The sequence below is a fragment of the Sphingobacterium populi genome, assembly GCF_001586775.1.
GTDB classification, from domain to species: Bacteria; Bacteroidota; Bacteroidia; order Sphingobacteriales; family Sphingobacteriaceae; genus Sphingobacterium; species Sphingobacterium populi.
The window spans coordinates 865072-922742 of the sequence record NZ_LQXS01000001.1 but is presented as its reverse complement, the minus strand read 5'-3'; the positions used below and the strand labels follow the sequence as shown (position 1 = coordinate 922742).

The following is a 57671-nucleotide window of genomic DNA, read 5'->3' as shown; positions in this document are numbered from 1 at the left end:
ATGCTAAGAAATCTTCTAACCAAGCGATGGTCTTGATATCCAAATCATTCGTAGGCTCATCGAGAATTAAGATGTCTGGCTTTCCAAAAAGGGCCTGCGCCAAGAGCACACGCACTTTTTCATTACCATCTAGTTCTTGTACCAATTTGGTATGCTGCTCTTCTCTAATTCCTAAATTGCTTAATAGCGTAGCGGCATTACTTTCTGCATTCCAGCCGTCCATCTCTGCAAAAAGGCTTTCCAGTTCGCCGGCGCGCTCGCCATCGGCATCCGAGAAATCTTCCTTCATGTAGATGGCATCTTTCTCTTTCATGATTTTGTACAAATCCTGATTTCCCATCATCACCGTTTCTAAGACGCTGAATTCGTCAAAAGCATAGTGATCTTGACTAAGTACTGACATGCGCTCACCAGGAGTGAAAGCCACTGAACCCGTCGATGGATCTACCTCACCCGAGATGATTTTTAAAAAAGTTGATTTTCCTGCTCCGTTTGCTCCGATAATTCCATAACAGTTGCCAGGTGTGAATTTTAAATTCACATCTTCAAAAAGTATGCGTTTTCCGAAACGAAGTGAGAGGTTTGATATATTTATCATGAATGATATATTTTACGTGTAGTAGGAGATTGACCTCCCTAAATTATTTTATGCTAATTCGGGTACAAAGGTACGATTAATAATAGAATTTATCAGCATAGAGCGATAGCTGCGTGCTCATATGCACAGTTCACAGTAGCTAATATTCTACTGACGCAAAAATCCCTTCTGATTCATCATATCAGAAGGGATTCTGTCGTGCACTGCGAATGCTAAGTTACACTTTAATAACCAGGGTTTTGCTCCAAGTTATTATTACCCGAAATGGCTTCGGTAGGTACTGGAAAGCGATGTAAATGCTTTGAATTCGAGGGTTGATGATCCCACCAAGCTTCTGTCACGAAGGCATCCCATCGAATCAGATCGGTTCTTCGTCGGCCTTCGCCCAAGAATTCAATACTCCACTCGTCTAAGAAACGGTATTTGTCAAGGTTGGCTACTGTAACTGGATCAGGATCATTGCCACCGGCAAAGTTTCGTTGACGCACGGCATTGATCAACGCTGCTGCACCAGCAACATCACCAGTTCTCCATTTGCATTCGGCCAACATGTAATAAACTTCTGCTAATCGAATAGCAGGATTATCGGCTCCCCAGCGTAGCGTGTTTTCTGCTAAAGTTGGAATCGGAACCTTTACCAATCGTACGCCGGTATTTTCCTCGCCGTTGGCCATGGTAGAAGGCAAATCGGCAATTGTAGGATACCGTTTGCCTGGTCCAACTTCAGAGAATCTACCGACTTGATCTCTGAAGATCAGTGGCTGATCTCGATATTCTTCACCGCCGTTTATGGCTCCGCCAGTTCGCGTACGATGTGGTCCGTTGATAAACATGCCTTCGTACGTGCCATTTCCTAAGTAGCGATAAGGTCTTTTTCGGAGATCTGAAGCGGCAAATTTTTCAAATGGCGATCCTAATCTGAATGCTCCAGTATACAGCGTGCTATCTGGCCGGCGCGAAGGGGTTAAGTGTGCACCATTGTTCGCTCCCATATCCTGATCAAAAAATTGTCGAGAATTGTAGTGGTAAAAGTCGGCGTAAAACCAATCATACTGCAACTTGTTGAATTCTGAAGGAATCGACCAGATAATTTCTGGCGATTGATGATTGCTAAATCCATGTGGGCCATACCAATTTTGATCTAAAGCATAGGTGCCATGCTGTTGATCGACGATAGCTTGGCAAAGTTGCATGCATTCTTGAAACATCGGTTTGCCGATATATGCTTCAGCATTGAAATAGAGCCTTGCCAACATCGTTACCGCCGCAGCGGCTTTCAACTCACCTTGTTCAGCTGCTCCAGCCTCCTTTTTTGGTAGCAAGGGAATGGCTCCTTGTAATATGGATTCAATATGAGCGAACAATTCTGCATCGGTATTACGCGGCAAGCTTTCGCCTTCTAGCGTCGTGAAGATCGGCATACCTCCAAAATAATCGAGTCCGCGTAAGTAAAAGAATGCAGCCAAGGTATTTAGCTGATTCAGGTGTGCTTGTTTGTCTTCTTCGGTCAGTGCAAAACGTGTGTAATCTAATTTTTCTAGATCGGTCTTTGCATCGAGCGCTAGTGCTACGCCCATCAATGTACCGCGCCAACTGCCCCAAATCCAACCTTCATCCTGTGTCCAGCGATGATAGTGATAGCGTTCATTTTCACCACCATTGTACCAATGCCGACCTTTTGTCGTGATTGCAAAATTATCTGCTGTATATTCTTGTAGTCGCCAGCGATCTTCGCCTAAATACCAGCGCGCATGTGTGAACGGGCGATTGAGCGCTGCCAAAATATCTTTTTCACTTTGAAAAAAGGTTTCTGGCGTTACTTGGCTGTAGAATTCTTGATTGAGCTTGGTACATCCGATCATGAGGCTGCTCAAAGACAATATTCCTAATACTATATTTTTCGTTTTCATCGTTTAAGTGCTATTGGTTAAAAATTAGCTTGTAATCCGAACATAAAAGTTCTGGTTTTGGGATAGGCATTTCGCTCTTCGAATCCTGGTTCCAAGCCGTTGATATTGACCTCTGGGTCTAAACCGCTGTATTTGGTGAATACAAATAGATCTCTGCCTGACGCATACAAACGCAAGTTGCTCAACGGCTTGATCCAATCCTTTTTGAAGGTGTATCCTAAGCTGATGACATCTATTTTCAAGAAATCGCCTTTTTCTAACCAGTAATCGCTCAGTTCTTTTTCACCTACAATGTCCCGATGTTCTTCAAAAGCGGTACGCAGCACATTTTGCCCGCGTACGTTAGGCAAGCTGTAATACATATTAATCATATTGAATACGTCGTATCCTAGCCAACTACGCATATATACGCCGGCATCCCAATTCTTGTACGCAATGCTATGATTCCATGAAAGCTGTACGCGCGGTATTCCATTTCCGATAAATCGCTTGTCGGCTAGCGTTTTGTTGCGCTCCGTCACATCAAATGCTTCGCCATTTTGATCATATAACATCCACTGACCATCATCCGTAAAACCAGCGTGCTGCCAGATAAAGAATCGGCCAATATCTTCTCCTGGGAATAAACGAACTGCGTTGCCGGGAGATCCAGGCGCAGGAAATCCTTTACGATCGGCAAAAGTCTGACTGCCCCAAAGTGAATTTAAACGACTACGATTATGCGCAGCCACAAAGGTGGTCGTGTAATTCCAGTCTGCATTGTTGACTACATTATAATTTAGCTCGAACTCTATCCCTTGATTTTGCATATCGCCAATATTCATCTGGGTGCGGTCGTGGATCGCCGGTGGTTGCGATACGCTAATGTCATAGATCATGTCATCGATGAAACGTTTGTAATAATCCACGCGACCAGTCAATTTGTTGTTCAGAATAGTGAAATCCAAGCCAATGTTGTATTCCTTCTTCACTTCCCAGCGAATATCTCTATTCTGATTATGCATTACACCATAGGTTCTATTCCAATTTCCTGCAAACAACCACCAAGTATCTGCACCATACATTCGTCTGGCCGTATTGGCGCTAAAACCTTCGTTTCCGGTTTCACCATATCCAGCTCTCAGTTTTAGATCTTGGATGAAGCCGACATTTTTCATAAACGCTTCTTCGGAGATGCGCCACGCGCCAGATATACCGGTAAATGTTCCCCAGCGATTCGCGGGATCAAATTTGGACGAACCTTCATGTCTCACTGTTGCTGTCGCAATGTATCGGTTGTCGAAGGAATAGTTTGCCCGACCGAAAAAGGCAGCCAGTTTTACCCAAGGATTTTTGTAGGAACCCATGCCCGCTCGGCCATCGGGAAGGAATGTACCTGTTCCGAGATCATGTTCACGGATACCATCTACCGGGAAGTTGGAGTTATTCGCATTAAATCCTTGACCGTTGAAATCTTGATAACTGTATCCTGCCACGGCATTTAGATGATGTCTTTCCCAGCGATTATCGTATGCTACGGACCATTCAAAAATGCGATCTTCCCAACGGCCATAATTTTGACTGGCATAACCATCAATACCATTTAAGCGAGATTCGCGATGTTGTGCCGACCGGTAAAAGCGACCATGTTCACTGTTACTCTTGATACCAACCGTCGCTGTGGTAGAAAGCTGATCGGTAATATTGATCTTCAACGCACTATTGGCCAGTAAATAACGATATTGCTTTTGATTGCTTCTCAAAGCTACCTCGGCTAGAGGATTCCAATAATCATATCCTCCTAAAAAGACATTGTAACCGGTAATATCTTCCGAATTGTAGGGCGTTTCAGTAGGGTTGAGCACCAAAGCCATATTAAATATGTCGTTATTATTTTCATTGGTGTTGGTATTGTTTGTAATAAAATCTGCGTCAACTTGATTGTAGCTGACTTGTGTACTCAGCTCGGCTCTGCCATCAAAAAACTTAAAATTTGAATTAATTCTTCCGCCTAATTCGCCTCGCTCGGATCCCATCGCAATGGCTTCTGCTTTCCGTTTGAAGAAAGTAGTATAGACGTTAGCATTTTCCGAACCTCCAGATATGTTCACTACTTGGCGATGTGAAAATGGATTTTTGTTCATCACTTCGTCGTACCAATCGGTGCGATGCCCTAGATCTTCCCCCAGGCCATACGCTACAAACTCATCTCCGGTAAGTACTTCCGGACGTCTGCGAACACGTTCTGTAAAGTATTCGGAAGTGAAGGTAACGTTGGTTTTTCCAATTTGCGGCCTTTTCGTAGTGATCAAAATCACACCGCCAGAAGCTCTTGTACCATAGATTGCTGCTGCAGATGCATCTCGTAAAACGTTGATGGATTCAATATCTTCACGTACTACAGAGTTGATATCGCCACCGGGCACACCATCAATCACCACTAATGGTCCTTGCGAAGCGTTGATGGAATTCACGCCACGAAGTTGTAAGGACAGGCCGGCATTTGGATCTGTACCATTCGTAGAAGCAACCGTCAATCCGGGTACTTTTCCTTGAATAGCAATAAGGGGCGATACGGCACCTGCAATAAGATCTTTCTGTTTAATTACGGATACCGGACTGGTTAAATCCCTGCGATCCAACGATCCGTACCCGACCACGACAACTTCATCTAAGCTGCTGGAATCTTCGACCATGCGAACAGTAATCCCAGATTGATTACCGACTACGACTTCTCTGGATTGATAGCCCATGTAGGTAATCACTAAGATCGCCTCGGGATTGGGCACATTGATTTCAAAAAATCCATCAACATTCGTTGTGACCGTGGTGCTAGAACCTTTTAGTTTTACGGTCGCACCAGAGAGGTTCTCTGTTCCATCAGAATTGGTCACTTGTCCTGTGATGATTTTTTGTTGATTTGGCTCGACAACATGTGTTAGTCTAGATCTTGCATCAGCCTCCAAAGGATTGGAAATCTGGATGGCAAATAGACACATGAATGCCACTTTTGACGCCCCGAAGAGGCGGCAATTCATTAAAAGTTTACGATTCATAGGTTTATATTTATTAGTTGCCCCAAGGTAGGAAAAAATGTAGGATGTCAACAATCAATAAGTATAATTTTCAATCTTATCACCATTGATTTTGATGCTATTCTATACTCGTTAATACCTCGTTCAAAATTATTATAATAGATGTAATGTTCAGGTAAACAGGTTATTGTGTGAGTTTTTGTTTTTGTCTCCAGCTGACGTCTTTTAAAGGTGTATGATCGATAAGATTTACCCTTGTAATGTAAAATACTGGTTTTCGTGGATTGCACTGTGTTGGCGATACCGTTACTTTAGTAATTGTACAATAAATAGAAAGACATGAAAAACCTATGGATGATTTTAGCAGTTGGGTTGTTCTGTACTGGTTGTTCCAAAGATAATTCTGAACCTCTGGATGAAGGCAACTTTAGCCAACTTTTTGGTGGTAAGCCATATCGTGGTACGGCGCGTGGTGTGCGATCACAACCGAATGCAGAAGATTATATCTGGAATGGTGAAGGTCGCATAGCGGTGATAGAAGCTACAAATGATTCGGTTTCCGTAGTGTTTATGGCCGATTTCGATAATGATGGGGAGATAAACCTGAAGTTTCGAGGAAAGATGGATGGTGCAGAACTACGTTTAGAAGCTGCGGATACCGAAAGCTATTTCGTAATTAGTCAACAAAAAATCGATGGAAAAATTGAAAATGCAGCACAAAACATGTCATTTGACGGTATCTTGCAGCGTGGTAAGGCGGATTTGGCGATGAGCGTTTATTTTAAAAAGGCGGATGGTACGTTCCCTGCTGGATCGACCTTAAATCTTCAGTTGAATACAAGTCGTGAAATCCCCGCTGAGAATGATAATGACTCTGGTTGTGGTGTACGCGTGGTTCCGATTTGGGGACCAAATGGCATGACAATGGGTATGGTGCCTGATTGCTAAATGGTCTTATAAAGCTTTCACAGTACCGCTGGATATCTTTTACTACAAAAAGTTAGTTTTGAGGACGTTTTGTTTTACATAAGGATAACAATTCCTTAAAAAAACCCTACTTATAAAGCTAATACCTTTGTAGCACCTATGAATGAAATCATTGCATTGCAATCGGATAACGAACTTGTCTTTAATAGGATTTACGAAGATCATCACTGGCGTATTTATAGTTTTATATGGAGTAGAACCAAATCTACTTACCTAGCTGAAGAGGTTACTCAGCTTACCTTTATCAAATTTTGGAAAAGTCGCGCTGCATTAAGTCATACATTGGAAATACAGGTTCAGCTGTTTGGAATGGCGCGTCAAGTGATGATTGATTTGCTTCGCAAAGAAGCCGCACGCTTTAAGTACGAAGGCGAGACAGCCTCAACACCATTTACTAACTCCTTGATCGATGCCATTGAGAGTAAAGATCTTTTGCAGATCATCGAAAAAGATATCGAAAATATGCCTAAAGTGCGTCGTTTGGTATTTGAACTCAGCCGCAAGCAAGGCATGTCGCATCGGGAAATTGCAGAAATTTTTTCTATCTCAACTAAAGCCGTAGAAAAGCACATTGGAAAAGCATTAGGACAACTAAAACAACACCTTTATTCCGTCATGCTTTAAGACATCCTTTGTATTCTCGAACTACAATTTCATAAAGCAATTCCAACATTGTTGAGAAATCCAGATTAAATAATTGTTAAGCAGATAGGGATGCTGGCTCGAGCCGCGTATTCCTAATATGAAGTCTAAAAAGAGATCGTCCCCGGATCGGGAATGGACAGATCGAGAACGCCAATTGCGCAAACATCTTTGGAACGATCCGGGAATCGTCGAACGTTTATTTTCTGATGATGCTTGGAAATCGTATACCGACGATCTTCCGCACTCCGCTATTCCTAGCGAGCAGATGTCTACCCACCTGAAGGAGTCGATGGCGGCCGATAGGCGAGATAAGATACGCTCGCTACGACGCATGCGCCAACGTCAGCAATTGGCAAGATATGCTATCGCAGCGGTAGTACTACTTTTCTGTGGTGTGCTTAGTTGGCAGGTATGGTTCAGTGGTGCTTCCGATCAATTTGCCGGTAGTCCGATTGCAGATATTGCACCGCTACCCGACACGTCTTCTACTGTTTTGGTCAATGAGAGCCAGCAGCCACGACATTTTACACTTCCTGACGGATCTACAGTGAAACTTTATGCGCATGCAAAGCTCACTTATCCGAGCATTTTTTCGCCAGATAATCGCGAAGTTCATTTAGAGGGGAAGGCATACTTTGATATCGCAAAAGATTCATCAAGGCCCTTCAGCGTTTATGCTGGCGCTACGAAAACAACCGCTCTGGGTACATCATTTACGATTAATACACGTGAGAAAAATCAACACACATCCGTCACCTTACATAGCGGTAGGGTGGCCGTATCCCCGATAAGGATAAAATTCGCTATAAAACGAACCATTTTACATCAAAAAGGAGAACAGATCTTGATTGACACAAGATCGAAGGTAGTGGCGCACCGTTTGCCAAGCGATCAGCCGCGTGCAAGAGCCGTACGTCATGTTTCGCAAAAATCGCAAAATATGGGGCTTTTGGAAATGGCTAATATTCCATTGGCAGAGGTGATGAATCACCTAAGCAAAGCGTACGGTAGCGCCATTTTATTTGATGAACCAGCATTACAGCACATCTTATATACCGGCACGGTAGATCTATCTAAAGAGCAGCTTCATGATGTTCTGACTATTATTTGTCTGATAAATGACTTGCGCTACATCAAGCAACCTGATGGGTCTTATCTGTTATTGCGGCAAGTAAAAGAACAAGAAATTAATGCTATTAACCCACGTGATTCTATTATACAATAAAACCAAACAACCATAATTAATATGTTACACCATTTACAAACATGGCAAAGAGTCATTGTGCTTTTTGTATTATTCGGTACGACGATCTGTCGAAGCCAAGCCCAGCAAATTCAAGTACGGGGCGGTACACAAAATGAATCCGGCGGCTTTGTGTCGGGCGTGAATATCGATGCGGTACATTCCAAAGATGGATTGAGCTATACGACCACTTCTAACAATCAGGGATTGTTTTCATTTAGCGGATTGCCAACTGGCGGACCTTACCATTTTATTTTTAATTCTTTAGGATTTGAGCCAGATACTTTACGAGGCTATTTTATAAGATCGGGCGAGGTGCTGGCACTCAGCATCAAGATGCGTCCGGTAACTACTGCGATAGAAGAAGTAGTGATTGGTTACGGAAGACTTTCCCGTAAGGATGTGACGAGTTCGATCACGACCATCGAGGCCGAAAATATGAATGTCGGTGTGTTGACCTCGCCTGCGCAAATGTTGCAGGGCAAAGTCCCGGGCTTAACGATCTCTACGAATAACAGTAATCCGAATGCGACGCCTTCGGTGAGTTTGCGTGGAGCATCTACCTTACGGACTGGCGAAGCCATGGAGCCGTATTATGTAATTGACGGTGTTCCTGGTGCTTCATTGGCACTTGTTGCGCCAGATGATATTGCCAGTATCAATGTACTCAGAGACGCTTCTGCAACGGCTATTTACGGTTCTAAAGCGGCCAACGGCGTGATCATCGTGACCACCAAACGAGGCAAAGCTGGTCAAACGGGTATTTCGTACAATGGCTATGTTGCACTAGATAAAGTGGCGCGCCGCTATGAAATGATGACTGGTGCAGAATACCGTCGATTTGTCGAAGAAAACAACTTTAGCATGGAACCTACGGATGATCTGGGAGCCGATACAGATTGGCAACGGGAAGTGGAGCGCACCGGCGTGTCCAACAATCACAATATTTCACTACTAGGTGCTACCGAGCGCACCCAATACAACGCTAGCATCAATACTTTTCAGAATAATGGAGTGATAAAAGGTACCGATATGGGTAGGCAGATCGCTCGCGGTTTTGTACAAACCAAAGCGCTAAGCGATCGACTAACTGCTTCATTCAATGTGAATGCCAGTATTACCAAGCAAAATGATGTACTGGCACTGGGCGACGGACTGAGCGTGTACGACGCCATGTATTACTATTTGCCCGTTTCCCCCGTGAGGCAGGAAGATGGATCGTGGTTTGAGAAGACAGATCGCTCTCAATATGTCAATCCGGTGTCCCTGATCGAAGAAAACACCAATTTTACGAAAACCAAGGTATTGCAGACGCATGCGCGCTTGGGCTATGAGATACTGTCTGGTTTAACCTACAACTTGGACTTGTCGATGCAAAACCGACAGTTCAATCCTTCTCAGTATTATACCAGCAAATCCATGGCTGCGCGTAATCAAAATGGTCGCTCTATCCGCGCTGCCGTGGAAGATGAGCGTAAGGTCATGGAGATGAACTTGAATTACGAGAAAACATTTGGAGACAAGCATAAGCTGAACGCACTAGCTGGTTACTCATGGGAAGAAAACAATAATAATGATGGTTTTCAACTCACTACATCCGATTACTATGATGATGGCTTAGGATATTACAATCCAGGAATGGCGAATGTGGTTGATCTGCTTGGATTCGGTAATTATTACCTGTCCACCTTACGCATGATCTCTTTTTACGGTCGTTTGAATTATACGTACAACAGCAAGTACATCTTTCAAGCAACCGTACGCCGTGATGGTTCGTCTGCCTTTGGCGAAAACAATCGCTGGGCAACATTTCCATCCATCTCTGCCGCTTGGCGCTTGTCTGAAGAAAACTTCGTCCAGGATTTGGGTGTTTTCAACGATTTGAAACTACGTGCTGGCTATGGTGTGAGTGGCAATTCATTAGGATTTGATGTGTTTACGGCGCGCGTGTATACGGAGCTACCTCAAGTTTCTATACAGATGCCAACGGGCGCGACCTTCGTACTTTGGCGGCATTACGCAATGCGAATCCTGATCTAAGATGGGAGCGTACAGGTATGCTCAATCTGGGTTTGGATTTTGCCATCTTGGATAATCGGCTAAGTGGTACCTTGGAATACTACACGAAAAATACGACGGACTTAATCTACGACTACGCGGTATCTACAACCAAATATTTATACAGTTCCTTAACGGCGAATGTGGGCGAGATCAACAATCGCGGTGTAGAGCTTACCTTAAACTTTGCGCCACTGCGCACAGGAAGTTTGCGCTGGAACACCGATATCGTGGCTTCGCATAATAGAAATGAGGTAACGCGTATATCGAATCAAGAGTTTTCGACGGCATACATCGACTTGGCAAACTTGGGCGGCGCTGGACAAAGTAATGCATTTCAGCAACGCTTGATGGAAGGTGCACCTATCGGACAATTTTATACTTGGGAGTGGGCTGGCTATAATGAAGACGGCATCTCTACATTCTACGAACGCGATGCACAAAGTGGTGAGCGCACAGGCAATACCACCATTACGCCAGTGAATAAAGATCGTACCGCAACCGGTACAGCACAACCGCGCTATACGTTGGGCTGGAACAATAGCTTGCAGTACCGCGGATTTGCGCTGACGGGTATGTTTCAAGGCGTATTTGGTCATCAGATCATGAATGCTACGCGTGCGCGGCATTCTAATGTGGTCGGTAATGCGGGGCAAAAAAATGTGTTGGCTAGCGTATTTGAAACCGAGAAGATGACAGATATAAATGCCCATTATTTATCGGATCGTTATTTGGAAAAAGGTGACTACCTGCGTTTGGCATATCTTACCCTAGCTTACCAAATCCCTACCAATGGTACATCGATTAAGAACCTTCGCGTGTATGCGACGGTAAATAATGTATTCACGCTTACAGGCTACAAGGGAATTGATCCTGAAGTAGATCTTGGCGGTCTGATGCCGGGTATCGATAATCGCCAAACCTATCCTCGCACACGCACTTGGATGTTTGGTCTAAACTTTAATTTATAATCTGAATCAATCATGAAATTATCTTTCTATACTTTCTTTATATCCAGTGCATTATGCGCCGCTCTACTACTTTCGTCCTGTACTGATCTGGATGTCGATATTAAATCGCAATACACCGAATTTCCCACGACAGAGCGCGCGCCGAAGCGATCTCGGCCGATGTATATGCTGCCTACCGCAGCGCCTTGGGCAACAATCATTGGATGGTGCAAACGCTATCATCTGATGAAGCGGTCAGCTTAGCATTAGGAACAGATTACTACGATGGCGGTCGTTTTCGCGAATTGCATGTGCATAATTGGACGGCGGATAATGCGCTTTTGCCAGGTATCTGGAATGGCGCCATGTCTGGCATCAACCTCGCTAATAACGTACTCGCCATCTTCAATGATGACGAAGGCGAGAGCGCCGCGCCGATGCGTGCCATGCGGGCGTACTTCTACTTTATCCTGATCGACAACTTTGGTGCTGCGCCGCTCATCGTATCTAAGGTAGATCAGATCCCAGAGCGTACCTCACGTGCCGAGATCTGCCAATTTATCGAATCCGAATTGTTAGCCGTGCGTGAGCGTTTGCCGGTTGCCGTTTCCGCAGCGACCTATGGAAAAGCAACGCGCCATATGGCCGATGCTTTGTTGGCGAAGCTTTACCTCAATTGGGCGGTATATACAGCAAGCGATGTAGCGACCTACAATCCAGCGATGACGAATGAAAAACTCAATGAGGTCGTGGCTTTTTGTGATGAAATCATTCAATCGGGGCAGTTTAATCTGAGTAGCCATCGCTTCCTAGAAAAATTCAGACCAGATAATGGTCCGCAGATCAAAGACTTTATTTTCGCCATGCCTTACGATCGGGAGAAACAACAGGGAATGACCTACGCGCGATTTTGGATTCATCGTAGTGGTCAAAATCAATTTGCACCGCTGCCGCAAAGTGTCGGCGGAACGTTACGCGTATTACCAACATTCTTAGACAAATTCAATCTTCCGGGCGACGAACGTAATGCTTCGTATATGGGCGGTTTGCAATATTACTGGTCAGATTATGCACCCGATCTTAGTCGGCCATTCTTAATCAGAACGTCCAAGCGTGGTATCGATCAAGATTATACCGGCGCTGATGCGGATGAAGTTTTTAACTGGCATATGGAAACCACCAAAGAGATTCAATTACGTCCTGATGGTGGACCAACCCTGAATGCGGGTAATGACCAAAAGGGAAGATCTATGGGCTATCGCTCTGTGAAATTTTATATGGATGTCAATGTTACGGCTGCAAATCAGCGAAGCCAAAGTAATGATGTGCCTATCTTCCGGTACGCTGATGTATTGTTGATGAAAGCAGAAGCAATTCTTCGTGGTGCTGCGCCAACACAAGGACAAACGCCGCAATCGTTGATTAACGAGATCCGTACGTATGTGAAAGCACCGAATCTGACTCAACAGCCAACACTGACTGACGTATTAGACGAGCGCGCACGGGAATTTGCAGATGAATCGTGGCGCAGGAATGACCTGATTCGCTTTGGTGTGTTTGAACAAGATTGGGGCTTCAAATCGCTTTACACAGCAGGATACAGTGAAAACTTCCGTAGAATATTTCCTATTCCGCGTCCGGTAATGGAGGTCAATACCAATTGGACACAAAATAATGGCTACTAGGACAGGCAACTACTAATGAAGAGAAGAGATTTTATGAAAAGTACACTAGGCACGGCGCTCAGCGCTGGCCTAGCTACCGTACCGCTAGTGAATGGAGTAGCAGGAACACCTGCAGATATGGAAGGTACGAATGTAGATGGACGTGTGGTAGCCAAGGGCGAATACGATGTGCATTTTGTCGCTATTGGCGATTGGGGGCGCAATGGTGCAGATCACCAACGACAAGTAGCAGTGCAGATGGGCAAATGGACAACAGCACATCCGAATGACTTCATCATATCCACGGGAGATAATTTTTACCCATCCGGTGTAGTCAGTGAGCACGATCCCTTATGGCGTTATTCCTTCGAAGATATTTATTCAGATTTTTCGTTGCAGTGGGATTGGTATCCCATCTTAGGAAACCATGATTACAAGTCGGATCCCGATGCGCAAGTGCGCTATAGCAAAATTAGCCGACGATGGAAGATGCCGGCACGTTACTATAGCAAAGAGTTTCGTTTGAAGGATGGCAAAACAGCCTTGTTGGCTTTTATAGACACTAATCCTATGATCCCGGAGTTTTACAGCAACAAAGAGTATGGTCCGCATGTAGAAGGGCAATATCCTGAACGGCAATTGGCATGGCTGGATGAACTCCTTAGCACGTCAAAGGCGACTTGGAAAATCGTGGTGGGGCATCATCCAATTTATACAGCTGGCCCTCGTACAGAAAACTATGATACCAAGGCAGTGCGCAAGGTGTTGCAACCTATTCTGGAAGAACATCGAATTCCTGTATATTTATCTGGTCATGAGCATTCGTTACAGGATATCCAAGAGGAGGGAACTTGCTTTCGGCAGTTGATCTCTGGTGGCGGATCTGAAGTGACGCTTGTGAAGCCTGATTTGGATATGGTACATTATGCAGCATCTGCTTATGGCTTTATGTACTTCAGCCTCAATCAGGAGAAAATGCAAGTACAATGCATTGACCATCAAGGAAAAGTATTGTATACAACAGAAATAAATAGTATCTAGTTAGATCTATACATTGCAAAGCTGAGCGCATTTCAATTATTCAGGGAAATGCGCTCAGCTTTCTTGCGATATTAGCTATTTAACAATAGGTGTCGGAATGAATTAATCATCACTAATAATCCTCGACAAATTTTTCCTGCGCAGCCTTTAGTCCCGTCATCCACATAACAATTGTAACGACGACCAGTAATACAAATGACGCTATCCACGTCGTATCGTAGTTATGTAGAAATCCAAAAAGCAAGGGGCCAAATGCTGCAATGAAATAACCGGTAGATTGTGCCTTCCCTGATATTTTTACCGTGCCTTCTAGGGTTCGGGTTTTTAGAGAGAAGAAAACGACTGATAAACTGAATGCAAGTCCGAAGGTAATGCCAATCAATACCGCTGCTACATAGATCAATACCGTATGATACGTGTTAAGAAGTATAATACCTATCAACATACACGCACAGATGAGGTGAATAAGCGGTCTTTGATTTTTCATCTTAGTAGCGACGATAGGACATAAAAACATCACCGGAATCATCGTAAGCTGTAAAACCGTGAGTACGATACCAGTAGAAGATTCATCCATGCCATAGTGCTGTAGTATAGTCGGAAGTAATGCGATAATCGTGAAATACAAAAAGGACTGCAGCCCCATGAAAATGCTGATAAACCAGGCCATCTTTGATCGTATGACCGAAAAATTGCTGCTGATGGCTTTCTGATCTACGGGCGTGGCTGCTCTACGTTCGGATAATATCTTGATCAATATGCCTGTGATGGTCAGGACTGACCAAAAGATCCATATACCTAAAGAAGCTTTCCAACCGCTGTCGCGGAAGGCGGCAATCGACACGCTTACGCCAGAAGCTAGCGCCGCTAGCACAGTCATGGCCACTGAAAATATTCCTGTAAGAAGACCTACGTGTTGCGGAAAATTTCGCTTTATAAATACCGGCGTAACCACATTGCCGATGCAGATGCCCAGTCCGATAAATAACGATCCGATAAATAGCATCACACTAGTGCCATAAATACGGAAACATAAGCCAGCGAGTAATATAATGGCAGAAAACAATAAAATGGATGTGATCGTAACGCGAGATGCAATACGGCTTACCACAATAGAACAGCTGGCAAATACAAATAGTGGAATGGATGTCAATAAACTTCCCTGTACCGCATTGAGGTTCAGATCCAACAATATTTCTTTTAGAATCGGTCCGACGGATGTGATCGGCGCACGTAGGTTTCCCGCTATCAGGATAACGACAAGAATATTGATGAATGAAAGCCGTGCTGCGGTGCTAGTAGTCATTATAAGAAAATTTTGACTGTCCTGATCTTGATCTGATGCAAGACATGATCTATCTATCGCCCGCAAATATAGCTTTCTGTAATGGGGTATTGTGATGAGATCCGTTTTATTAAGAAAAATTAGGCTCATCACAAAAAGTGAAATAGTATATTGGAAGTATGGAATACTTTGACGAGAAATCAAATTTTGAGTTCAAATGGATGGATGATCATCTGGTAAGGTGCTGGCATAGTACCGGCAGTAGTATTGATCTTAGAATTACCATAGCGAACAATAGGCTAGAAGTACGATCCGATAATGGTAATATTACAAGAGAAAATCACGAGAAACTTTACAGCGCCGTCGAACGAGCGTATCAAACCTGGGGATTAATCTAGATACAGATCACCATAACAACATATTATGTGACAAAATCCTTGAAATTTTAAGGTATTTATAATTTGGATACGATGTGAACCTGAACTACTATACTTTTTTTCTATAGGGCGCTCGATTGGAGAAATTTTTAGGTAATTATTGCATTATTAGCGATTAGATTATAACTTAGCATCCGTTTATATTTAGTCTAAATAAATGCGTTACCTAACATACATTATTACCATACTACTTGTGGTATTATTTCAACAAACAAAAGCTCAATCGTCAGCAATCTTGCAGGGAGATATTACCGACTTGCAAGGGAATTCATTATCCGGGACCTCTATTACTGTAAGAGGTTCATCGCTACGTACAGCAGCCGATGCCCAGGGATATTTCTTCTTAAATATTCCAGAAGGAAGCCATAGTGTGCAATTTAGTTTGGTTGGTTATGAAACTCAAATAATAACTATACAGGCTAAGGCAGGGAAGCCAATCACATTAGACATCATGCTCAGCAGTTCTCAGTCCACGTTGCAGCAGGTAGAGATTATTGGCCGCAAGGAACAAACTTATAAGACAACCCGTACCTTCATTGGTAATAAAAATGAAACGGCCATCAAAGACGTTCCGCAATCGATCTCCTATGCCAGTAAAGAATTGATAGCCGACCAAGGTGCGATGCGAGTAGGGGATGTCGTGAAAAATTTTAGCGGTGTCAATCAGTTTTCCTTTTATGACGACCTCACGATCCGCGGTTTTAGAGTGAATGGCCAAGCGAATACCCAACTTTTGAATGGACTCCGTACTTCCACTGGATTTTGGAAACAGTCACTAGCTAACTATTTAGAAAGAGTGGAAGTCTTAAAAGGACCATCATCGGCTTTATTTGGCAATGCCAGCCCTGGTGGGGTGGTCAATCGCGTGACCAAGAAACCATTGGATGAAACGCGTCGCTCGATAAATCTATCTTTGGGAAGTTTTGATACGTTCCGTGCTTTGGCAGACTTTACAGGTCCTGCCACAAAGGACAGTTCGTTATTGTATCGCGTGAATTTGGGATATGAGAATGCACAGAATTTCCGCGACTTAATGTTCGATAAAAATCTAGTCATAGCGCCATCACTCACCTTCATCGCTTCCGATAGAACTAGTATCAACTTTGATTTAGTGTATACAGATTCCAAAAGCCGGCTAGATCGTGGGCAACCCATTTTCGGTAGTTACGATCTCCATAGTACGCCACAATCACTTTCTTTAAATACTGCCAACGATTATTTGAATGAGCTTACTTATAATGCCTCGTTGTGGTTGAACCATCAGATTAATGACAATCTAAGTTTTAACGCTTCCTATCTGAAGACAGGCTATAATGAAAGTTTATACGAGCATCGTACATCTAATATGTACGCATTGGACGGCGATGGAAATCCGATTGAAGATAGGGTTGGTATGATGATTCAACAGCGTATACGCAACCGCTATATCGATAATTTGGCAGCGTATTTCAATTATACGACTCAAACCGGCATATTAGGGCACAAAATCGTATTTGGTTATGACTTGGGTTCTGAAAGAACACCTGTTGGCGGTTCGCAACTGACCGCCTCCGGATACCGCAATGCAGCCAATAATGGTGCGATCAATTCCTACAACCCGGCTAATCAATCAGCTTACTTATTGGATGCAAATGGGAATCCAGTTCCCAATGTGCCTCATTTTAATCTTTCTGACCCAATGTCGTCCAATCGGATGATGGATGATAGTAAATCTTTCTTTAGTCAATCTACCGTTGCCCCATCGTATTACTATCTACAGGCTGGCTATGTGCAGGATCAGATCACCATCGGAAACCTTCAGGCCATGTTGGGCATGCGGTACGAGTATTATACTGATTTTGTTGAATACAAAACACAGGCTGAAGAAAAGACACACTCTAGTGCTTGGCTTCCGCGATTAGGTTTAGTGTATACCATTAATCCCAATATCAATGTTTACGGAAGTTATGTAACAGGCTACAATCCTCAAACAGCGGCCACGATAGCAAATCCTAATGCTGGTGGACCATTCGACCCGTTGGAAAGTAACATGATCGAATTCGGAACAAAAACCAGTTGGCTCGAAGATCAGTTGACCATTACTGCCGCAATTTATGAAATAAACCAAACCGGTGGGCTATATGGTATTACGGGCGAACCGGATCTTTTGCAGCAAATTGGTCGGGAACAATCGCGAGGTTTTGAATTAGACCTCATTGGTTCAATTCGGCCTAACTGGAATATAATTGCCTCTTATTCCTATAATGATGCTAAGTTTTTAGAAAGTGCAAATCCTGAAGAAATAGGTTTACAGAAACCAAATACGCCTAAAAACACGGCAAACATATGGACACGTTACAATATCTCCAGTGGTTTGCTGCAAGGTTTAGGGATTGCCTTTGGTGGAAACTTTGTTGACCAACGTAATCTGATATTCGACCGATCTCGAGCGGCAGACGAGCAACTGACGATTCCTTCCTATACTGTGCTCAATGCTGCGCTGTTTTATACCGTAGGGAAGATGAATTTGCAATTAAATGCCAATAATATCACCAACAAAAAGCATTGGGTCGGCGGATACGATTACTTGCGCTTGTTTCCTGGTGTTCCTCAAAATTACCTGCTATCATTAGGTTACAGCTTCTAAATGGCCAAATCAAAGTTTAAAAAAATAGTTGGATGGCTCCATTTGTGGATTGGGCTCGTGACCGGAATTGTCATCTTTATCGTGTCCATCACTGGCTGCATATACACCTTTGATCAAGAAATATTCGACTGGGTACATCGCGACATAGTATATGTGGAACCAGAAAACACGGTTCGACCTTTGTCAGAACTTTTAGAAAAGGCGAAGCACAGCTTAGGTGCCGAAAAGATAATTGATGGAGTACAGATTACGAGTCCTGAAAAGGCGTATGTATTTACCGCCACCCGAGTCAATGATGTTGCCAATATAAATCTATCTGCATTTAGTCAGTATGCCTATCAGGATCAAGTATATATCAATCAGTATACTGGTCAAGTACTTGGCGTGATGGATATGCGTTATGAGTTTTTTCATGTGGTCGAACTCTTGCACCGTCAATTGTTACTCGTGAAGCCAGTAGGAAGTGTGATTGTCGGTGGCTTTACTTTGATATTCTTGATCGCAGTACTCACTGGCCTAATATTGTGGATACCTAAAAACTATAAGCAGCTCAAGCGAAATTTGCAGATTAAGTTCAGCGCTAAATGGAAGCGAATAAACTATGATTTGCATAATAGTGTCGGCTTTTATGTGATTCCTTTCGCTATATTATTTGTAATTACAGGGTTGGTATGGTCATTTAGATGGTGGGAGTTGGGCATGTACAAAATGCTTGGTGAGAAGGAACGCCCGTCTTTTTTTTCGAACTCTTCCTCCTTTTCAAGGGCAAGATTCTACGTTAAACAAAACGGATGTCATCTATACCGAATTGCTATCGCAATTAGAGGGTACACCGTGGAGGCAGATTGGAATAGTATTTCCCACTGAAGAAAATAAAAGTGTGCTCACGGTTGTTATTACCAATAATAACGACGGTTGGCGAGGTATGAACTACTACTATTTTGATGGCCGAACGGGTAAGTTATTTGATGCTTTGCTACAACATAACAAATCATTGGGGATCAAGTGGAGAAATTCCAATTTAGAGATTCATACAGGACGAATCTATGGATGGCCCACTCAAATACTAGCATTTGTTGCAAGTCTCATATGCGCTACGTTGCCTATAACGGGCTTTTTGATTTGGTGGAATAAGCGCAGAAAGCATTTAAGAAAAAAACCACCGTATCGCTCAGGAAATAGCATCTTAAGTGCTTATTAGCTAAAATACCTAGAAGTAAATGGCGCTAAGATCAGAAAAAATAAACGCCCAAAATTATAGGGTGTAATTTTGGGCGTTAAAACTTGCAAACAATAATTTTTCAAGTCGTTTTGTGGAGCCGGAGGGATTTTTGCGCCCCGAAATCTCCCTGCTCAACCCGCAAAGAAATTGTTCGAACCCTCTTATCGGCGTTTCATCACCTCCGCACAAAACAAAAGCCCAACTTTCGTTGAGCTTTTATTTTGTGGAGCCGGAGGGATTCGAACCCTCGTCCAAACATAGTATGATCTACGCTTTCTACATGCTTAGCTTCTCTTTAGTTGTCGGGAATCTGAAAGGTGAGTCGCTTACCTATACCACATTCCTTATTTGCTTTTTCTTATTCATGCTTAGCAACATCACATGAACCAGTTCTACAGTTCGATGCCTCTAATGTTAGACGGTAGAACAAGGTCTAACGAGACAAATAGCTATGTTAAGTCTAACTTAAGCAGCTAAGGCGTAGTTTTCTTCGCCAGTTGTAAAGTTGAAAGTTCAGATTATAGTGCTATACTCACAATGCACTGCATGCTTACATAACCATCGCTATCCTGTCAATTCCGGTCGACCCCAAATAGTAAAGATTCGCAATAATTACGAGGATACAAAAATAAGAAAATTTTTCTGAAAAAGCGTATTTAGCTATCCCTAAAATGCTTCATGTTCTTGGGCAAATTCACGGGAGTCCACGCTATATGTTTCGTGTACTCCTCGGCACGAATCGGACAATCTTTCACATTACAATAGTGACAGCACTGCGGCATGCACGGGTCAGCATGTATAAAAAGCTCCGTTGGCATATCTAATCCCTCATTAAGACTTTGTTCAAAATCAGAAATAACATCGTGCACCTTGGTCAACGTGTAATATTTTGGCATTGTAAGATGACAATCCATATGCAATTCTTGGCCATACCGTTGAATACGCATATTGTGTACATCAATCCAATCTGCTTGGCGCTTACTGTTCAACACATCTACTACTTCTTGCACAACGGCCACGTCCGACTCATCCATCAAACCACTGATGGATTTGCGTAGCATCTTATATCCGCTCCACAAAATATAACTTCCTAAGCCAGCAGAAAGTGCGGTATCGATCCACTGCATCTGCGTGATCTTTATCAAGTAAAGACCTGCGATCAGTCCCAAAGAACTAATGGCATCGATCTGCAAATGTTTGCCATCGGCTTCTATTGTCATCGAGCGTAGGGTAGCACCTCGTCTTTTCAAATATTCTCCAACACCAAAATTGACTATTGCCGTAGAAAGAATTAACCAAAAACCTTCCATAATATTGCTAACTGCATTTGGAACAATTAGCGCGTAGAAAGATTTTATTAGTATAATCGAACCTGCGATAAAGATGAGCCCACCTTCAACAAAGATGGAAAAGAATTCTACTTTTCCGTGCCCGTACGGATGATTTTCGTCTTTTGGACGAGCAGAAAGATAGATGCTGTAAAACGCAAAGGATGAAGCTACGACATTAACAATGCTTTCTGCTGCATCTGAAAAAATGGCATTAGATTCAGTTATGAAATAGGCCATAAATTTCACTAGCATAAGTGCTATACCGGTGAATAATGATAGTAAAATAAGCCTTTTTTCCTTTGACATTAGTGGTGATTTACGCCAAAATTAATTAAAATATTTAGAACGGCAGACAAAGCTGTTCTAATTGCTCAATACTACCTTTAAACATATTTAGATCAACTGAAGTAGCAATGCCATTGACGCTACCTTTTTCTGAAAATTGCCAAAAATCCCAATGTTTTTTGGGTGATTCCACCCAAAAATTGTAGTTGGCAATCCACAGCACATAGTCTGAAAATTCTCTCTCCAAAAAGTCAGTATAATAGCTATCGCCCGAATACAATATAGGTTTTACGTTGTAGTGCTTTTCTACTTCCGTCAGCCAGCGTTTTAATCCTTTTTGAAGATTTGATAACGATTGATTGCGTGGTAGTTCTTCGATATCTAAGACTGGCGGCAGATCGCCAGGCTGCAAAGTGACTTGTCGAATAAAATTCTTCGCTTGCTTTATAGAGTTTTCGTTTGGTCTGTAGTAATGATAGGCTCCTTTGATCTTGGATTGTGCACTGGCACCTAGCCAGTTGTTTTTGAATTCACGATCTTTGCCTTGCTCGCCCATGGTAGCTCTGATGAATATAAAATCCAGCGGAAACCTATCGTTGATCGTACGAATGCTATCCCACATTATTCGACCTTGATAATGACTAATGTCAATACCAAAAGTATAATCCTGATGTTGCGACATTAAAAAAATATTTCGCGCATCGTGTTTTTTATTACTTCCCTCATCAACTGGGGCTGTGCTAATTACCGTCTTGAGATAATAGATAATACCCGTACGATAGTGCCAAGCTCCAATCAATAAAATCAATATCAGCGGAATCAGAATACTCCAGAGAAGATAAGGTAATCGTTCTTTCTTGGTCGAAACGACATGTTGTTTTCTGGTTCTGCGTGGTGCTGGCATACGGGGTACGAAATTACATCTTTTTAAATGCACGTACAACCAATGAAATTGCTGAAAAAGGATGTGTTTCTCAGAAAATAATGTACTACCGACGCGCCTTATAGGGCGAAATGGTGTTCGTTTGAAGGTGTCGGTAAATACATTTGATTCATTTTCAGCGATGTAAAAAATATGTTTTGGAGCTGTATCGTAATTTTCTACCTTTGCAGCGGAGAGTTGGCAGAGTGGTCGAATGCGGCAGTCTTGAAAACTGTTGACTGTCACAGGTCCGGGGGTTCGAATCCCTCACTCTCCGCAGGAAAATCTCATCATTTCGATGAGATTTTTTATTTTCAACCCGTTTCTAGTGTCGAATGCTTTCGGAAAAAGATGATATCTTTTTCCTAGCTGTACAGCATGACTACTAGGATTTGTTAGCTACCAATCCTTCTCAGGGTTTATTTCCGTTGTCTTGTTTTCATCCTTTGCCACTGTTTTAGTTGGCTCTGTCTCATTCATTTCAGTATGAATCCAGTGTTCGATCGGAATTGCATCTACTTCAATTACGGGAGCAATATATTTTTGTTTTTTTTGGGTGCTAAGAAAATCTTTCATAGAAGATGAAGTGCTAATATGTTTTTACGTAAGTAGTAGTTGCATTATTATTTTGATAATGCCTCGTAGATACGGCGATCGCAAGTTATTTATTGATTTATGATAAAGGGCAGGGCACAACGTAGCAAACCATTTTTTAACATGATTTTGTCAGTAGCAAAGCGATAAATAACAATATTATGCTATCAGTAAAAAAAAATTAAGAGGCCTTTTTTCTTGACGTACGATAATTTTGTGCTAAAGCTATGAGTTAGCCGCACAAGTAACAGCAATAAGTTTACCCAATTCGATAGTGATGATAGTAGCTATGTTTTAGTTGCAAGTCTATTTGTTTGTTTCTACGTAAGTATATGTATTATAGGTTGGCACATACGGCGTTTTTCCTGTATCGCAGCTCTCATTTAGTATTTTATTAATATAGTTTTTAGCATTTTCAAAGCTATCTTCCAAAAAGAATACGCCATCAACATAGGAAGAGATATGTGCAGATTTTGTAAGTTCTTGTTCGTTGCTAAAAATCAAAATCATTTTGATTTTTTCATTCACAGCACGTATGTATTGCAATCGATGAGCTGTCTCGTTGCCAAGCAAGTTGGTATGGATGAATAAAAAAGCGATGTTTTGCTTTTGAATAATAGCATTTACTTCAGATAGCGTATCCGTCTCATACGTGATAATATCTGCAATACATTCTTTGGCCACTAGAATGGTACTGTAACGCTGTAGGCTGCTGGCGTCGGCAAATAATATTTTCATCGATTTTAGTATTATATTGTTAGGAAGATGCGAACCTATTTATTTGTAATGTTATTGATATAATATCAAAATACCAAATTTTTGTTATTTGATATTTGCGTTATAATGATAACAATTCTATAGTTAAACATCTATCAGAGATAAAAATAGTGTCAGCCTAGTTGTTATTTGATATTCAGTTATCTATGTGGTTAATGAGGTAGGCATATTGATAAAAAAAGACGAGCCTTTTCCAAGTGTACTTATAGCCCATATTTTGCCCTGATGGCTATGAACGATCTCTGAGCTTAAATATAAGCCAATACCAAATCCAGAGACGAATTCGGAGCGAACGCGATAAAATCGGTCAAATATCTTGTCTATATGATCTTCAGATATACCGATTCCTGTGTCGATTACGCATAATTCTATTCGGTCTCCAATCTGCTTGCATTTTACTGTAATTGCGCTTCCTTTGTGGGAATACTTAATTGCATTGTTAAATAAATTAGAAATAACGATTCCAATTTTTATACGATCTGCATTTATTTTACACTTTACACTATTGTCAAAAATAATTTGATGCGTGCTAGAAGTTATTTGATGTTCTTCCAAGATTTCATGTATGAGATCGGTAATGTCAAACACGGAGCGATCTAATGTTATTTTTCCAGATTCGAAGCGTGAAAAGTTAAGAAATCCGTTAATCATAGCTGTCATTTTAGATAACTGCATTACTGCAGCTCCAGCGATTTTACTTACATATTCATCATGTTTTCTATCGGCGTGCCGACTCAGAAGTTGCGCATAGCTATATATTGATGTAAGCGGTGTTTTTAACTCGTGACTTACCATACCGATGAAGTCATTTTTGCGTTGCTCGTCTTTGACGGTTTCAGTTATATCCATTATAAAACCTGAAAATGTTTCTAATTGTTCCGAACTGTCTGAAATTTTGCCAAATGCTCTTATCCAGATCAATTCTGCATCGTCAAAGCGTTTCAGGGAATAGATGATGTCAAATTTTGACCTATTTTTTAGTGCCTGTTCCATAGAATGATACAGTTTTGCACGGTAATATGGGCTAACTTGATTCATCACCATTTCGAAAGTCATCGGTGGAGCTTGATGATAACCCAATATTCTGAGCAAAGACTCATTGTGAACTATTGTTTTCGTTTGAAGTTCCATTTGCCAAGTGCCAAGATTGGCAGCGGTAATGGCCATGTCCATCATGGTTTTGGTTTGTTGTATTTCAAGACGTGACATGACATGATCAGTCACCTCCGTGACCACTTGTAGCACACCAATGACTTCGCCGTCGCCATTTTTAAAAGGCTTACAGTCAAAATTGAAATAACCTTCCGATATCTTTCCATTTCGTTCAAGTTGAATCCAATTTTCTCTGCCATAGTATGGAATTCCAGAATGTAATACATTTAGTAATATGTCGACAAATGGTTGTCCGTCTAATTCGGGTATGGCATCTGCGATCGGCATTCCGATGATTTGATTGTCTTTTCCCCAGATTTCCAACATCTTAGGGTTAACAATATCTATGATCAATTTTTCGCCGTATAACACTGTTATGGCTACGGGTGCTTGTTGAACTAACTCGCGGAATAATGTCGCTTGATGGTGTGCTTCAATCTTACTCTTTACCTTGTCAGTAACATCGAGCGCGGTATGTAAAATAGCATATATATCGCCATACTCATTCTTGATTGCTTGAAATTGATGATCAAAATAAAACCGTTGTAACTCACAGTCTATAACCAAATCAGCGGTAATGCCTTCAGCAATATATTCTATCCCCGAATCCCACACACGACGCATGATAGCAGAACATGATTCGTCAGTAATTTTTGGAAGCACTTCTGCAATGGTTTTGCCAATGACGTTCTTATCTTCGCCCCATACCGTGAGCATCGCGTGGTTGGCGAACTCTATAAGAATATCTTCACCTGTATAAACCGCTACCGGTTGGCTCGACTGGCACAATATGCTCAGTAGTTGTTGCGAATCTATATTTCTGTGACTCATTTAGATGCAAAGATGCTTAGGCTTTTGTAAACTATAAATGCGATTAATAGTAAAAAAGTTTTATTGATCTGATATTTATTTTATGAATAGCAATATTTCGTTTTAGTGCCTTGAAAATTTTCCTTCCTAAAAAATCGAAGCCATTGGTGACTGCATAAGATGCAAAATTGCTATCTTTAGCCTATTCTTTAACGTCCTTGATATACTACTAATATATGTTTTCGTCCTTCCAGTGTAAACGTCTTGTCCATTCGTTGCTGTCTATATCTTTTATGATATTTCTTTCCGCCTGCCAAAACGATACAACGAAAAGCCATGATGTCGCTGACCTCACGGCAGGTGAGTCAAAGTTTGAATTAAGTGCTGCACAAGCCAAAACAATCTTTGATATGCCAGTGCATTGTATCACTGTGGAGTATCCTAATAAATTAGGACAATCGATCGGTAGCGACGCCGATCTAAAACCGCCGCGCGTACTACGACCGATTTTCTATGGTTGCTACGATTGGCACTCATCTGTACATGGCTACTGGTCTATCATTAAATTAATGAAGGCTTTTGATAGCTTGGATCATGATGGCGCAGTGCGCAGCACACTGAACAAAATGATTACGGATCAGAATGGCGCTATTGAAAAATCATTCTTTGAAGATAAAAACAACTTGTCTTTTGAGCGCACTTATGGTTGGGCTTGGTTGTTCAAATTACAAGAGGAACTGATAACCTGGGAAGATCCGGATGCCAAAAGGTGGAGCGAATCATTAAAACCATTGGTCGCGCTTTTGCGTAGCAAATTAATGGACTATCTGCCTAAATTAGTGTATCCGATACGCAGCGGAAAACATGATAATACGGCTTTTGGGCTCTCGCTCATGTACGACTATGCTCTGACTGTCAAAGATCAGCAGCTTGCCGAAGCTATTGCCGAGCATGCGATACGACTTTACCAAAATGATAAAAAATGCGACTTCTCGTACGAGCCGAGTGGCTCGGATTTCTTATCGCCTTGCTTAGAAGAAGCTTATCTTATGAGTAAAGTTTTAAACGATAAAGCTTATGCCAATTGGCTTCAAGAATTTCTTCCGCAGATGTATGCAAGAGATTTTCAGCTAGAACCCGCTATCGTAAAAGATCGTAGTGACGGTCAATTAGTGCATCTCGATGGCTTGAATTACAGTCGCGCTGCATGCTTATATGGGATAGCAGATAAAATTCCTGCATTAACTCATCTGCGCAAGATTGCAGACGAACACTTATCTTTCACTTTGCCTAATCTAACGAAGGAAGATGATTATATGGGTTCGCACTGGCTTGGCACTTTTGCATTGTACGCCATCACAAACCAATAGTATCTATTGTTCAGCAGGCTAGGGGAACCAATGCATTATCCTCATCCAACTCGACCGGTACGAGTTGGATGGTGGTGAATCCATCATCGTGCGAGGTGATATGCGATAGGTTTACGCCTTTGCGCGCAAGACTGCTTAGTACTGCGGTTCTGAATGTTGACTTTTGAGTGCCCCAAGATGCATTGAGGATAAGGTCGTTATTCAAATCAATGAGCTCTTTGATTGTGTAGCTGTCAAAGTTTTGTAGCAAATGCTGGTAAAGTTTCTGTGGTGTCTGCATAAATACAATCTTTTTGGTAAAACCATACATTGTACTCAGAATGGTAATTTCTACTCATTTTTTGGAATGAATCCCGTATTGTAAAAACCACCGCGGTTCCAGTTACTCGGTTGGTATTGCTACTTGCAATTCTGAATACTCTACAAATCTAGTAGACTAATAGATTATATCCAAATAAATTTTAAAAAAGCTTGTCGTCATTGGGCGATTTTAAGTTCAAACCCAATGCACTGTTCATTTTCTTGATGAAATGATCGGCGAGGAGTGGAGATTCTTCTTCCATGTTCTGATGAATAAAAAAATACAATTCTTGCAAACCTGCTTTTCGCCACTCTCCAATACGTAATACCCAGTCTTCCAGTCGAGTATAATCAGAAGGAGCATTGGCTCCTACATAGCGAACGAATGATACAGGAGTTGTAAGTCGCATATGCAATAAATCTCTACGTCCAGCTGTATCCACCAAAATATTGGTTTTACCTGTTTTTTCTAGCAATTCGTAGAAGCGCTCTGCTACTTCTTGGTCCGTAAACCAGCTTTCATTGCGCACTTCAACTCCTAAAGGATATCCTTTAGGAAAGGTCTTGAGAAATTCCTCCAGTCGTGCAAAGTCTTTCGGCTTATAGTTCTCGTGCATTTGTAGGAAAGCCATGCCTAGTTTCTCCTCGAATAATACAGTGGCATCTACAAAGGCTTTCACCTTTTCATCAGTATTAAGTAATCGTGAGTAATGGCTAATAGATTGGGGAATCTTTGGGAAGAACTTAAAGTTGCTACCGGTCTTGTTTTTCCATGTCAGTACTTGTTCCTTTGAAGGCGCATTATAAAAAGTAGCATTTAACTCTATAGAATTAAATTTAGTAGCATAGTATGCCAACTCATCTTTGGTACCGCGTGGATAAAAGCCTTTCAAGTCTTTTTTATTCCACTTCGCACAGCCCACATATACCTTGAAAGGTTCATCAGATTGATGCGCTTTTAATAATTCTAACGTTTTTGAGTGTGTTTCCGGTAAAGTAAAATCGACGGATGATGGGTCTGTAACGCTGCCAAATTTCATATGCAATAGTTAAGAAATACGTAATTGCTAAGGTAAGAAGATTTCGCCGTGTAAAACTCATCCTGAATATGTAACTTTGCGCCATGTCAGAAAAAATTATTATCCTCGATTTTGGGTCACAATATACTCAGCTGATTGCACGTCGTGTACGTGATCTTAATGTATACTGTGAAATTCATCCATTTAACAATATTCCTGCCTTCGACGATACGGTTAAAGGTATCATCTTTTCAGGAAGTCCGTATTCTGTTTGGCAAGAAGATGCGCCACAAGTAGATTATGCTGCCATGATGAGAGATTATCCGGTGCTAGGTGTTTGTTATGGTGCCCAATATCTAGCTCAACATTCTGGCGGCGAAGTATTGCCTTCCGAAATTAGAGAATACGGTAGAGCCAATTTGTTATATGTAGATCAGGAAAACGAATTACTATCTGGCATTCCGACACAATCTCAAGTATGGATGTCACATGGAGATACTATTAAAGAAGTGCCATCAAATTTTCGAGTGATTGCAAGTACCGACAAAGTGCGCGTGGCTGCTTATCATATAGAAGGCACTCGGACTTATGGTATCCAGTTTCATCCAGAAGTAACCCACAGTACAGATGGTCAAGTTGTGGTGAAAAATTTTGTCGTGAATATTTGTGGTTGTACGCAAGATTGGACGGCTGATGCTTTCGTAGAAATGACTATTGCCGATCTTAAAACGCAGTTAGGAGATGATCATGTGATCATGGCTTTGTCTGGCGGGGTTGATTCTACAGTAGCTGCTGTATTATTGCACCATGCGATCGGCGATAAGTTGCACTGTTTCTTCGTAGATCATGGTTTATTGCGCAAAAATGAATTCCAACAAGTGCTGGACTCATACGAGCACATGGGTTTGAATATTAAAGGTGTTAATGCCAAAGATCAATTCTACAGTAAGTTAGCGGGTGTTTCCGATCCTGAGCAGAAACGTAAAATCATCGGAGCATCATTCATAGATGTATTTGACGAAGCAGCAAAACAAATTCAGGCCGAATTGCCAGAAGGCGTTGAAGCAAAATGGTTAGGACAAGGTACGATTTATCCCGATGTGATTGAATCGATCTCGGTAAATGGACCTTCGGCTACGATCAAATCGCACCACAACGTGGGCGGATTACCAGATTATATGAAACTGAACGTTATAGAGCCGTTACGAACTTTATTTAAAGACGAAGTTAGACGTGTCGGAAAAACGTTAGAGGTAGATCCTACCATCTTAGGAAGACATCCATTTCCAGGTCCTGGATTTGGAATTCGTATTCTGGGCGATGTAACTGCGGAAAAGGTACGGATTTTGCAAGAAGCAGATGACATCTATATTCGTAATCTTCGCGAGTCAGGTTGGTATGATAAAATTTGGCAAGCAGGTACGATTTTCTTACCGGTACAATCCGTCGGTGTAATGGGCGATGAACGCACCTATGAGCATGTGGTCGCTCTGCGCGCAGTCGGTTCTTTGGATGGCATGACGGCAGACTGGATTCATCTACCATATGATTTGCTCGCGAAGATTTCGAACGAGATTATTAATCATGTCAAAGGTATTAACCGTGTAGTATACGATATCAGTTCAAAACCACCCGCAACAATTGAGTGGGAATAAAAAAAAGAAAAATGAAGGGCACTTATCTAATTGGTTTTTTTGCAGCCGCTTTGGCGGTATCATCTTGTTCGCCAAAAACAACAACAGGAGTTTTGCGAGCACCCGGACAAGCTGCGGGTAATGTGGATGGTGCTGTAGATAAATCGGAAGCTACGCGTGAAGATAAGTCGCGAGATGCGGATGAAGTAATTTCCAGCAAAGCAAAAATGTATCCTGGCGGGACGATTGCCCTTGTTTTACCCTTTCAGCTAGATCGGGTAGCATCTAGCGCTATTTCAGAAGAAGATGTAAAACGTGCTGCGTTGGCCCTCGATTTCTATCAAGGTTTTCAAATGGGACTGCAGCAAACAGCGAAGTCCAATAAGAGAGTAGAGCTGCAAGTGCTTGATTCCAGAGATCATGCTGGGCATAATGCCAATCTCGCTCGGTCTCAAGAGATACAAGATGCCAGCTTGATCGTCGGTCCAGTATATCCGGCAGAGATCAAAGCATTCAGCGCTAGCCTGAATCCTAATCGTCGTGTATTACAAGTTAATCCGTTGGCAGCATCAATGCCGACAGAGTTTAATCTGCCAAACTTGGTATCGGTAACACCACCGATTAGTATTCATATGCGTGCAATTTCTGCCGAATTAACTAAGAATTATAAGGAAGGCGATATTATCATAATTTACAATACCGCGAATAGTGATCATCAGCAATTTATACAAGGTTTTCCGGCTGATATTCAAGAACGCCTTCCGTATGCCGAGGTCGTATCAGTATCGTCGCCCTCTGAATTGAATGACAAATTGAATTCTGACGCAGTGTATCATTTAGTGAGTGGAACTACCGATCGCAATCAGCTCAGAGCCATGCTAAATGTGATGGATGAGCGCGCTATGTCGAACAATGTTGAATTTCGCTTATACGGGCATCCGCTGTGGAGTCGTATAGATTTCAGTTCGTATAGCAATTTTACGTTCTACCGACCGATTATCACTTCAGAAAGCCATCTAAATCCATTGGCAGCTGCCACTCGCAATTTTCAGTCGGCTTACAAAGATGCTTACGGTGTAGAACCATCCGATCATGCATACAAAGGATTTGATTCGGGTACTTATTTTGGCAATCTATTGCAGAAATATGGCAGTAATTATGCAGATCATATTCACCAAGAAACATTCGAAGGGTTGTATAGCAACTACAAATTCAATCGTAATGAACGCTGGGGATATGTCAACTTTGGTGTCAGTTTACTAGAATATCGTTTCGGAAAATTTCAAGCTCGCTAGGGAAAAATATGCTGGAAAAACGCGTGATGCACCAGATCCGAAATGCCATTAAAGCACTGGAAAGCTACCGCTACGATGAACCCCTTTCTCGCTTTCTGACGAAGTTCTACAAATCGAACCGGCAAATGGGCTCTACAGATCGTAGAGTGACATCTCGCTTGTGTTACAATTACTTTCGTCTAGGTGGCGCATTTTCTGATTTGGATATTGAGGAAAAGCTCATTTTAGCAGAATTTGTCTGCGAAAGTCAGAGCGATTTGGTAGCCGTGCGCGCCCCATCTTGGCATGCGTCCATAGAACTGCCTATAGAAAAAAAATCGCGTTGGTTGAAGCACGTTATGGCAAATTTTTACAGGATGTCTTTCCAGCATTAGCGCAATTGTCACCTGAGGTTGAGGCCGCCGAATTTGTTTCAAGTCTCTTCGTACAGCCTAAGTTATTTATTCGCGTAAAACGTGCGAAGCTCACAGAAGTATTAAACGTTTTGAAAGCCGCTGAGGTGGTACATGAGCATGTAGGTGAGCAAACCATTGCGTTTCCCAACGGATTTAACGTAGCAAGCATCCGAGAAATTGCGGGCATGTACGAAATACAGGATCTATCGTCACAGCGTACACAGAGATTGCTGGATGTAGTAGACGGCGCAAAATGGTGGGATTGCTGCGCGGCATCCGGAGGAAAATCGCTGATGTTGCTAGATCTTTGTCCGGATATCAGATTATTGGTGTCGGATGTACGTTTTACGATCTTACGCAATTTAGAAGAACGCTTTGAGCAAGCTGGCTTTAAACCAACTTCGTACAGACAAAAGGTTTTGGATTTGTCGAAACCGGTGACTTACTTAATGCAGGGCGAACAGTTTGACGGGATTTTGGTTGATGCACCTTGTGGTGGTTCGGGCACCTGGGGGCGCACACCCGAAATGATGCGTCAGTTTGACGCTAAATCTTTGACGCGTTTTACCAATTTGCAACGTGATATTCTAAAAAATGTCCTCCCATTTTTAAGATCAGGAGGACAGTTATTATACATTACTTGTTCTGTGTTTGAAGTCGAGAATGAAGGCATAACCTCGTACATTGAGCAAGAATTGGGACTCAAAAAGATCAGCGAGCAGTGTTTTTTGGGATATAATGAACAGGCAGATTCTATGTATGCAGCCCGCTTCATGAAGCCCTAGAAAACAATAAATTCTTAATCTTCCTCGTCATCTGCCGGTACTACGAGTACAGGGCATTTAGATTTCCGGATCACGGATTCTGCAACGCTTCCAGATAAGAAGTGATCAAATCCGCTACGACCGTTTGTACCCATAATGATCAAATCGGCTTGCCATTCATCAGCAGTAGTCAATATTTCGTCGCGCACCGTTCCAACAGTGTTGAATATACGTACTTCCTTCGCTCCAGAAAACTGACTGCGGAGGTTTTCCAAGCGTCTTTCAGCTGAATTTTGTTGTACCTCCGAAACTTCGGGAACAATAATGGGCTGCTGCCCTAACAATGGATCAGCTCCGAAATTGGTAGGAGCAGTTACAGGTGTTACTGTTAGTAAAGCCACGGTAGAATGCCAACCGTTGACAAGTTGTTTTGCATACTCTGCTGCTTTCTCAGAACATGGACTATCGTCCAATGCGATAAGTATTCTTTCAAATTTATTTTCCATCACCTAAGTAGCTTTAGTTATGTTCGTATTAACACAATCGATTAGGCCAATTGTTTGTTTTGCGCATTGCAAAAATATCCGGCACCGTTCACATATTTTCTACCGAAGTAATCAGAAAATACCAGTAACTTGCACTAATGAAAAGTCAGGCCGTATGTAATCTTTCCATCATTCCGTTGCGTGCAGGGCCTTCGCATCGTAGTGAACAAGTTTCCCAACTACTTTTTGGTGAGTACTTCACCGTGCTCGAAGAGCGAGAAGAGTGGATCATGATAAAAGGTGCCGATCCTGCCTACGAAGGCTGGATTCAACGCGGTCAACTTGCCTTCATCGACGAAAGCGCGAGCGAATTTGAGATCGTACATGTAGATGGCGCCACCGCACAGATTGGTAGTCAAAATCCGTTTCCACTTTTACATGGATGTGTGGTGCCTCGTGCCGATGAATTGGTATTGAATGGTGAGCTTTGTCGTATCGAAGGTTCGTTTCGCCAGCCCACATTACACGATTTTGACGTAGAATTTCCTAAGCTAATAAACTACTATCTGGGAGCACCGTATCTGTGGGGCGGTCGTAGCCGCTTTGGCGTAGATTGTTCGGGTTTAATGCAGTTGATCTATCGTCACTTTGCGATTTCCCTGCATAGAGATGCTTCCGATCAGGCTACGCAAGGAGAAATAGTAGATTTTCTCCAAGAAGCAAAAACGGGCGATTTAGCTTTTTTTGATAACGAAGAGGGCCGTATCACGCACGTTGGTATTTTATTAAATAAGGAAACGATCTTACACGCTTCTGCTCATGTACGTATTGATCGTATCGATACTACTGGTATTTATCATAGTCAGCACCAGAGCTATACGCATCGCCTACGCATTATTAAGCGGATGATTACAGGCGATCTCTTAAAAGCAGAAGCTCCTGCTGAATAGTTATCAGCAGGAGCTTCGTACAAGCTATAAATAGGTTCAGCTATGCTGGTTCTGTTGTTCTTCCTGGGTAAGAAGCTAATCCCTTTTCCAAGCAAATCAACGCTTTCTTCAACTCCTCGGTATGGAGTACATAAGCCAAACGAACCTCATTTAGGCCGGCATTATTGGAACTGTAAAACCTGCTGCTGGTGCCATCATTACGGTTTCGTTTTCGTAGGCGAAGGATTCAAGCATCCATTGGCAAAATTTATCAGAATTGTCAATCGGAAAACGAGCGACCACGTAAAATGCGCCACCTGGATTAGGGCAATATACACCCGGTAAGGCATTTAATCCATCAACCAATAAATCTCTTCTTTCGGTGTATTCTTCCAACACTTCGTCAAAATAGCTTTGAGGAGTATCTACCGCGGCAGTAGCAGCGATTTGCGCGACAGCAGGAGGCGACAAGCGAGCTTGAGCAAACTTTAGAGCGACTTGGTACAATTCTGTGTTTTTTGTAATTAGACAGCCTAGTCGAGCGCCGCAAGCAGAATAGCGCTTGGACACCGTGTCGAAAATGACAACGTGATTATCAAGCCCATCTAAATGCATAGGCGAAACGAATTCTTTGCCATCATAACAGAATTCACGGTATGCCTCATCAGCAAATAGGTACAGGTCGTATTTGAGACAAAGTTCTTTAAGTGCTTCTAACTCTTCACGAGAATATAAGTAGCCGGTAGGATTGTTTGGATTACAAATTACGATTGCTTTGGTCTTATCACTGATTACTTGCTCAAAAGCCGCGATACTAGGCAATGCGAAGCCATCTTCGATGTGCGACATAATAGGTCGTATCACGACATCGGCTGGACAAGCAAAACCATTGTAATTAGCATAAAAAGGCTCCGGGATGATGATCTCATCACCAGGGTTTAGACAAGATTGCATAGCAATCGAAATCGCTTCTGAGCCACCATTTGTGACCAAAATCTGATTAGCGGTAACGTTGTAATTTATTTTATTGTAATATTCTGCCAATTTATCGCGGTACGTGCTTGTGCCTTCAGAAGGAGTATAAGCCCACACATCAAAATCAATATTGCGAATAGCTTGCAGCATTCCGGCAGGTGTCTTGATATCCGGTTGACCAATATTTAAATGATATATTTTTTTACCGTCTTTTTTCGCCTGATCGGCATATGGCGTCAGCTTTCGAATGGGAGAGGCGGGCATGTGCTGTCCGCGAGATGATATAGTTGGCATACTGAATTTAAATTTTGTGCTAAGGTACTAAATTCCTCTTTTTTGTTTTGCCTCGTCTCAAAAAAGCCATTTAAAATACATCTTCTGCCTTAGGTAAGCTAAAACAAGAAGAGCTACGCTCATAGTAGCGTAGCTCTTCTTGTTTTACTGCGTATGCAGTTCCTATTTTACTCTACATTCCCTTTAATGGTCAAGTTCTTAACCGGTGTATTGGTATTAGATTTGACGATGAATGATTTGGTGAAAGGCCCTTTTACACTTGCATCGTAAGTCACATTGATGGCGCCGGTGTCACCCGGTTTAACAGGTGCTTTTGTGAAATCAGCTACTGAACAACCGCAAGTTGGTCTTACTTCGGAAATTATAATAGGTGAATCTCCGGTATTCGTAAACGTAAATTCATACGATGCAGGTTTGTTGTGTGGTATTTTACCAAAATCATGAGTTTCCGTATTGAAATTAAATGTACCCTGCACTAATGACATCGATGTCAAAGCGATCAGAGCTACAAATGCTACAACTACACTACTTATCTTTTTCATCTCTACTGTTTGTTTTTCGTTTAATATGCTCAATTCTTAGACCAAAAGTATCTTTTTGAATTGGCAATTTGTATTTTTTAATACTTTGACTATGGAAATATTACACTTTTGAGACGCACTACACAGCTCTAAAACGGTGCGCAATCATTAAATATGAAACAAAATTATTTACCATCCTCGAGCATGCCAGCTTATAAGCATTTCCCGATTCGTATTGCTTTTCAAGCAAAAATTCTGTAATTTTATATTACTGTATTTGGGACGTGTAGGTGTGTTTTCTACATGCTACACACAACTGTATATTTCATCTAATTCTATGGACATAGAAAAATCACTGTTTGATAACTTGCAAGAATTTTTTGGGTTTGATACGTTCAAAGGTGATCAAGAAGCGATTATCACGAATGTATTAAATAAGAAAGATACATTCGTCATCATGCCTACAGGTGGTGGCAAGTCGATCTGTTATCAGCTTCCGGCTCTGATGAGTCAAGGTACAGCTATCGTTATTTCTCCATTGATAGCTTTAATGAAGAATCAAGTCGATCAGCTGCGCGCATTTGGTGGTAGTGATAGTATTGCTCACTTCCTCAATTCTTCGCTTACGAAGAGTGAAGTAACACGAGTGAAAGAAGATGTAGTTTCTGGCAAGACCAAATTGCTGTACGTAGCGCCAGAATCGTTAGGAAAAGAAGATAATATTCAATTTTTGCGCAATATAACTGTCTCATTCGTAGCGGTGGATGAGGCGCATTGTATATCGGAGTGGGGGCATGATTTTCGCCCAGAATACCGAAAAATTCGTCAGGTAATTAATGGGATTGGCGAAGGAATTCCGATCATTGCACTAACGGCGACTGCAACACCGAAAGTGCAATCAGACATTCGCAAGAATTTGCAGATGAACGATGCGACGCTTTTTAAGTCGTCCTTTAACCGAACGAATCTGTATTACGAAGTACGCCCCAAGCGCGATGTCGTAAAAGAGATTGTCCGTTTTATTCGCAATAATGCTGGTAAAACAGGTATTGTATATTGTCTTAGCCGCAAGAAGGTAGAAGAGATTGCTGAGGTATTGAATATCAACGGAATCACTGCGCTTCCATATCATGCCGGTCTGGACGCTAAAGTAAGAGCAGATACGCAAGACAAATTTCTGATGGAAGATGTAGAAGTCATTGTGGCAACGATTGCTTTCGGTATGGGTATCGACAAGCCAGATGTGCGCTTCGTTATTCATCACGACATTCCTAAGTCGATGGAAGGATATTATCAGGAAACAGGGCGTGCAGGTCGTGACGGTGGTGAAGGTGTGTGTGTGGCATTTTATTCGGAAAAGGATATCGAAAAACTCACCAAATTCATGAAGGATAAGCCCGTAGCAGAGCGCGAGATCGGTACGCAAATCCTAAAAGAGGTCATCGATTATTCGGAATCGGCGGTGTGCCGACGCAAGCAGATCTTACATTATTTTGGCGAATCTTTTGATGAGACAGGATGTAATAATATGTGCGATAATTGTCGGTCTGCTCGTACGTATCTGGACGCCGAAGCTCCAATTTTGCAAATATTGAGCTTCATCAAAGAGCAGGGCGATAAGTTCGACGATCATCATATTATCAACGTGCTGATGGGACAAAATAACCAGCCGGTATCGTCCTATAAGCACGATATGCATCCCTTATTTGGTACTGGCAAAGAGCATGGAGTTATTTATTGGAAATCGGTAATCCGACAAGCCGAACTCGCTGATTTTATCAAAAAGGATATTGATCACTATGGGTTATTGATCCTAACGGAATCGGGAAGTAAGTATTTGTTAAATCCTTATCCGATGAAATTTGTACTCAATAAACCGATTGAATCGGCCGACGCGACTGGTACTGCTATTGGACTGGTAAATCCGGGCAATAGTACGCTTGATACGGCTTTACTGCAGTTATTGAAGGATTTGCGCAAGAAAATCGCCAAACAGAAGTCATTGCCACCGTTTGTGATCTTTCAAGATCCATCTTTGGATGAGATGTGTACACATTATCCTATCACAATCGATGAGTTGAAGCAAATTCACGGAGTGGGCAGCGGCAAAGCAGTTAAATTTGGTGCGCCATTCGTAGAACTGATTCGCAAATATGTAGAAGATAATGGCATTGATCGGCCGCAGGATTTGGTGATAAAGAGTACTGCGAATAAGTCGGCATTGAAGGTTTCGATCATCCAAAATATTGACCGCAAGATCGGACTGGACGATATAGCTTCTTCCAAAGGCATTAGCTATGAAGATATGCTACGTGAAGTCGAGTCGATTGTCAACTCGGGTACGAAACTGAATATTTCTTATTTTGTCGATGAAATGATCGATCAAGATCGCCAAGATGAGGTCTATGAATATTTTTTATCGGCAGATATTGATACGGTGAAGAGTGCGTTGGATGAATTGGGTGAAGCCGACTACACGTATGAAGAAATTCAATTGATGCGCATCAAATTCATGTCAGAGTTAGGAAACTAAACTTGATGCGCGCTACTTGCTTAGCGTACGCGCCAAGCAAGTAGTCTTGATATTTTTTGACCTTGCTGCATCGGAATTATTTCGATCTGTGGAACTTTATGATACTCGAGCACTGCCACCAAAGGCTTGAGGTGATCTTTGTCGGCTACCAAGGCTGTGCACCAACGAAGTTGATCTTTGTATTCCAACGTATCGTAAATCAACTGTGTAACGAAGGCTTTCTCACCACCTTCGCGCCACAACTCGTTGGCTAAGCCGCCAAAGTTTTGTACTGGTAGGTTTTTTCCCTGATGCAATTTTTCGTTTTTACTAACTACTTTGTTCCAGTGTTGTTCGCGCGAACTGTAAAACGGAGGATTACAGACTATAGCATCAAAGCGATCATTCGGACGAATAATGCCTTTTAGGATCTGAGCAGAATCTGGCTGATGACGCAGCAATATTCTTTTTTTCAACTCAGGATTTGCTTCCAAAATTTCGTATGCATTATCAAGCGAAGGCGCATGTGTATCGGTTGCCACAAAACTCCATGGAAAAAGAGATGCGCCGAGCAAAGGATATATTAAGCTGGATCCGGTGCCAATGTCTAAAATGCGCATAGGCTTATCATCAGGAATCAGATCTGCCAGATAATGTAGATAATCCACGCGCCCCGGAATGGGCGGACACAAGCTATTTGCCAACAATTTCCAATCTTTGACATGATAATAAGCGGCTATAAGTGCTTTGTTGAGCATAAACACCGCTTCAGGATTTTTGAAATCAATGGATTCCGTGCCGCGTGGCGTGAGCAGTATAAAATCTTTTAGTGCAGGTTCTGCGACTGTGAGTTTCTTGAAATCATAACCGTCAATATGTCTGTTATTGTAGTGAAAGGTCTGCGATGTATTTGCCATGAGAATTGTTTACAGGTCAAAGATACCAATTCTGTGTGGTGATTATTAATCTTACTGTTGTACTTGCAAAAATAAGGCGGATGAATTTGATCATCCGCCTATCGTTTCGTATTGGCAATCCGTATACCTCTAATCTTGTCTTGTGCGTGGCTCTTTGCTAGTAATTGGCCCGCTATGATCTCTTGTGTTGCGCGCAGATGGTACATCGGGAGCTGGTGGAACGTATCCATCACCTTTCCCTGATTCAGGATTTGTCTGTCCTGTCGTATTTTTTGTTGCATCTTTATCTTCCGTTAACTTCGGATCTTTGTTTACATGGTCTTGTGTACTCATAATAATCTCCTTTTTTATGGTTCATAATTAAAACAGATAGAAGTGGTAAATTGTTTTTTTCAGTATGTTTACATCTATGATCAGATGGTTTCTACTGCTATTACTATTACCGGTTCAGCATCTTGTGCATGCCCAACAGGATGCGTCCATACAAAGGCTCTTCCATGAATCCACTGTCTTGCAGCAACATCTCCATGGTTTTGCGCTTTATGACATAGAAGCGCAGCAGTTTGTACATGGTATTAATGCGCAGGTACACTTTACGCCAGCATCTAACACGAAAGTGTTTACATTGTTGCAAAGTTTGCAAAATGTGGGAGATTCTATTCCCGGTCTCGCTTACGTAGTTCGTGGCGATTCGTTGTTATTTTGGGGTACCGGAGATCCTACTTTTTTGCATCGCAAGCTAGATACACGGAAGGTGTATAACTTTCTTCGAAAAACTCCTTACAACCTTTTCTACGTACCTGCTCCAGTACTAGAGCCAGCTTACAGAGCAGGTTGGGCTGCAGAAGATTATCAAAACGATTTTCAGCCTGATATCAGCAGTTTTCCCATTTACGGAAACACGGTGCAGTTCAAGAATGTTGGTGGGCAACTGCGAGCAAATCCTCGTTATTTTGAAGCTAATATAAGTGTGAAGCCAGGAATTGGTGGATTCGACATTGTTCGTCGTCCGCATGAAAATTACTACGATGCGACGAGTTATCGTGTGCGATCGGGTTTTAGGTCGTATAAGCCATTTATTTACAGTACGGATCTGTTCGTTACGCTATTGCGAGATACGCTCCAACGTGAGGTGACTGTACTGGATAGTTATAGTATGCCCTCAGATGTCGATTATATATATTCGATGCCTACGCGTGAATTGCTACGCGAGATGATGCTCTACAGCGACAATTTTTTGGCAGAGCAGTTGTGCTACACGGCATCTTTTATGATTTTCAATCAATTCTATTCCGCACGAATGCGCGAATATATGGCTACTACCTATTATTCCTTATTTAGCGACAAGGTCGATCTTCATGACGGCAGTGGCTTATCGTTTTATAATAAAGTGACGCCACGAAGTATGGTCGAATTGCTTTTGATGGTGCAGAAAAGTGCAGGCTCTGAAGAAGACCTGCTTCAGCTCTTTCCAGCTGGAAGATCCAGCGGCACGCTGCGTCATTTGTATTCCTTAGCTAATGGTAAACCCTTCGTGTGGGCAAAAACGGGTACTATTAATGGCGTGTATGCGCAGAGTGGATTCTTGCTTGGCGCTAGTGGAAGGCGGTATGTGTTCTCATTTATGAATAATAATATTTTCGGTGATCTAAAAGATGTGAAGCAGGAAATGGTGCGCATTATGACGTATATTCATCACAACTATTGATCGATTCTACTGACCAAATTATGGTATCTTCGCTTCCAACACTATGAATATTCAAACGCTACAAAAAGACAATCCCAAAACCATCCGTGCTTGGGCCATGTTTGACTGGGCAAATTCTGTCTATAATTTGGTCATTACTTCCACGATTTTTCCGGCGTACTACACTGCTATTACCTATACCGAACAGTATGGAGATGTGGTGCATTTCTTTGGTTTCTCGATTGTCAATACAGCATTGTCCAACTTTGCGCTTTCCATAGCCTATCTTATAATGGCGTTTGCTTTGCCGTTTATTTCAGCCTATGCTGATGTCCGTGGGCGCAAGAAATACTTCATGAAGTTCTTCACCTATCTGGGGGCATTAGCCTGTATGGGGCTGTTCTTTTTTAAGTTAGAGACACTCGAACTCAGTATCTTTTTATATGCTTTTGCGGCAGCTGGTTATATTGGCGGTCTAGCATTTAATAATTCTTATTTACCACTTATCGCCAGTGTAGCCGAGCAAGACCGTGTCAGTGCGCAAGGTTTTGCCTATGGCTATGTCGGATGTGTCACATTGCAACTAATCTGTTTTGTATTTGTGCTAAAGCCCGAATGGTTTGGCATTACCGACGCTTCATTACCAGCGCGTCTTTCATTCTTCTTAGTAGGTTTGTGGTGGTTGGGTTTTTCCCAGATTCCTTTTCGTCGTTTGCCCGAAAGCCGCCCTTCGGCTATGCCGGCAGGATGGACCATTGGACAGAAGGTGCGCCAAGAGTTTGGTAGTGTATGGCAGCGCATTCAACTTATTCCCGCAATCAAACGTTTTCTATTCCCATATTTCTTTTATTCTATGGGCGTACAAACGGTGATGATCGTGGCTACAGCATTCGGCATGAAAGAGATCGGCCTTGAAATGTCTGAATTGATTGCCGCCATTCTGCTCATACAACTCATCGCGATTGGCGGTGCCTACCTCATGTCTCGATTGGCGAAGCCGTTGGGCAATACGATGGTGTTGATCGGTGTAGTTTGTGTGTGGATCTTTATCTGTGTGGCTGCTTTCTACATACAAAGTAAGGTGGAGTTTTATATCCTCGCAATGCTCGTAGGTGCGATGATGGGAGGAATCCAATCTTTGTCGCGATCAACTTATTCTAAGCTGCTGCCTACCGATATCGAAGATACGACTTCCTTCTTTAGCTTTTATGATGTAACCGAGAAAATAGCTATCGTATTGGGCTTATTTAGCTTTGCAATCATCGAACAGCTAAGTCATAATATCCGGTATTCGGCACTGTTTATGTCAGTGTTTTTTATCATTGGACTAATTCTTTTGATTAGTTTATACAAATTTGAACGAACAGCTACAAAAAATACACATGCATAAAGTAGAATTATCTATTCCTGGCGTTATCGATCAGTTGTATCCGCAAACGGCTTTCCACCTGCTTCGGCTATTAGAGCGCGCGGGCTGCGAGGTATCCTACAATCCTTTACAAACGACTTGCGGCATCGACCTATATGAAGCCGGTTACTGGGAGGAAGCTAAGGAAATCGGAGCGAAGTACCTCAACGATTTTGAAGGAATCGATTATATTGTATCACCTTCATTTACGGAAGTTGGCATGATCCGAGATGGCTTCAATGATCTATTTACCAACTCTACCGACCACAACAAATGCAGACAAATGCAGCGTAATATCTTCGAAATCTCTGATTTCTTGGTGAATGTCGTGCGAAAGGAGTATTTTGGAGCGGAGTTCGTTTCCACCGCTATTTTTCATCCATCCTGTGCGCAGTGGAATGGCTATCAATTGCACGATGAAGCATTGCGTTTGTTGAAGCAAGTTGGCGGGCTAGAGCTAATCACCGATAAGCAGCCCTCGAAAAGCTGCAAAATAGGCAGAGCGACAAAGGCCGATTACGTTCCTTTATCGGTAGCGTGGGGTACAGAGGTAATAGAATACGGAATGGCAAACAAGGCGGATTACATTATCTGCCAAGATCACACCTGCTTGCTGCATCTGCAAGGCATTATCGAAAAAAAAGAATTCCCGATACAAACAATACATCTGGTGGATGTACTCACGGCCGGTTGGCCAAACATTTAAGAATGTACCACTAATGAAAACCTAAAATATACGAATATGCAATCACGAAAAACCTTTTTACAAAACATGGGAATGCTCGGAGCCGGTTTAGCGCTAGCACCCGTTAACAATTTGTTCGCGCAAAACAGCAACAAGCCTTGGTTTAGTATTTCGCTGGCGCAATGGTCGTTGCACCGCACGATGGGCAAAGGAGATCTCAAGAATATTGACTTTCCGGCATTTGCTGCTAAGGAATTTGACATTCACGCGGTAGAATACGTGAGTCGATTTTTCAAAGATGAGGTACGCAATACTACCTATCTCAAGGATCTTAATGCTCGGGCGGCCGATCATGATGTCAAGAATGTGCTGATCATGATTGACGGTGAAGGTGAATTGGGTAATGCAGATGCCGACAAAAGAAAAATGGCTGTAGAAAACCATTATCAATGGATCGATGCCGCACATCAATTGGGCTGTCATGCCATTCGTGTAAATGCTGCTGGTAAAGGCACTCCAGAAGACGTAGCAAAGCGTGTAGTCGAAAGCTTGAGAACATTAGCTACATATGGTAAAGATGCTGGTATTAGCGTCGTGGTCGAAAATCACGGTGGTATTTCTTCGGATGGCGCATGGCTTTCAAACGTGCTTAAGTCTGTAAATCATTCGCATTGTGGCTCTTTGCCCGATTTTGGTAATTTTTATGAATACGATCGCTATCAAGGTGTGACAGATTTGATGCCATTTGCCAAGGGAGTTAGTGCTAAGACCAATGTTTTTGATGCACAGGGCCTAGAAGCCAATATCGATTACGCAAGAATGATGAAGATCGTTCGTGATGCTGGCTACACAGGTTATATTGGTATTGAATACGAAGGCGATCAGCTGGACGAGATGGAAGGCATCAGATTAACGAAGAAGTTGCTACAGCGTTTTCAAACGGCATAGCGTGTAAAAGATCTATGACGCTGCTGTAGATATGTCGTTATTTTTCTTTTCTTTGTAGACCTCGCATCGCCATGATTATGTTTCGAAAACGTATCAATGCGTTGCTGGGCTAACTACTAACAACAACAAAGATTGCTTTAAAACTTATATGAACCAACACAACGACGATGGCCTAGTAAAGCACTTGGCCAAGAAGGGTATTGACGACAAAATGGTCTTCGGGCATCCAGCAGGTTTGCTGGTGCTATTTTTTACTGAAATGTGGGAGCGTTTCAGCTATTATGGAATGCGAGCTTTACTGACCGTATTCTTGGTTTCAGAAATCGCTAAAGGCGGATGGGGGTGGAATAATGAAGAAGCCTTGTCATTATACAAATGGTACACCACTCTGGTATATTTCACACCACTGATCGGCGGTATCATCGCCGACAAACTGACTGGTTACAAAAAAGCCATATTAATCGGTGCTTTTGTGATGACTTTAGGTCATGCGGCAATGGCCTTAGAAGGTATTTCTGAAAATTTCTTTTACCTCGGTTTGGCCTTCATGGTATTGGGCAATGGTATGTTCAAACCCAATATTTCTTCCATGGTCGGTCAATTGTATCCCGATTCTAGCGCGAAGAAAGATGCAGGCTATACTATTTTCTATATGGGCATTAATGCTGGTGCTTTTCTCGGATCATTACTGTGTGGTTACATCGGAGAGAAAGTAGGTTGGCACTATGGTTTTGGCCTAGCAGGCGTATTTATGTTCTTCGGGATGTTACAATTTTATTTTGGTCAGCGAATATTTGGTGTTGTGGGTGATAAACCAAGCCACAAAATTCCATTAGAAAAAGAAGTTGCCGAAGTAATAGAAGAGGAAGAAGCGCCTAACCACGTGGTGCGCGATCGCCTTATCGTGGCGGGGGTACTGATGGTAGCCAGCATTCTTTTCTTTTTTGCATTTGAGCAAGCTGGTGGATCCATGACGATTTTTGCAAAGGATTATACTCAACGAGTGCTTTCTGGCTCGGTGGCCACTAGTTTCAAATGGATCGACGCCCTCTTGACGCTGATGCCTATTGTGATTGTTACCTATGTTTTATTTAGTTTGGCGCGCAAAATTATACATACTTATCCGCTGACCATTCTATTTACCCTGCTTTCTTTTGCTTCTATCGCTGTGCTTGGATTCTGGAAAATAAATAATGAGTTTAATGCCGAAGCGACTGAAGTAACTGTTTCGTGGTTTCAGATCTTAAACGCTTTCTTTATTGTTACCTGTGCTTCACTATTCAGCAAGCTTTGGGAAAAGGTCTGGAATCCATCTGGACCGATCAAGTTTGCCTTAGGTTTGGTATTAGTAGCGCTCGGTTTTGTGGCGATGGCGTATGGTAGTCGCGATATCCCGCAAGGTGCATTAACAGCATCAGTAAGTATGCTGTGGTTAGTATTAGCTTATTTCTTCCATACGATGGGTGAGTTATGTATTTCTCCAGTAGGATTATCATACATCAGTAAACTGTCTCCAAAAAATCTGGTCGGTCTAATTTTTGGATTTTGGTTTATGGCCACAGCCATTGCCAGTTATTTGGCCGGATGGTTGGGCGGATATATCGATCAGATTGCCAATGCATATTCTATTTCGATTTTCTTTCTTATCATCGCAAGTTTACCGATTATCGTAGCCATCTTATTGGTAATATTTAATCCGCTATTAAAACGCATGATGCACGGTATTAAGTAAGAGTACCTTCATACAAAATATAAAAGCGCCTTCCAAAGGTGCTTTTATTGTTTTTAGAAGTCGGTGAGGGTGTTCACTTATTTTTTTAACTTTGGGGCTTGATAATACATCCTTTTTATATTTTATGAATCCATCTTCACCTATAAATCCAGCAGGCGCTATAGATAGCGAGCCGGAGAAGTTGCTATTGGGGCACTTTCCAGGATTATTCGTGCTATTTTTCACAGAAATGTGGGAGCGCTTCTCTTTTTATGGTATGCGTGTATTGCTCATACAATTCTTAACCGCTTCGGTACTAACTGCTAATCCAGGTTGGGGCTGGTCTGCAGAGCAGGCAGGTGCATTGTATGGTACGTATGCCATGTTGTTGTATATCACGCCAATTTTTGGTGGTGTGATTGCCGATAAATACATTGGATCGCGAGCTGCCGTGATTATTGGCGCAATCATTATGACATTGGGGCATGCTTCTATGGCATTTAATTCGCCGATTATGTTTTTCATTGGCTTGGCTGGCTTAGTAATTGGCACAGGCTTTTTTAAACCTAATATGCCGGCCATTCTGGGAGAAATGTACCGCTTTAGACCAGAAAAGAAAGATGGCGCTTATACCATCTTTTATATGGGAGTAAATGCAGGTGCATTTTTTGGAATGATGCTGTGCGGCTATTTGGGCGAAACGATGGGTTGGCATTGGGGATTTGGCCTCGCCGGAATATTTATGCTTTTAGGCACGATCCAGTTTTGGTTAGCAAAACCTATCACCGGCGATTTGGGTATCTTGAAAAAGTCGACCACTCCTGAACAAAAAGCAGTGAGTAATCTGGAAGAAGGCGAAACGACTTACAATCGATTCACCAAGTTAGATTTTTTCCTGATCGCATTGGTTTCTGTAGTCGGCTTGACATATGCGTTTAACGATCCTTTATCCAAAAACAATGTACTGGATATGTTTGCCTTCTTGGATACGGATAGCCTACGTGGCCAGACCATTGTAGTGTTAGTAGCATTGGTGACTTTTTTAGGTTTAGTGATATCACGTATTGTACGTTATGCCAAAGTAGTCAGAGATCGTATGTTTGGCGTGATTCTCTTAGCCGTATTCTTGATATTCTTTTTCATGAGTTTCGAGCAAGGAGCTACCTCCTTGGTCTTAGTTGCGCGCGATTATGTAGATCGAGAGCTTACGGGCAACAGTCTGTATATCTTTAATACTGTTAATACATTATTGACCATCGTACCATTGATCATTATTTCGTGGGTTTTGGTGCGTTTATCGATCATTACTTGGTCAAAGACTGCTGCCTCCAACATTATACTCTTCATCTGTTTCATATTGATTTGGGGAGCAGGCGTTTGGATGCTGTATCGCGAATTTACGGCAGAAGTTTCTGCTATCAAAGTTTCTTGGTTTTCAATTCTTAACTCTTTCTTTATTATATCGTTAGCCTCAACTATCTCTAGGATTTGGGATTCTAAATACAACCCATCGGCAGCGGTAAAATACGGCTTAGGTTTGTTCTTCGTGGCCATTGGATTCTTGATCTTAGGTATGGGATCACTGCAAGTTGGTTCTGGCGTAAAGATGTCGATGATATTTTTAGTGCTGACCTATTTATTTCACACCATTGGAGAGCTTTTTATCTCCCCAGTTGGTTTGTCCTACGTTTCCAAATTGGTGCCTGCGCGAATGTTGGCATTCATGTTTGGTATGTGGTATCTGGCGATAGCGATTGCCCAAAAGTTGGCCGCCATCTTAGGTGGGCAGGTAGAAGTGATTCAGGAAAATTATTCCTTAAGTCATTTTTTCTTCCTCTTTACGCTTATTCCGGCGGCGGGTGGCTTATTGGTCATCTTATTGAATCCATTAATCAAAAAATTGATGCACGGCGTCAAATAGTTGCAGAATAGGAATACGTATGTCTAAAGAATTGACCTTAGAAGATATCCAAAATTTTGAAGGGAAATATCCCAAACAACTTTGGTATCTGTTTCTAGTAGAAATGTGGGAACGCTTCTGCTTTTACGGAATGCGTGGTGTATTAGCCATTTTCATGGTCGACCAGCTTTTGCTATCCGACCGGGATGCCAATCTTAAATATGGCGCCATCCAAGCATTTGTGTATGCCTTTACATTTGTTGGAGGTATTTTTGCCGACAAGTTTTTGGGTTTTAAGCGCTCTTTGATTTTTGGTGCGTCGATGATGTTGTTAGGCAATGGACTGATTGCATTGTCACCGCATGACTATTTCTATTTCGGAATTGCACTAACTATTATTGGTACAGGTTTTTTCAAACCTAACATCTCGTCGATGGTTGGAGATCTGTACAAAGAAGATGATCCGCGAAGAGATGCCGGTTTTGGAATGTTCTATTCTGGAATCAATGTCGGTGCATTGCTAGGAGGTATATTATGTGTCTATTTAGGCAAAAGTTACTCATGGAATTATGCATTTGCCGCTGCGGCCCTAGTGATGCTCATCGGGTTAATCATTTTCTTGGCTACCAAACGACATATCAAACCGATTGGAAATAGCCCACTATTGCATATGCCGGCTGCACGGCGTATTCGCATGGAGGTATTTGTTTATCTCGCTGCATTGGCGAGTATCCCGCTCATTTTCATGATGATTGACAATACGCGATACACCGATTATTTTATGTATATCATCGGTCCGATAGCTTTGGGGTACTTTTTCATACAGATGAAAAGAGAAAACGATCCGAAAGCACGCCAGCAATTGATTGCAGCCTTGATACTAATACTATTCTCCATCTTGTTTTTCGCAATTTTCGAACAAGCTGGCGGCTCTTTAGCGCTTTTTGCTAATAATAATTTGCATGACGACCTTCTGTTCTTTCGTATAGATCCCAATGTCGTCAATAATGGCGCAAATTCTTTGTTTGTCATCATTTTTAGTCCGCTTTTAGGTCTGCTATGGCTGGCGATGGCGAGAAAGAAAGTAGAACCCAATACGATCATTAAGTTTGCACTAGGTTTTGTATTTCTTGGATTGGCCTATTACCTGTTTTTTGGCACACGTTTTTTTGCAGACGCTGAAGGTAAAACTTCATTAGGTGTGTTTACTTTAGCGTATCTGGCGGTTACCATCGGCGAATTGTGCTTGTCGCCAATCGGCCTATCGATGATTACCAAACTTTCACCAAAACGCTTAGGAGGAATGATGATGGGGTTATGGTTTTTGGCCAGCGCTTATGGCCAATATGTAGCGGGCTTATTAGGCGCAGGTATGTCTTCACCAAATGAAAATGCTACAGCATTTGACAAGCTGATGGCTTATACCGATGGATACCAGCAGTTAGCCATCTATTCTTTTATTGCTGCATTGGTTATTTTTGCCTTGTCGCCATTTATCAAACGACTGATGCACGGCGTGAGATAGCAGGATTATTTTTAGTACATTTATCATTTAGATCAATCATATACCGTGGCAGACAGTCTGATAATCATTCCTACGTACAATGAAAAAGAAAATATCGAACGGATCATCCGAAAAGTGTTTTCTTTGGAAGGTGACTTTCATATTTTAATCGTAGATGATGGCTCTCCTGACGGAACAGGAATGATAGTAAAGGATCTTTGTGCATCTTTTCCAGATCGACTGCACATTGAAGAACGTCGTGGAAAGCTCGGATTGGGCACAGCATATATTCACGGATTTCGATGGGCTTTAGCGCGTTCATACGCTTATATTTTTGAGATGGATGCCGATTTTAGTCATAATCCGGATGATCTATTGCGCTTAAAAGAAGCGTGCATTACGGGCGCCGATATGGCGATAGGATCGCGTTACATACAAGGAGTAAATGTGGTCAATTGGCCGATGAAGCGTGTTCTATTGTCCTATTTTGCATCAATGTATGTACGCGCCATCATGCGTATTGATATTCAAGATGCGACAGCAGGCTTTGTGTGCTTCCGCCGCGAAGTACTCGAAACAATCCATTTAGATAAAATTCGGTTCGTAGGTTATGCGTTTCAGATCGAGATGAAATTTAAGGCTATCCAAGAAGGTTTTAGAGTGGTAGAAGTGCCCATTATCTTTACAGATCGTACACACGGTATCTCCAAAATGAGCACTAAGATTTTTCGAGAAGCTTTCTGGGGAGTGATTAGTCTGAAATGGGCTAGTTTGTTTAAGAAATCAAATAGAAAGGGGAGTCAATAATGAACGAGAATCTGGATCCGAATGCGGAAAGGCTAAGCCACACCGAGAAAGAGCTAGAACGTGTGCTGCGGCCGCAAACCTTTGAAGATTTCACGGGGCAAGCGAAGATTTTGGAAAACCTCTCCATATTCGTGAAGGCTGCTAAACTTCGTAGCGAAGCCTTAGATCATGTTTTATTGCATGGCCCTCCGGGCCTTGGCAAAACCACGCTTTCTCACATTATTGCCAATGAAATGGGTGTCGGGATCAAGATTACATCTGGTCCTGTTTTAGACAAACCCGGTGATCTCGCCGGCCTTTTGACAGGTTTGGACGAAGGCGACATCTTATTTATCGATGAAATACATCGTTTGAGCCCATTAGTCGAAGAGTATTTGTATTCCGCTATGGAAGATTTCAAGATTGATATCATGCTCGAATCAGGGCCTAATGCTCGCTCTGTACAAATCAGTCTGAATCCGTTCACTTTAGTAGGTGCAACAACACGTTCTGGTCTTTTAACGGCACCATTACGGGCTCGTTTTGGTATCAATTCGCGCTTGCAATACTACGACGTGAAGTTGCTTACCACTATCGTGGAGCGCTCCGCTCATATTATTCGTATTCCCATTTCGGAAGAAGGAGCGTACGAAATAGCGCGACGCAGTCGGGGTACACCACGTATTGCAAATGCACTGCTACGGCGTACGCGTGACTTTGCTCAAATCAAAGGAACCGGAATTATTGATAAAGCCATCGCACAAATAGCACTAAACGCGCTGAATGTTGATGAACATGGATTGGATGAGATGGATAATCGTATACTTTCAACGATTATTGATAAATTTAAAGGTGGCCCTGTAGGTCTAAAAACCATTGCAACCGCCGTGGGTGAAGACGAAGGTACGATTGAAGATGTATATGAACCTTTCTTGATTCAGGAAGGTTATTTGATGCGTACGTCGCGTGGTCGTGAATGTACGGAATTAGCATTTACGCATTTGGGCAAACTACACCCACGAGGCAACACTTTGTTTTAATCGATTGATTTTAAGCGTTTAAGTTCATTTTATGTGAATGATTCATACAATATGATTTATACGTTGCCAATTATTGGTTAATTTTTTTTCCAAAAAATTTTCTTGATTTATACGGTTGTTTATTATTTTGTCGTAAGCAAAGTAGCAGATACATTTTCTGAAGATGATCTTCTACAAAACCAATTGGACAAACCTAAATAGCTAAAAATGGAAATTCTAGATGGCATGAATGCGCTAACATTAGTTTTTGTAGCACTTTTATTATTGGCAATTGGATACCGATTTTACGGACTATTCATGGCCAACAAAGTACTACGACTGAATGCTGATGTCGTTACACCTGCTGTAGAATTTGCCGACGGCCGCGATTATGTCAAGACGGATAAAAACGTATTATTTGGTCATCATTTCGCTGCTATTGCGGCAGCAGGTCCTTTAGTCGGGCCTGTATTGGCTGCGCAATTTGGTTACCTGCCAGGTACATTATGGATTTTGATTGGATGTGTGCTTGCCGGCGGCGTGCATGATATGGTGGTTCTATTTGCTTCTATGCGACATAAAGGGCAAAGTTTGGCTTCGATCGCTTCCAAGGAAATTGGCCCGATGACAGGCACAATTGCTGGTGTCGCCGTACTATTTATACTTATTTTAACTTTGGCAGGATTATCATTGGCTTGCATAAGTGCGATGCACGAAGCATCTTGGTCGTTGTTTACGGTGATCATTACCATGCCGATCGCGGTTATTATGGGTCTAATCATGCGTTATCGGAAGAATAGCGTCACATTTGCCAGTATACTTGGCGGTATCTTGTTAATTGCGGGTATAGTCGGTGGACATAGTTTGATGGAAATTCCGTATCTCAATGATTTGTTTCATTGGGATGTATCAACAATATCTATCGCTATTGCGCTGTACGGCTTTTTGGCATCTGTATTGCCGATTTGGCTTTTGCTTGTTCCGCGCGATTATTTGTCTACGTACCTAAAAATCGGAACTATATTGATGTTGGCCGTAGGAATTGTATTTGTACATCCTACATTGGAAATGCCCGCTTTGACCGCATTTATCCATGGAGGTGGCCCTGTGATTGGTGGCCCAGTATTACCTTTTATTTTTATTGTTATTGCTTGTGGTGCTATCTCGGGTTTTCATGCGGTGATAGCAACGGGTACAACACCTAAAATGATTGGGAATGAGAGAGAAATTCTATTCGTAGGATATGGTGCTATGCTGGTAGAAGGTTTTGTCGCGTTGATGGCACTTATTGCTGCCTGTACGCTGATGCCAGGAGATTACTTTGCCATCAATACACCGGCGGCCAGTTATGCTCAATTTTTGTTAGAAAACCCACACTTAACTGCGGTAGATCTACCTCATTTTATGGATAAAATCGGTGTGGATCTCCAAGGTCGTACAGGAGGAGCAGTTTCCTTAGCGGTAGGCATGGCACATATTTTCAATAGTATTCCGTATATGGACGAAGTGATGGCTTATTGGTACAATTTTGCGATCATGTTCGAGGCCGTTTTTATCCTCACAGCGATCGACGCAGGTACGCGTGTAGGTAGATTTTTCTTGCAAGAAATGTTGGGAAGCGTGATCCCAAAATTCCGCGACAAAGATTGGATGCCGGGAGTGCTCATTGCTAGCTTTTTATTCACCTTTGCATGGGGATATCTCGTTTATACGGGAAATGTAAGCAGTATTTGGCCATTATTTGGTATTAGTAATCAATTGTTGGCCGCTTGTGGTTTGATTGTGTGTACGACAATGCTGCTACGCATGGATCGCGGAAAATACGCATTATGTGCAGCAATTCCAGGCGTTATGATGGCGCTTATCACCTTTTGGGCTGGCTATTTACAAGTAGCAAAGATATACATTCCGGCAGGTGATTATTTATTAGCCAGCTTAGCAGTAGTAGCGATGGTATTAATGCTGATTGTATTTATTTCTGCCTTCAGAAAATGGTATGAGCTGTCGAAAAAAGTGCCAACTGAAACAGATTTTTATGGCGAAAAGGTGAAGGAACTGGTAGAAAGGTAAAATACGCTTATGACCTCCGCTTTGGCTTCTGCCGAAGCAACTTCAACACTTTTTGTCCTCGGGACCGTACCGCCGGACTCGCGTCTCGCTCTAGCAATAAACTTATTTCTACTTCGAGTGCTTCTATTATCCAGTCGTGCCGAAGTGATAAGGTATACAATAACTCAAAAGAGTTTGCCAAAACAGCTATGGACGTACCGGGCGTGGTGAGCCAGTCGAATCCACAGCTTATGAGTTGCTCGTCTTGCTCCTCGGTCGTCTTGCATGATGCACTTCTCAAGGCTTGGAGGTAGATATTTCCTAAAATACGCCGAGCGCCTTCGATCGTAATATTCGAACGGTTGGCCACCAAGAAGTTAAAAATATTAGGAAGATCTGCTGTGTGTGCTAGTACGTATTTTTCTAAAAACCAGATCGCATGCAAGGGCATATTATGGTTTTCATCTTTGGTGATGCACAGGGTTAAAAGTTGGTCGATATCCACGCCATCTTCCTTTAACGGACTGCTAGCTTGCAGCGCATGCTTCTCCAGCCAAAGCATAAAGCGTGTTTTTTGAACTTGGTAAGCGTCGAATGCGTTCATTAGCTTGCTGGTTGAAAGAATTTAGGATGAAAGTTCACGAGGTACAATTCTCGCGTCGCGCGCGTAGTGCGGTATAGAGCCAGCGCAGAAACTCGGTAGTAAGCATGTCATCATTCAAATAACCTTGATCAATAAATACAGCGGGCCACTGTCCACCTTGTGCTTTGTGGCAGGTGATAGCGTACGCAAATTTGATTTGTAAAGCATTGAAGTAAGGATCCTTCTTAATGGCCTCTGCTCGTTTGTTGCGATCGGGAATATCTTCATAATCTTCCGAAATCGATTCGTAAAGCTTTTGCAATTGATCTTGTGGAAGATTGGGGCTATCTACATACAGGCTATCTAATAGTACTCTACACTGGATCGTGTCGTGCTCATTGCCATCGAGAAAATCGATCATCACGTCAGCAAAACGAAAACTGTGCATCTCGTGCACGTTCGATACTTTTCGGATTTGCGCCATATCACCATTGGCAATAAAACCAGTGTGCGATTCGTCGTGCTGCTGTAGCCAAAAATAATTGTTCTTTACAATCATAATCAAATCGCCCCCTGTAAGCTCTTCGTCTCGAAATAAGATCTGATTACGAATATGTTGGTTATATAGATTAGCCGCTTTATTAGATCGACAGATCACCATCGTATTCTCTAAGCCAAATTTGTCATAGCTGTAATGCAATCCGTCGATGAGTCGCTCACCTGTCATTTGAAATACATCTGTATATGGCCTTGTAATGAATTGTGGAAAAGGATATTCGGCCGATTCATCTTCGAGTTTGATTTCTTGTCGGATCTTGGTAGCGTTAAATAAGATTCCCGAGTTTTTGTCTTGGCGCACTACGTCCGTCAGTTCGTAATGGCTAACGTAAAGATCATATCGACTGGCCATATAATCGGGTCTCAAAGCAGGACTTTGCAGCATGCCAACTGGTGGCAATTGTGCCGTGTCTCCCACGAAAAGCAATACACATCTTTCGCCACTTTGTACGTAGGTGATTAAGTCTTTTAGTAGGCTACTTTTAAATACACTTGCCGGATCATCAGAAAGCATAGACGATTCATCTACAATGAATAATGTGTCTTCATGCGGATTATCTGATAAGGTGAAGTCCATCGCTACGGAGGCTGCGGATTTCTTTCTGTAGATCTTTTTATGAATGGTAAGTGCAGTACGTTTGGCGTAATTACTAATCACTTTGGCAGCACGCCCTGTAGGCGCCAACAGTACCGTCTTTTTTTGTAATCGTGGAAGCACTTTGACGAGTGCACTGATGATCGTAGTTTTTCCAGTACCTGCGTATCCTTTTAAGATAAACAAACTTTTGGAATCAAATCTAGTCAAAAAATCTTCTAACAATTCGAATACCGCGCGCTGCTGCTCGGTAGGTTTTTGCTGAAAGCATTGCTCTAGATATTCGCGTATTTGCACATTCAAAGTTATTTAAAAGGTTGATCAATCCAATTTTAAAAGCTATTTTTGTTTATACTGTTGTTGTGTTATGCTACAAGCCATGAACTATATTTCGACGGATTTTCGTATTCAGCATTTATCTTACTATAAATTGGTCATTCAAGCTGGTCATCAGGAAGAAGTCTTGATGATATTGGATGAACATAATACGGTGCAAGCGTATATCCGTTATGCTGCAGCAAATCCTACTATTGATGTGACCCGTTTGTTGGCCTTGCCTTTTCGTCATGTTTCAATTTTAATTCCGCAGCATAGTTTGACTTTTGTTCCGGCAGAAGCCTATCAAGAAGAAGATGAAGATATTTACGGCGAATATCTCGTGAATAAGAACGATCAGGATATTTATACAGTAGATATGCTGCGTTTTGGTTCGCATGCGATCTATCAGTTAGATTCTTTATTGTATCAACGGTGGTTTGCTCTATTCCCAGACGCGTCTTATTTGCCAGTCTTTCAGGTTCTTTTTGATCTTATTCCTGAGCAACAAGCTGGGCCATCGACACAGTTGTTTGTGTATGAGCAATCTAATTATACACACGTAATTCTTTTAAAAGAAGGTGAATTTCTATTCTACAATAGTTTCTATGTAACTAATGCCGAAGACCTGGGCTATTATGTGCGGCGCATTATGAGCGATTTTGCGATCGATTCTTTGGATGAGATCAAGTTGTATAACTTGACTAGAAATCATCCTTTAATGACATTTGTGCAGCATTATTCGAAGCAAATCGATCGCGCTGAAAGGAATGATGCTGACGCGAATACGAGCATCGTACACCCGAGCTCGCCACTGTTTGGTATCTTGTTTCAATATGAGATATGCGAATAATTGGTGGTCGTATAGGCGGAATACGAATAAATCCGCCGGCTAATCTTCCCGTGCGTCCGACGACAGATATAGCTAAAGAAGCATTATTCAATATTCTACAACATCGGATCGATTGGGATGGCACTACCTGTTTGGATTTATTTGCGGGGACAGGAAATATCTCTTTCGAATTGGCATCTCGCGGAGCAAAATCAATATTGTCGGTCGATGCTCATTTTAAATGCCTTAAATATATTGCCGAAATGGCCAAAGAACATAAGCTCAACGGCATTAGTACGCGTAAAGCAGATGTATTTAAATTTGTGCAGCAGGAGCAAGGGGAATACGATTTTATATTTGCTGATCCACCATACGATATCGACCGATTGCCCCAGCTAGCTCATATGATTTTGGATAACAATTTATTGAAGCCAGACGGAATTTTGGTTATTGAGCATCCTTCCACAAGGCAGATGATGAGTCATCCTTTGTTGCGCGATATCCGCAAGTATGGATATTCGTCTTTTAGTTTCTACAGTCATGCCGAACTCTAATTTCTAGCCTTACGATGAAAAAAATCGCTGTATTCCCTGGTTCTTTTGACCCATTCACCAGAGCTCACCAAGATTTGGTGCTGCGTGCTTTGCTGTTGTTCGATGAAATCATTATCGCCATTGGCGTTAACACGTCCAAGCAAGGTTTGCTACCCTTTGAGGTTAGAGAGGAAGCGATTAAGGCCGTTTTTCTCGATGAAGAAAAAGTTCAGGTGCAGCGTATTGAAGGCTTGACCGTCAACTTTTGTCGAGAGGTAGGTGCACGATATATGTTGAGAGGATTGCGTAACGGGATCGATCTGGAATTTGAAAACGCTATCGCACAAAATAACCTGATCCTTGCTCCAGAAGTAGAATCTTTCTTTTTATTAAGTAGAAGCGGATTGGGACATATTTCGTCGACTATCGTACGTGATATTTTACGTCATGGGGGCGATGTATCTGCATTAGTGCCCGATGCGATTCTACCATTTTTAAATACGACCGAATAAAGAAAATGTATACTGCTTAACTCCGCAGTATACGCACTTTAGTGCCTTTGATCTTACCGTTGTTTCCTTTTTGCAATATAGTTGTCACGCTACTGCGTGTCACCGCTACGAAGGCATTTTTTTCTTTAATTTCAATCATTCCAACATCGTCTTTTGCTATGCCTGGTAGATTAAGTAAATAACCAACAATATCGCCTTTGCTTACTTTGTCGCGTTTACCGGCAGTAAACATCAAGGTTGTCATTTTGCTGTTCGATGGTAGTGGATATTCGTCTTCCAAAATTTCTTCTTCCATAGCGTCGGTTAGGTATGGAAAATCATCATCGGGCTTCAATAGTAGATATACAGTACCTTTTGCCTGCATACGTGCGGTACGCCCGTTGCGATGTACAAATGCATCTTGCTTGTAAGGCAATTGATAATGAATGATCGCATCCACTTCTGGAATATCCAATCCACGAGCGGCCAGATCGGTGGTTAGCAGAATATGCGTGCTTCCGTTACGAAATTTGAGTAATGCCAATTCGCGATCCGATTGCTCCAAACCTCCATGAAAAACATCGTGGATGACATCGCGATCCGCCAATAATTCACTTATATGATCTACTGCTTCGCGATGATTACAGAATATCAATGTCTTCTGTTCGCTACCTAACTTACAAATCAGTTTCAATAAGGCTTTTAGCTTGTTCTGCGGACTTGCCGTTACAGTGCGGAATGTTAAGTCCGGCGCATATCCCTTCTCATGCAGATAATTAATGGTTTCTACATTGTTGAGCGTTAGGAATGGAGGGATTTCTTCTAATTCCGTAGCTGAGGTCAGCATCTGAAAAGGCGAACCCGTTTCGCTCACGATTTGTTCCATTTGCTCATGAAACCCAAGCTCCAAGGATTTGTCAAACTCATCCAGTACTAAAGTGTTCAACTGAGTCAGATCAATAGTATGACGTTCCAAGTGATAGATGATTCGTCCTGGCGTACCCACCAGTATTTGCGGTGCCTCTTTCAACTTATTTTTCTCGGTACGTAGATCATTACCACCGTAGAGACATGTGACTTTAGGATGGTTAGGCATTTTGCGCAAT

General features: G+C 42.2%; 49 protein-coding genes, 1 tRNA gene, 1 other RNA gene, 2 pseudogenes and 1 riboswitch (2 of these 54 only partly in view). Of the genes and pseudogenes, 33 read left to right on the top strand and 20 right to left on the bottom strand.

Translation table 11 applies throughout. From position 1 onward, the window contains the following. The 3 genes and pseudogenes from A0125_RS03695 to A0125_RS03685 form a co-directional block, all read right to left on the bottom strand. Positions 1-598 (bottom strand): annotated as a pseudogene (locus tag A0125_RS03695) (ABC-F family ATP-binding cassette domain-containing protein); it reaches 1027 nt to the left of the window's first position. A 224-nt stretch (positions 599-822) separates the two neighbouring features. Beyond that, positions 823-2508 (bottom strand): RagB/SusD family nutrient uptake outer membrane protein, encoded by a 1686-nt coding sequence (locus A0125_RS03690; RefSeq protein ID WP_066752224.1) that lies wholly within the window; start codon positions 2506-2508, stop codon positions 823-825. A 17-nt stretch (positions 2509-2525) separates the two neighbouring features. Next, a complete protein-coding gene (locus tag A0125_RS03685) occupies positions 2526-5543 on the bottom strand; it encodes a SusC/RagA family TonB-linked outer membrane protein (protein ID WP_231863104.1) in 3018 nt (1005 codons plus the stop codon). A 318-nt stretch (positions 5544-5861) separates the two neighbouring features. Between A0125_RS03685 and A0125_RS03680 the strand changes: the two genes are divergently transcribed. The 8 genes from A0125_RS03680 (at position 5862) to A0125_RS03655 (ending at position 14110) form a co-directional block, all read left to right on the top strand. Beyond that, a complete protein-coding gene (locus A0125_RS03680) occupies positions 5862-6470 on the top strand; it encodes a hypothetical protein (protein WP_066752218.1) in 609 nt (202 codons plus the stop codon). 138 nt (positions 6471-6608) lie between these two features. Beyond that, positions 6609-7133, top strand: a complete 525-nt coding sequence (locus A0125_RS03675) for an RNA polymerase sigma factor (protein WP_066752216.1) — start codon at positions 6609-6611, stop codon at positions 7131-7133. 118 nt (positions 7134-7251) lie between these two features. After that, a complete protein-coding gene (locus tag A0125_RS03670) occupies positions 7252-8379 on the top strand; it encodes a FecR family protein (protein ID WP_066752213.1) in 1128 nt (375 codons plus the stop codon). Between the two features lie 21 nt (positions 8380-8400). Continuing rightward, complete coding sequence (locus tag A0125_RS03665; RefSeq protein ID WP_197464757.1) at positions 8401-10437, top strand: SusC/RagA family TonB-linked outer membrane protein; 2037 nt, start codon at positions 8401-8403, stop codon at positions 10435-10437. Next, complete coding sequence (locus A0125_RS15770; protein ID WP_197464756.1) at positions 10404-11426, top strand: TonB-dependent receptor domain-containing protein; 1023 nt, start codon at positions 10404-10406, stop codon at positions 11424-11426. The genes A0125_RS03665 and A0125_RS15770 overlap by 34 nt, the downstream gene beginning before the upstream one ends. A 12-nt stretch (positions 11427-11438) precedes the next feature. Next, on the top strand, positions 11439-11669 hold the full coding sequence (locus tag A0125_RS15765) for a hypothetical protein (RefSeq protein ID WP_197464755.1): 231 nt from the start codon (positions 11439-11441) through the stop codon (positions 11667-11669). Further along, entirely contained in the window at positions 11630-13090 is a 1461-nt protein-coding gene (locus A0125_RS03660; protein WP_197464754.1) for a RagB/SusD family nutrient uptake outer membrane protein, read from the top strand. The genes A0125_RS15765 and A0125_RS03660 overlap by 40 nt, the downstream gene beginning before the upstream one ends. Positions 13091-13123: 33 nt before the next feature. Further along, the gene (locus tag A0125_RS03655) at positions 13124-14110 is read left to right on the top strand and encodes a metallophosphoesterase (protein WP_231863102.1); all 987 of its coding nucleotides are present in this window, start codon (positions 13124-13126) and stop codon (positions 14108-14110) included. Positions 14111-14222: 112 nt separating this feature from the next. Here A0125_RS03655 and A0125_RS03650 read toward each other — a convergent pair whose 3' ends face one another. Next, the gene (locus A0125_RS03650; protein ID WP_066752207.1) at positions 14223-15416 is read right to left on the bottom strand and encodes a CynX/NimT family MFS transporter; all 1194 of its coding nucleotides are present in this window, start codon (positions 15414-15416) and stop codon (positions 14223-14225) included. Between the two features lie 158 nt (positions 15417-15574). Here A0125_RS03650 and A0125_RS03645 point away from each other — a divergent pair, with 158 nt between their 5' ends. The 4 genes from A0125_RS03645 to A0125_RS03630 all read left to right on the top strand — a co-directional run bounded on the left by A0125_RS03645 (position 15575) and on the right by A0125_RS03630 (position 19659). Beyond that, complete coding sequence (locus A0125_RS03645) at positions 15575-15793, top strand: hypothetical protein (RefSeq protein ID WP_066752202.1); 219 nt, start codon at positions 15575-15577, stop codon at positions 15791-15793. A gap of 196 nt (positions 15794-15989) precedes the next feature. After that, the gene (locus tag A0125_RS03640) at positions 15990-18458 is read left to right on the top strand and encodes a TonB-dependent receptor (RefSeq protein WP_066752201.1); all 2469 of its coding nucleotides are present in this window, start codon (positions 15990-15992) and stop codon (positions 18456-18458) included. Beyond that, entirely contained in the window at positions 18459-19325 is an 867-nt protein-coding gene (locus A0125_RS03635) for a PepSY-associated TM helix domain-containing protein (RefSeq protein ID WP_066752197.1), read from the top strand. A gap of 13 nt (positions 19326-19338) precedes the next feature. Beyond that, a complete protein-coding gene (locus A0125_RS03630; RefSeq protein WP_231863101.1) occupies positions 19339-19659 on the top strand; it encodes a PepSY-associated TM helix domain-containing protein in 321 nt (106 codons plus the stop codon). A gap of 242 nt (positions 19660-19901) precedes the next feature. Here the strand turns inward: A0125_RS03630 and ssrA are convergent. From ssrA to A0125_RS03615, 3 genes are all read right to left on the bottom strand, one after another. Continuing rightward, positions 19902-20270: a transfer-messenger RNA gene (gene ssrA / locus A0125_RS03625) on the bottom strand. A 66-nt stretch (positions 20271-20336) separates the two neighbouring features. Then, positions 20337-21317: a cation diffusion facilitator family transporter gene (locus tag A0125_RS03620; protein WP_066752191.1), complete on the bottom strand. Its 981-nt coding sequence runs from the start codon at positions 21315-21317 to the stop codon at positions 20337-20339. 34 nt (positions 21318-21351) lie between these two features. Then, positions 21352-22200 carry a glycoside hydrolase family 25 protein gene (locus tag A0125_RS03615; protein ID WP_066752741.1) on the bottom strand — a complete coding sequence of 283 codons (849 nt, stop codon included), beginning with the start codon at positions 22198-22200 and terminating at the stop codon, positions 21352-21354. A gap of 210 nt (positions 22201-22410) precedes the next feature. Here A0125_RS03615 and A0125_RS03610 point away from each other — a divergent pair. Then, positions 22411-22495 (top strand) — tRNA-Ser (locus A0125_RS03610). Between the two features lie 122 nt (positions 22496-22617). Here the strand turns inward: A0125_RS03610 and A0125_RS15505 are convergent. From A0125_RS15505 to A0125_RS03600, 3 genes are all read right to left on the bottom strand, one after another. Further along, entirely contained in the window at positions 22618-22794 is a 177-nt protein-coding gene (locus A0125_RS15505; protein ID WP_156472395.1) for a hypothetical protein, read from the bottom strand. A 324-nt stretch (positions 22795-23118) separates the two neighbouring features. Further along, positions 23119-23550, bottom strand: a complete 432-nt coding sequence (locus A0125_RS03605; RefSeq protein WP_066752187.1) for a hypothetical protein — start codon at positions 23548-23550, stop codon at positions 23119-23121. Between the two features lie 183 nt (positions 23551-23733). Further along, a complete protein-coding gene (locus tag A0125_RS03600) occupies positions 23734-25572 on the bottom strand; it encodes a PAS domain-containing sensor histidine kinase (protein WP_066752184.1) in 1839 nt (612 codons plus the stop codon). Positions 25573-25844: 272 nt separating this feature from the next. Between A0125_RS03600 and A0125_RS03595 the strand changes: the two genes are divergently transcribed. After that, positions 25845-26921, top strand: coding sequence for a DUF2891 domain-containing protein (locus tag A0125_RS03595; protein WP_156472394.1), 1077 nt, complete (start codon positions 25845-25847; stop codon positions 26919-26921). A gap of 10 nt (positions 26922-26931) precedes the next feature. Here the strand turns inward: A0125_RS03595 and A0125_RS03590 are convergent, their stop codons facing one another. Continuing rightward, positions 26932-27201 (bottom strand): 5-oxoprolinase, encoded by a 270-nt coding sequence (locus tag A0125_RS03590; protein WP_156472393.1) that lies wholly within the window; start codon positions 27199-27201, stop codon positions 26932-26934. Between the two features lie 47 nt (positions 27202-27248). Further along, positions 27249-27345, bottom strand: a riboswitch (SAM-I-IV-variant riboswitch). Between the two features lie 37 nt (positions 27346-27382). After that, positions 27383-28261 carry a DUF72 domain-containing protein gene (locus A0125_RS03585; protein WP_066752175.1) on the bottom strand — a complete coding sequence of 293 codons (879 nt, stop codon included), beginning with the start codon at positions 28259-28261 and terminating at the stop codon, positions 27383-27385. Positions 28262-28344: 83 nt separating this feature from the next. Between A0125_RS03585 and guaA the strand changes: the two genes are divergently transcribed. The 4 genes from guaA to A0125_RS03565 are packed head-to-tail and all read left to right on the top strand — an operon-like array spanning position 28345 to position 32349. Next, entirely contained in the window at positions 28345-29895 is a 1551-nt protein-coding gene (guaA, locus tag A0125_RS03580) for a glutamine-hydrolyzing GMP synthase (RefSeq protein ID WP_066752173.1), read from the top strand. Between the two features lie 11 nt (positions 29896-29906). Beyond that, the gene (locus A0125_RS03575; RefSeq protein ID WP_066752170.1) at positions 29907-31169 is read left to right on the top strand and encodes an ABC transporter substrate-binding protein; all 1263 of its coding nucleotides are present in this window, start codon (positions 29907-29909) and stop codon (positions 31167-31169) included. An 8-nt stretch (positions 31170-31177) separates the two neighbouring features. Further along, positions 31178-31543, top strand: a complete 366-nt coding sequence (locus A0125_RS03570) for a hypothetical protein (RefSeq protein WP_066752168.1) — start codon at positions 31178-31180, stop codon at positions 31541-31543. After that, entirely contained in the window at positions 31492-32349 is an 858-nt protein-coding gene (locus A0125_RS03565) for an RsmB/NOP family class I SAM-dependent RNA methyltransferase (RefSeq protein WP_066752165.1), read from the top strand. Before A0125_RS03570 ends, A0125_RS03565 begins: the two co-directional genes overlap by 52 nt. A 14-nt stretch (positions 32350-32363) precedes the next feature. Here the strand turns inward: A0125_RS03565 and A0125_RS03560 are convergent, their stop codons facing one another. After that, complete coding sequence (locus A0125_RS03560; protein WP_066752161.1) at positions 32364-32834, bottom strand: universal stress protein; 471 nt, start codon at positions 32832-32834, stop codon at positions 32364-32366. Between the two features lie 137 nt (positions 32835-32971). Here A0125_RS03560 and A0125_RS03555 point away from each other — a divergent pair, with 137 nt between their 5' ends. Further along, complete coding sequence (locus A0125_RS03555) at positions 32972-33763, top strand: C40 family peptidase (RefSeq protein ID WP_066752152.1); 792 nt, start codon at positions 32972-32974, stop codon at positions 33761-33763. A 40-nt stretch (positions 33764-33803) separates the two neighbouring features. Here A0125_RS03555 and A0125_RS03550 read toward each other — a convergent pair. Then, positions 33804-35011: pseudogene (locus A0125_RS03550) on the bottom strand (pyridoxal phosphate-dependent aminotransferase). Positions 35012-35178: 167 nt separating this feature from the next. Then, a complete protein-coding gene (locus A0125_RS03545; RefSeq protein ID WP_066752739.1) occupies positions 35179-35553 on the bottom strand; it encodes a DUF1573 domain-containing protein in 375 nt (124 codons plus the stop codon). Between the two features lie 316 nt (positions 35554-35869). On the opposite strand from A0125_RS03545, the gene recQ reads away from it, so the two are divergent. Further along, the gene (gene recQ / locus A0125_RS03540; protein ID WP_066752149.1) at positions 35870-38065 is read left to right on the top strand and encodes a DNA helicase RecQ; all 2196 of its coding nucleotides are present in this window, start codon (positions 35870-35872) and stop codon (positions 38063-38065) included. A 20-nt stretch (positions 38066-38085) separates the two neighbouring features. Here the strand turns inward: recQ and rlmF are convergent, their stop codons facing one another. After that, the gene (gene rlmF, locus A0125_RS03535; RefSeq protein ID WP_066752146.1) at positions 38086-38961 is read right to left on the bottom strand and encodes a 23S rRNA (adenine(1618)-N(6))-methyltransferase RlmF; all 876 of its coding nucleotides are present in this window, start codon (positions 38959-38961) and stop codon (positions 38086-38088) included. A 129-nt stretch (positions 38962-39090) separates the two neighbouring features. Further along, complete coding sequence (locus A0125_RS03530) at positions 39091-39294, bottom strand: hypothetical protein (protein WP_066752142.1); 204 nt, start codon at positions 39292-39294, stop codon at positions 39091-39093. Positions 39295-39370: 76 nt separating this feature from the next. Between A0125_RS03530 and A0125_RS03525 the strand changes: the two genes are divergently transcribed. From A0125_RS03525 to A0125_RS03480, 10 genes are all read left to right on the top strand, one after another. Continuing rightward, the gene (locus A0125_RS03525; protein WP_197464753.1) at positions 39371-40669 is read left to right on the top strand and encodes a D-alanyl-D-alanine carboxypeptidase; all 1299 of its coding nucleotides are present in this window, start codon (positions 39371-39373) and stop codon (positions 40667-40669) included. A gap of 43 nt (positions 40670-40712) precedes the next feature. Continuing rightward, on the top strand, positions 40713-42038 hold the full coding sequence (locus tag A0125_RS03520) for an MFS transporter (protein ID WP_066752137.1): 1326 nt from the start codon (positions 40713-40715) through the stop codon (positions 42036-42038). Further along, entirely contained in the window at positions 42031-42762 is a 732-nt protein-coding gene (locus A0125_RS03515; protein WP_066752134.1) for a (Fe-S)-binding protein, read from the top strand. The genes A0125_RS03520 and A0125_RS03515 overlap by 8 nt, the downstream gene beginning before the upstream one ends. Before the next feature lie 36 nt (positions 42763-42798). Then, a complete protein-coding gene (locus A0125_RS03510; protein WP_066752124.1) occupies positions 42799-43689 on the top strand; it encodes a sugar phosphate isomerase/epimerase family protein in 891 nt (296 codons plus the stop codon). Positions 43690-43837: 148 nt separating this feature from the next. Then, on the top strand, positions 43838-45421 hold the full coding sequence (locus A0125_RS03505) for a peptide MFS transporter (protein WP_066752122.1): 1584 nt from the start codon (positions 43838-43840) through the stop codon (positions 45419-45421). A gap of 124 nt (positions 45422-45545) precedes the next feature. After that, positions 45546-47321, top strand: coding sequence for a peptide MFS transporter (locus A0125_RS03500; RefSeq protein WP_066752119.1), 1776 nt, complete (start codon positions 45546-45548; stop codon positions 47319-47321). Positions 47322-47340: 19 nt separating this feature from the next. Continuing rightward, positions 47341-48825: a peptide MFS transporter gene (locus A0125_RS03495; protein ID WP_066752117.1), complete on the top strand. Its 1485-nt coding sequence runs from the start codon at positions 47341-47343 to the stop codon at positions 48823-48825. A 45-nt stretch (positions 48826-48870) separates the two neighbouring features. After that, positions 48871-49611, top strand: a complete 741-nt coding sequence (locus A0125_RS03490) for a polyprenol monophosphomannose synthase (protein WP_066752114.1) — start codon at positions 48871-48873, stop codon at positions 49609-49611. After that, positions 49611-50630, top strand: a complete 1020-nt coding sequence (ruvB, locus tag A0125_RS03485; protein ID WP_066752112.1) for a Holliday junction branch migration DNA helicase RuvB — start codon at positions 49611-49613, stop codon at positions 50628-50630. Before A0125_RS03490 ends, ruvB begins: the two co-directional genes overlap by 1 nt. A gap of 207 nt (positions 50631-50837) precedes the next feature. Next, the gene (locus A0125_RS03480) at positions 50838-52679 is read left to right on the top strand and encodes a carbon starvation CstA family protein (RefSeq protein ID WP_197464752.1); all 1842 of its coding nucleotides are present in this window, start codon (positions 50838-50840) and stop codon (positions 52677-52679) included. A 7-nt stretch (positions 52680-52686) separates the two neighbouring features. On the opposite strand, the gene A0125_RS03475 is transcribed toward A0125_RS03480, so the two are convergent. Both A0125_RS03475 and A0125_RS03470 read right to left on the bottom strand, forming a co-directional pair. Next, positions 52687-53262, bottom strand: a complete 576-nt coding sequence (locus tag A0125_RS03475; protein ID WP_066752109.1) for a hypothetical protein — start codon at positions 53260-53262, stop codon at positions 52687-52689. Positions 53263-53296: 34 nt separating this feature from the next. After that, positions 53297-54691, bottom strand: coding sequence for an ATP-dependent DNA helicase (locus A0125_RS03470; protein ID WP_231863100.1), 1395 nt, complete (start codon positions 54689-54691; stop codon positions 53297-53299). An 82-nt stretch (positions 54692-54773) separates the two neighbouring features. On the opposite strand from A0125_RS03470, the gene A0125_RS03465 reads away from it, so the two are divergent. From A0125_RS03465 to coaD, 3 genes are read left to right on the top strand one after another with little or no spacing between them, the layout of a single operon-like run. Continuing rightward, the gene (locus A0125_RS03465) at positions 54774-55562 is read left to right on the top strand and encodes a DUF3822 family protein (protein ID WP_197464751.1); all 789 of its coding nucleotides are present in this window, start codon (positions 54774-54776) and stop codon (positions 55560-55562) included. After that, the gene (gene rsmD / locus A0125_RS03460; protein WP_066752102.1) at positions 55553-56095 is read left to right on the top strand and encodes a 16S rRNA (guanine(966)-N(2))-methyltransferase RsmD; all 543 of its coding nucleotides are present in this window, start codon (positions 55553-55555) and stop codon (positions 56093-56095) included. Before A0125_RS03465 ends, rsmD begins: the two co-directional genes overlap by 10 nt. Before the next feature lie 14 nt (positions 56096-56109). Beyond that, complete coding sequence (coaD, locus tag A0125_RS03455; RefSeq protein WP_066752100.1) at positions 56110-56586, top strand: pantetheine-phosphate adenylyltransferase; 477 nt, start codon at positions 56110-56112, stop codon at positions 56584-56586. A 16-nt stretch (positions 56587-56602) separates the two neighbouring features. Here the strand turns inward: coaD and A0125_RS03450 are convergent, their stop codons facing one another. Then, positions 56603-57671 carry the 3' portion of a DEAD/DEAH box helicase gene (locus A0125_RS03450; RefSeq protein WP_066752098.1) on the bottom strand. The gene runs 239 nt beyond the window's last position, so only the last 1069 of its 1308 coding nucleotides appear in the window; the start codon falls outside the window, past its right edge; it ends in the stop codon at positions 56603-56605.

Excerpts from the sequence above, each read along its gene's own strand:
- A0125_RS03690 (WP_066752224.1), bottom strand. The coding sequence starts at position 2,508 with ATGAAAACGAAAAATATAGTATTAGGAATATTGTCTTTGAGCAGCCTC.
- A0125_RS03685 (WP_231863104.1), bottom strand. The coding sequence starts at position 5,543 with ATGAATCGTAAACTTTTAATGAATTGCCGCCTCTTCGGGGCGTCAAAA.
- A0125_RS03680 (WP_066752218.1), top strand. The coding sequence starts at position 5,862 with ATGAAAAACCTATGGATGATTTTAGCAGTTGGGTTGTTCTGTACTGGT.
- A0125_RS03675 (WP_066752216.1), top strand. The coding sequence starts at position 6,609 with ATGAATGAAATCATTGCATTGCAATCGGATAACGAACTTGTCTTTAAT.
- A0125_RS03670 (WP_066752213.1), top strand. The coding sequence starts at position 7,252 with ATGAAGTCTAAAAAGAGATCGTCCCCGGATCGGGAATGGACAGATCGA.
- A0125_RS03665 (WP_197464757.1), top strand. The coding sequence starts at position 8,401 with ATGTTACACCATTTACAAACATGGCAAAGAGTCATTGTGCTTTTTGTA.
- A0125_RS15765 (WP_197464755.1), top strand. The coding sequence starts at position 11,439 with ATGAAATTATCTTTCTATACTTTCTTTATATCCAGTGCATTATGCGCC.
- A0125_RS03660 (WP_197464754.1), top strand. The coding sequence starts at position 11,630 with ATGGTGCAAACGCTATCATCTGATGAAGCGGTCAGCTTAGCATTAGGA.
- A0125_RS03655 (WP_231863102.1), top strand. The coding sequence starts at position 13,124 with ATGAAAAGTACACTAGGCACGGCGCTCAGCGCTGGCCTAGCTACCGTA.
- A0125_RS03650 (WP_066752207.1), bottom strand. The coding sequence starts at position 15,416 with ATGACTACTAGCACCGCAGCACGGCTTTCATTCATCAATATTCTTGTC.
- A0125_RS03645 (WP_066752202.1), top strand. The coding sequence starts at position 15,575 with ATGGAATACTTTGACGAGAAATCAAATTTTGAGTTCAAATGGATGGAT.
- A0125_RS03640 (WP_066752201.1), top strand. The coding sequence starts at position 15,990 with ATGCGTTACCTAACATACATTATTACCATACTACTTGTGGTATTATTT.
- A0125_RS03635 (WP_066752197.1), top strand. The coding sequence starts at position 18,459 with ATGGCCAAATCAAAGTTTAAAAAAATAGTTGGATGGCTCCATTTGTGG.
- A0125_RS03620 (WP_066752191.1), bottom strand. The coding sequence starts at position 21,317 with ATGTCAAAGGAAAAAAGGCTTATTTTACTATCATTATTCACCGGTATA.
- A0125_RS03615 (WP_066752741.1), bottom strand. The coding sequence starts at position 22,200 with ATGCCAGCACCACGCAGAACCAGAAAACAACATGTCGTTTCGACCAAG.
- A0125_RS15505 (WP_156472395.1), bottom strand. The coding sequence starts at position 22,794 with ATGAAAGATTTTCTTAGCACCCAAAAAAAACAAAAATATATTGCTCCC.
- A0125_RS03605 (WP_066752187.1), bottom strand. The coding sequence starts at position 23,550 with ATGAAAATATTATTTGCCGACGCCAGCAGCCTACAGCGTTACAGTACC.
- A0125_RS03600 (WP_066752184.1), bottom strand. The coding sequence starts at position 25,572 with ATGAGTCACAGAAATATAGATTCGCAACAACTACTGAGCATATTGTGC.
- A0125_RS03595 (WP_156472394.1), top strand. The coding sequence starts at position 25,845 with ATGATATTTCTTTCCGCCTGCCAAAACGATACAACGAAAAGCCATGAT.
- A0125_RS03590 (WP_156472393.1), bottom strand. The coding sequence starts at position 27,201 with ATGCAGACACCACAGAAACTTTACCAGCATTTGCTACAAAACTTTGAC.
- A0125_RS03585 (WP_066752175.1), bottom strand. The coding sequence starts at position 28,261 with ATGAAATTTGGCAGCGTTACAGACCCATCATCCGTCGATTTTACTTTA.
- guaA (WP_066752173.1), top strand. The coding sequence starts at position 28,345 with ATGTCAGAAAAAATTATTATCCTCGATTTTGGGTCACAATATACTCAG.
- A0125_RS03575 (WP_066752170.1), top strand. The coding sequence starts at position 29,907 with ATGAAGGGCACTTATCTAATTGGTTTTTTTGCAGCCGCTTTGGCGGTA.
- A0125_RS03570 (WP_066752168.1), top strand. The coding sequence starts at position 31,178 with ATGCTGGAAAAACGCGTGATGCACCAGATCCGAAATGCCATTAAAGCA.
- A0125_RS03560 (WP_066752161.1), bottom strand. The coding sequence starts at position 32,834 with ATGGAAAATAAATTTGAAAGAATACTTATCGCATTGGACGATAGTCCA.
- A0125_RS03555 (WP_066752152.1), top strand. The coding sequence starts at position 32,972 with ATGAAAAGTCAGGCCGTATGTAATCTTTCCATCATTCCGTTGCGTGCA.
- A0125_RS03545 (WP_066752739.1), bottom strand. The coding sequence starts at position 35,553 with ATGAAAAAGATAAGTAGTGTAGTTGTAGCATTTGTAGCTCTGATCGCT.
- recQ (WP_066752149.1), top strand. The coding sequence starts at position 35,870 with ATGGACATAGAAAAATCACTGTTTGATAACTTGCAAGAATTTTTTGGG.
- rlmF (WP_066752146.1), bottom strand. The coding sequence starts at position 38,961 with ATGGCAAATACATCGCAGACCTTTCACTACAATAACAGACATATTGAC.
- A0125_RS03530 (WP_066752142.1), bottom strand. The coding sequence starts at position 39,294 with ATGAGTACACAAGACCATGTAAACAAAGATCCGAAGTTAACGGAAGAT.
- A0125_RS03525 (WP_197464753.1), top strand. The coding sequence starts at position 39,371 with ATGATCAGATGGTTTCTACTGCTATTACTATTACCGGTTCAGCATCTT.
- A0125_RS03520 (WP_066752137.1), top strand. The coding sequence starts at position 40,713 with ATGAATATTCAAACGCTACAAAAAGACAATCCCAAAACCATCCGTGCT.
- A0125_RS03515 (WP_066752134.1), top strand. The coding sequence starts at position 42,031 with ATGCATAAAGTAGAATTATCTATTCCTGGCGTTATCGATCAGTTGTAT.
- A0125_RS03510 (WP_066752124.1), top strand. The coding sequence starts at position 42,799 with ATGCAATCACGAAAAACCTTTTTACAAAACATGGGAATGCTCGGAGCC.
- A0125_RS03505 (WP_066752122.1), top strand. The coding sequence starts at position 43,838 with ATGAACCAACACAACGACGATGGCCTAGTAAAGCACTTGGCCAAGAAG.
- A0125_RS03500 (WP_066752119.1), top strand. The coding sequence starts at position 45,546 with ATGAATCCATCTTCACCTATAAATCCAGCAGGCGCTATAGATAGCGAG.
- A0125_RS03495 (WP_066752117.1), top strand. The coding sequence starts at position 47,341 with ATGTCTAAAGAATTGACCTTAGAAGATATCCAAAATTTTGAAGGGAAA.
- ruvB (WP_066752112.1), top strand. The coding sequence starts at position 49,611 with ATGAACGAGAATCTGGATCCGAATGCGGAAAGGCTAAGCCACACCGAG.
- A0125_RS03480 (WP_197464752.1), top strand. The coding sequence starts at position 50,838 with ATGGAAATTCTAGATGGCATGAATGCGCTAACATTAGTTTTTGTAGCA.
- A0125_RS03475 (WP_066752109.1), bottom strand. The coding sequence starts at position 53,262 with ATGAACGCATTCGACGCTTACCAAGTTCAAAAAACACGCTTTATGCTT.
- A0125_RS03465 (WP_197464751.1), top strand. The coding sequence starts at position 54,774 with ATGAACTATATTTCGACGGATTTTCGTATTCAGCATTTATCTTACTAT.
- rsmD (WP_066752102.1), top strand. The coding sequence starts at position 55,553 with ATGCGAATAATTGGTGGTCGTATAGGCGGAATACGAATAAATCCGCCG.
- coaD (WP_066752100.1), top strand. The coding sequence starts at position 56,110 with ATGAAAAAAATCGCTGTATTCCCTGGTTCTTTTGACCCATTCACCAGA.